We start from the raw sequence: 42,365 nt of genomic DNA, 5'->3' as shown, positions 1-42,365 counted from the left end.
TATGCCGTTGTAGCTCAACTGGTAGAGCAACTGACTTGTAATCAGTAGGTTGGGGGTTCAAGTCCTCTCGACGGCACCATGTTCTTATTGGGGATTAGCCAAGCGGTAAGGCAACGGACTTTGACTCCGTCATTCCAAGGTTCGAATCCTTGATCCCCAGCCATTTATTTCTCTCTAATGAGAGCCATTAGCTCAGTTGGTAGAGCACCTGACTTTTAATCAGGGTGTCGAAGGTTCGAGTCCTTCATGGCTCACCAGTTTTATCTCACGTGCGCGTATGGCGGAATTGGCAGACGCACTAGACTTAGGATCTAGCGGGCGACCGTGGGGGTTCAAGTCCCTCTACGCGCACCATACCAACAACATCGAAATCCTGTTGATCATTTGATCTACAGGATTTTTTGCATATACAGTAATTATTTTAAGAGGATCTGATTAACATTTGCGGAGATTCGCTTTATAACACAGTACCCTTGCGATTGATTAGAAGATGTGGCTATCTTCGAACCCTTCGATGGTAGCGGCGATCAGATTCGAGTTGGTCGGCGTCGTTAGCTCTAATCCCGGTATAGTGGCAGATCATGTGAGAATGCTCCATTTGTCTTGGTGTAATTTCCTCCTGTATGTGATCCAATTCCATTAGTTCGTGTGTTAAAGCCTTCTGCATGCTTTCCTGGGCTGTTCGCTTGACTTAAGACACTTCAGAAGTGCAGCGATTCCTGAAATGGCTGTTGTGGTATTAATGCCCTCTGCATGTGAATATATCCCCAAGGCAGATGTCTGATAGCCTTCAACATATGAAGCAGCAGCTCTAGTAACAGTCTGAAACCCTTCCGTGTGCGAGTCAGTACCTAATGATTGTGTTTAGGTACCTTCAGCATGAGTTGCTTATCTGATTTTAGATATCATCTCGTACAAGTAACTTACCTAGAAGTCCTTCTGGTACCCAATTCTTCATGTGCAATCGGTTTGGCGGACTTGCTACTAGATCCTCTTCTCGTGTAGAAGGACAAGACATCCAAGCTACAGCAAATTTCGCCCATGTCGAAGGGGCCTCAACAATTGCGAGCGGCCGCTTCAGCGCAGGGCATTTATGATTGGATCGGGTGGCATGCTGTCCGCCAGATCACCGTTAGGGTTCTACTTTGCCAATAGTGTTAATCCTTTCGACTCTGCCGGTGTGGTTGCAAGTATTAGCGGTCAAGGGGATGGGGGCTTTGTAGGCACCGTACGAGCTGGTATAGTCCACACCAGGAGCTGTAGCCTGTGATTACGAAGAAATGTTCCAGACCTCTAACGGAAGCAAAATCGATGTAGGGCTATTATCTTCTAGATTTAATCCAATGGCTGTAGGTAAAGCCCTACTCGCGATTGTAGTCTGTCCTGCTGCAAAGGAATTGACAGCTGTACTTGTATCATCTGGCACCGTTCCATCCCTCAGTATGGGATGTGGATCCGATAGTAACAGCCTGAAACCCTTCAGCATGTGTGGCATCTCCTGTAGATTGTGTTTGTGTTCCTTCGCTTAAAGCAGTATTCCCGTTTGCAGTCCTCTGAGTGTATTAGAATAAGCTCCTGATGCTATATTATCGCAGGACAGCGTCATCACTCATTTAGGGTAAAGTATGCTGCTTGTACATTCGTTGATATTCACTAGGTCAGGCAATGAATCACACGTACTAGCGGTTCAGTCGGGTGTATTTGATACTACGTACTTATACTAATTATTAGATAATGCAAGCATATTATTATGATTTGTAAAACTTTTTTATAAAAACACTTGCAATCACTTTGGATTTTTGATATATTATTACTTGTCGCTGATGAAACGCAGCAATGAAGTACAAGCTGTTAAGAAATAAATATGCGGACGTGGCTCAGCGGTAGAGCATCGCCTTGCCAAGGCGAGGGTCGCGGGTTCGATTCCCGTCGTCCGCTCCATTACAACTTTATATGCGCCCTTAGCTCAGCTGGATAGAGCGTTTGACTACGAATCAAAAGGCCAGGAGTTCGAATCTCTTAGGGCGCGCCATTTCTTTTTTGTCGGGATGTAGCTCAGCTTGGTAGAGCACCTGGTTTGGGACCAGGGGGTCGCATGTTCAAATCGTGTCATCCCGACCATTTATTTGCGGGTGTAGTTCAATGGTAGAACTTTAGCCTTCCAAGCTAATAGCGTGGGTTCGATTCCCATCACCCGCTCCAGATTAAAATGAATAGCCACCACTATGGTGGCTTTTTTTGTGTGTAGCGGCTGTGTGGGGAGAGAACCCACAGAGGGTTCGACCGTCAATTTCGAGACCGTGAATGGTGGTCTCGGTGGACGAGCGTCCCGATGCTGTTCGAGGCAGCCGATGCTAAAGGCTGGTGAGACAGAGGGAGTATTCCCATCACCCGCTCATAGACAATGAAGAAGCCACCCATTAGGTGGCTTTTATTAGTTTTCCTACAGAACATCAATTATTTGCAGAAGATTGTATTATTTGCAGAAGATTGCTGCTGTTTTATCTCCGCGCGAGCTTTCAGCAGTGATAGGACAACCATAAAATCACCGAGAGTGGTTAGGACTGCGCCAATTAAGGCTAGGTCATCTGCAGAGATTTCTTCCTCATCGAGATTTTTAATTGCCATTGCCGCCCTCCATCCACGTGCTGCATTTGTACTATATATTAATGATGAACCGAGATAAGTGGTCCAATATTTTTCCGAATAATAGCGGAGGATTTGAAATTTACTTGAAAATATTTGTAAGGAAATGATTTGAAATTCGCGATATTTGTGTATATATATTCCTTTTTGCGTATTTTGTTTGTGCGTGGAGATCTGCCATATGACATCAAGATGAGTCTGAATAGATATAGGTAAGTGCTCATTTTGTAAAAGTTTCAATCCTATATAATATTGCTGACGTACAAGCCACAAACGGATTTAATGGATTCGGATCAGCTGTCCTCATTGGATTTTATGAAGAATTATAAAAAGATATCGGTTTACAAGGATATCCATGTACATGTTATATCTAACATGAGGGCAACCTGTGCTGAGAATTCATTATGAAGTGTTATGAACCGAATTTATGGCTTGCATAAATACATGAATATTAATCCTGTATTTTATAATAAAAGTAAAGATTTTCGTGTCGATTTATAGTATTATGTTTAGAAAGCATTTTTTTTGTATGGGAATATAGAGATGGATAGGGGGATAACGATGACAGAGTCTACATTGATCGTGGGGAAAGCAAACTCAAATAACTTGCTTCGTCGTGATGTGCGTTTTCTTGGGAACATACTGGGTGAAGTGCTCGTCCACCAAGGTGGTAACGAACTTCTTGATATAGTAGAGAAAGTCCGGGAATTGAGCAAATCATTACGCGCGGGATTTATCCCAGAATTGTATGATGAATTCAAACGAGTCATTATGTCACTTGATCCGGAGATTCGGCATCAGGTCATTCGTGCGTTTGCGATTTATTTCCAGCTGGTGAACATTGCTGAACAGAATCATCGAATTCGCCGAAAACGTGATTACGAGCGTTCCGCCGGAGAAGCCATTCAACCAGGTTCAATTGAAAATGTAGTTCTTGCGCTGAAGGAAGATAAAATCTCCTATGAAGAGGTTCAAGATATTATTGCTGGGATTTCATTAGAGCTTGTCATGACGGCGCATCCAACGGAAGCAATGCGACGTGCGATCCTCGATATCCACAAACGGATCTCTGAAGATGTCATGGAGCTCGATAATCCGAATCTTACGTTCCGTGAGCGTGAGCAATTACGTGAGAAGCTTCTGAATGAAGTCCTGACGTTATGGCAGACGGATGAGCTACGTGACCGTAAACCAACCGTGCTCGATGAAGTTCGTAACGGTCTTTATTATTTCCATGAGACATTGTTCGATGTGTTGCCAGAAGTGTATCAAGAGCTGGAACGCTGCTTAACGAAATATTATCCTGCCCATCAGTGGCATGTACCGACATATCTGCGATTTGGCTCATGGATCGGCGGCGACCGTGATGGTAACCCTTCGGTTACTTCCGATGTCACGTGGGAGACGCTGAAGATGCATCGCCAAATGGCATTATTTAAATATGAACAGGTTCTGAAGGAATTGCTCCGCACGATGTCATTTAGTGTGGGTGTGATCGAAGTGTCTGAAGAACTCAAAGCTTCCATTGAAGTAGATCGTGAGCTTATTGAAGTGAAACGTCTTGAGTTCTGGCATAACGAGAAAGAGCCTTACCGTGTGAAGATATCCTTCATGCTCGAGAAGCTATCGAATATTCTGGATGAATCGACGAAGGGAACACCGCTTCGTTACAATTCACCACAGGAGTTCATTCAAGAGCTGATGATTATTGACCGCAGTCTTCGTTATCACTATGCGGATTTCGTAGCTGATACCCACATCCGTAAGTTAATACGTCAAATTGAGCTGTTCGGTTTCCATATGTCGACGCTTGATATTCGCCAACATAGCCAAGAGCATGAGAATGCGATGACCGAGATCCTATCTCATATGCAGATTGTGGAGGATTACAGTGCCTTAACAGAAGAAGAGAAGATTGATCTTCTGAACCGTGTATTGAATGATCCGCGCCCACTTACATCGATTCATATTAAGTACAGTGAATCTACAAACGAATGCCTCGATGTCTATCGTACGATTTACAGAGCACAGGACGAATTCGGTTTGAACTGTATTTCGAGTTATTTGATCAGTATGACGCAGGGTGCAAGTGATATGCTTGAAGTGATGGTCTTCGCGAAGGAAGTAGGTCTGTTCAAGAAGTTTAAGAACGGTGACCTGCGTTGTACGATTCAGGCGGTCCCATTGTTCGAGACAATCGAAGACTTACATGCAGCACCAGAAATTATGAAGACGTTGTTCAACTTGCCGATCTATCGTGAAGCGGTTAGATCGATGAATAACCAACACGAGATTATGCTCGGGTATTCGGATAGTAACAAAGACGGTGGCGTAGTCACAGCGAACTGGGAATTGCGCGTTGCATTGAATGAAATTACAGCAGCAGCGAGTGAATACGGCGTCAAGCTGAAGTTCTTCCATGGCCGCGGAGGATCGCTTGGCCGCGGAGGCATGCCGCTGAACCGCAGTATTATGGCACAGCCGCCGCATACGATTGGAGCAGGGATTAAGATTACGGAGCAAGGTGAAGTGCTATCTTCCCGTTATTCTATGAAGGGAATTGCTTACCGCAGTCTAGAACAGGCGACTTCAGCACTCATCACAGCAGCGCTATGCGCTCGCCGCGAAGAGAAGGAAGAGCACGAGCGTGAGTGGGAAGACATTGTAAGAAATATGTCGGAACGATCGCTTACGAAATATCAGGATCTAATCTTCCGTGACGCAGACTTCTTAACGTTCTTCAAGGAATCAACACCGCTTCCAGAGGTTGGTGAGCTTAATATTGGTTCTCGTCCTTCCAAACGGAAGAATAGCGACCGGTTCGAAGATCTCCGTGCCATCCCTTGGGTATTCGCATGGACGCAGAGCCGATACTTGATGCCTGCATGGTATGCAGCGGGTACAGGTATACAGAGCTTCTATCAGGACAAGGAAGAGAACTTGGATACATTACGTCAAATGTATGAGCATTTCCCATTCTTCCGCTCTTTAATTGACGGGTTGCAGATGGCGTTAGCCAAAGCCGATTTAATTATTGCGAAAGAATACGCAGGCATGATTAACGATGACGTGATTCGGGATCGCATCTTCTCCTCTATTGAAGAAGAGTTCCATCTGACATCGTCGCTGATCTTGAAGATCACAGGACAGCAAGAGATTCTAGATAATTCTCGAGTCATTCAAGAGTCCATTCGCTTGCGTAACCCTTACGTCGATCCGCTCAGCTACTTACAGGTACAATTACTTACTGAGCTGCGTACGCTACGTGATCAAGGGGAAGATGATCCGGAGCTATTGCGTGAAGTGTTGTTGACGATCAACGGCATTGCAGCGGGCTTGCGGAACACAGGTTGATCCTCTTTCTTTATACAGCCGAGCGCCAACGACTACAGATGGCGCTCGGTTTTCATATGGAGAGAAGGTTAACGAATAACCTTGCAATTTCGATTGGTGTCGATTACCATTTATTATATTGCTTGGGTTAGTATGTGGAAGTGAGGGGTTTACTCTGGAAACAAGACTCGCTCTGCTGGCACGGAAAGGTGATCAGCGAGCATTTGCTGAAATCGTTGAACTCTATAAAGACAAAATATTTCACCTCGCTTATCGTATGCTGAGTAATCGACATGAAGCAGAAGATGTCGTGCAGGATACGTTCTTAAGGGTGTACAAAAATTTAGACCGTTACGATGAGAACCAGAAATTCTCAACATGGATCTACCGGATTGGTACGAATCTATGTATCGATCGGTTGCGCAAACGGAAACCAACCTATTCTCTGGATGCGGAGATGAATGATCAAGAAGGTGTGGATGGGTATTCTATTCTACCGAGTGATGATCGAACGCCGGAGAGTGAACTGCTCTTATCGGAGACACAGCAGTTGATTCGTCAAGCGATTGAGAGTCTGCCTGCGAAATATAAGACAGTCATGGTGCTTCGATACCTGCAGGATTTATCGCTGCAGGAGATTAGCGATGTATTGGACATGCCCGTGACGACGATTAAGACACGTGTTCATCGTGGCCGGGAATATTTACGTAAGAAGTTAGAGCGGAAATTATAGTAATGTTATTGTTGAATACCATGGACATGGAAAACAGTTGAGGCGATAGGTGCATCGTTCACATAAATGGAAATATAAAACAGATTAAATTTTTGAAACATATTTAAAGCCAGTACGTATTTTACAGTATCGGTATACTGAGCATAATGATGTGAAAGGAATGGCTCCTATGGATTGCAAGCATGCCCTCTCTTTAATGCATGACTATTTGGATAATGAGCTGGCACCCGATCAAATACTGCTGTTAAAAGAGCACTTTGCGATATGCCCTGCGTGTATGGAGCATTATGATCAGTTAGAGCGTACAGAACTGATGCTGTTTGGCACCAAAACACAGCACTTTGAGCCGATATCGGGTTTTGTTACAGCAAATATTATGGCATCCCTGCCTAAGAAAGCAAAGCAACGTGTTTGGATGCAATGGATGAAGAATCACCCTGCGGTTACGGTGGCGGCGATGTTCTTTATGGTCATGTTCATTAGTGCGTTAAGTTTCTGGAATCAAGATCGTGACTTGATGGTGAAGGGACCAGATCTCGATAAGTTGATTATCGAAGGAGATAAGGTGATTGTGCCTAAAGGTCTTAGCGTAGCGGGAGATCTGACCGTACAGAATGGCCAGGCGGAAGTCTATGGCGAGGTGAACGGCAATCTTACCGTAATCGACGGATCGATGAATTTGGCTTCAACGGCCCATATTTCAGGTCAAGTAACGCAAATCGACGAGGCCATGAGTTGGTTGTGGTACAGGATCACTCATCTGTTCTCGGAAGTTTCGTATAGGTAAATGCAGCCAACCTCTCTTTGTTCTGAAGAGAGGTTTTTTTTATTTTGACAAAGGATTGGAATGAATCAAACTTGCATCGAAAAGGATATAGTTATAACCTATAGGTATAGGTACAGAACAGGTTATAGTCGGGGGTACATCATGGATTATTTTACGAGCCTTACGTGGAAGGATTCCATTAAAGATATTATCGATATACTTATCGTAAGTTATATTATCTACAAACTTATGCAATTGGTCCGTGGGACGCGGGCGGTGCAGCTGCTTAAAGGGATATTTGTTCTTGTTATTACCTGGGGGCTTAGCACATGGTTCAATCTCTATACGCTCAAATGGTTAATGAATCAAATGTTCACATTCGGGGTTGTGTCGGTGCTGATCATTTTCCAACCGGAGCTTCGTCGTGGGCTTGAACAACTCGGGCGAGGTAAGTTGTTCCGAAGCTCGTCCTTTCAGGAGATGGATGTGAGCATTTCCGTTAATGAAGTGATTAAGGCCGTGAACTATCTAGCTAAGCGGAAGATCGGTGCACTTATTGTCTTCGAACGTGATACGGGGTTGAATGAATATACGGAATCGGGGATCAAGATGGATTCGCGCATTAGCTCGGAGCTGCTCATTAATATATTCATCCCGAACACACCGCTGCACGATGGGGCAGTTATTCTGCAAGGAAGTCAGATTGCTGCGGCGGCATGTTATTTGCCATTGTCCGAGAACCCTTTTATCAGCAAGGAGCTCGGTACGCGTCATCGGGCGGCTATCGGCGTCAGTGAAGTTACAGATGCGATCTCTGTTGTTGTATCCGAGGAGACCGGACAGGTCTCACTGGCCATCAATGGGCTTGTCGTGCGCGATATTAAAGAGGAATCACTGATCTCCAAGCTCCATTCGGAGCTAACACCTAAGCAGAAGATTTCGGAGAAAACCCCTTTCTGGAAGCGGAAAGGAGGCACCAATGGATAAGTGGCTAAATAATGCGAATATCTCGAAAGTCATTGCGTTGTTTTTAGGGATTTTATTATGGGCGATTGTACATATGGATGATCGAACACCAAATCAGGTGTCTTCGCTTGTCGATGTCAAGGTGATTGATGACGTTCGAATTCAGACGGTTGGGCTGGATCAAAGTCGGTATATTCTGAAGCAAATGGTACCGGAGGTTGTACGCATACAGGTGCGTGGTCAGTCATCTGCGCTTACATCAGCGATGCCTGAGGATTACCGTGTAAGTCTGGATTTAACCGGTCTTGGCGAAGGGAAACATGATATCGATCTGACCTACGTGATGCCAAAAGGGATCCAGCTTGTCTCTATGGTGCCATCTCGGGTAACCGTGGAAATTGAGGAAATGCAGACAAAGGAAATGGATGTCAGCATTAAAACGACAGGCACGCCTGCGAAGGGATATACGGTAGGACAGCCGATTATCTCGCCATCGAATCGCGTTCACGTGACGCTTCCAGCAAGCCAAATGAAGGATATTCATTCGGTGTCAGCAACGCTGCCGATTGATGGGGAACAGAAGTCGGTGAAGCAGAAGCGGGTGAAATTAACGGCCTATGACAAGACGGGACATGAGATGAAGGATGCCATCATCACGCCGCCAGTTGTTGAAGTGGAATTGCCGATTACGAAGCCGTTCAAGCTGGTGCCATTGCAGATAAATTTTGTAGGTCAACTGCCGGATGGACTTGCTATCTCATCCTTCACACCAAGTACTAACCAGGTTGCCATTTACGGGCCGCAAGAGGTGCTCGACAGCATTGAATTTTATGATTCGATTCAAATTGACCTTAGTCAGATCAAAGAGTCTACAAAATTAACGATGCCTCTCCCAGTTCTTGGAAAGGTTGAAAAAATCGAACCAAACAGTGTAAACTTTGATATAACGATCGTGCCTGCCGTTCAGCGTGTGCTGGATAAGCTGCCGATTACGTTAACAGGGGCGAACGACCAACTGAAGGCATCGATTGAGGAGCCAGCAAGCCGAACCATGTCGATTACCGTTGAAGGAGCTCCAGAGGTTGTGAATAGTCTTAAAGCGGGGGACGTGCAGCTTATAGCGAATCTGAGTGATCTACCACCAGGTACTCACCAGGTCGCGCTGCAAGTGAATTTACCAAATTTCATTCGTCGTGTTGATCAGGGGACGATCTACGTGAAGGTGCTTATCGAAGAGAAGAAGGCAACCCCGGCTACGAAGACAGAACCAGATATCAATAAAGATCAACCGGTGGATGGAAAACCAACCGATACGCCAGAAGAGGGAACGATTGAACCTGGGACACAAGAGACGCCAGGGGATGTGAGCGGAACCGAGTAGAGAGAATGAGCGTACAATGGGATAATAACGTTAGAGAGAGGTCGCAAGAATGGGGAAATATTTTGGTACAGATGGGGTTAGAGGCGTTGCAAATCAAGAGTTAACGGCTGAATTAGCTTATAAAATCGGTCGATGTGGCGGGTATGTCTTAACGCGTCAAGCTGAGAAGCCGACAGTAATCATTGGAATGGATACACGCATATCCGGGCAAATGCTCGAATCTGCGCTTGTTGCAGGATTGTTATCCATCGGTGCACATGTTGTACGTATTGGTGTCGTATCGACGCCGGCTGTTGCGTATTTGACGCGTATTCTCGGGGCAGATGCAGGGGTGATGATCTCAGCATCGCATAATCCGGTCGAAGATAACGGCATTAAATTCTTTGGCGGCGACGGGTACAAACTGTTCGATGAGACGGAACTCGAAATCGAGCGTCTGATGGATGCAGAAGTGGATGAATTGCCTCGTCCGGTAGGGAAGGATCTTGGATCCGTTCAAGTCGATGATGAAGCGAAATTCAAATATACTGCATTCCTTGCTTCCACTGTAAAAACTTCGTTTAATGGGGTTAAAATCGTACTCGACTGCGCTCATGGTGCTGCGTATGAGCTTGCGCCGAAGCTGTTCCGTGAGTTGGGTGCAGAAGTGATTACGATCGGTGCAGAGCCGAATGGGCTTAATATTAACGATCATTGCGGTTCGACACATCCAGAGCAGTTGAAGGCTGAAGTGCTGAAACATGGTGCGCATCTCGGGTTAGCTTTTGACGGTGATGCGGATCGATTGATTGCCATTGACGAGAAGGGTGAAGAAGTCGACGGCGACTACATTCTATGCATCTGCGGCGATCGTATGAATCGCGAGGGCAAGCTGAACGAAGGTACGGTCGTTACGACGGTCATGAGTAATATCGGATTCTTTAAAGCAACGGATAAACTCGGACTTAAGACAGCTCGTACAGCCGTAGGTGACCGTTATGTGATGGAAGAAATGCGTCGCGGCGGATTTAACCTTGGTGGAGAGCAATCTGGACATGTTATTTTCCTCGACTATAATACGACAGGTGATGGCATTCTTACTGGTGTGCAGCTAGTTGAGACATTGATCCAATCCGGTAAGTCGCTTAGTGAATTGAAGTCGATGATGCGCAAGTTTCCTCAGGTTCTCGTCAATGTTCGTGTCGCTGACAAGAGCAAGTACCCAGGGAACAAGGCGATTGAAGCGGCGATCGAAAAAGTGGAAAATGAGCTCGGCGACAACGGTCGTGTCTTGGTACGTCCATCCGGTACGGAATCTTTGATCCGTGTCATGGCTGAAGGCCCGGATAAGGACCAACTGGAGTTGTATGTCGCACATATAGCAGATACGGTGAGAGAAGCGCTCAGCTAATCTCTGAAGGACCCTTTTGGCATGCGGTAGGATGCTGGAAGGGTTCTTTTTGTAACATTAAGTCGCTGACGAGTTGCTAAATGCTCTAGGGCTGTATATAATAGCAAGTATGATTTCAGAAGGAAAGGCAGGATAGAGGTTGTATGGTTACTAAAAGCGCCAGAGCTTAACCGCACAGATCGGAGAATATATGTGCTAGGTGAGCTGACGAGGTGAAGGTGTTCGAAACATTCGGCGGGGACCTTCCGGTATCGCATCATACCGTAGAGTTGAAACGGAAAACGAGTTGGTAACGGCTCGGACAACGATTTCAGCAAGATGCTTCATAGTTGAACTATCCTGATCCGCGTGGCGGTAGGGCTATTATATTTGGATTATTTATTTAAAATCATGGATGTGTATTGCACTTTGGGAAGTGCCGGTCGGATAGACCGCAGCTAACATTCATGTCACATGCAGTCATGCAGGTGGAAGGCGGAAAGAGAATTATGGTTCTTTGGACAATTGAATAGGCTGCGGTTAGACGCGTTATAGGTAGCTTCCTAACGGATGTGATGCACGTCCCACTAAACGGAGGTTACGAATTATGTGTGGAATTGTTGGATATATTGGAAAGCGCGATGCGCAATCGATCTTGGTGGAAGGCCTCAAGAAGCTGGAGTACCGTGGTTATGATTCGGCAGGGATTGCCATGTATACGGAAGCGGGTCTGCAAGTGAAGAAAGCCAAAGGTCGGTTAGCGGTGCTCGAATCACAATTGGACGGAGCGCCTTTGATCGGAACAGTAGGGATCGGGCATACCCGCTGGGCAACGCATGGCAAACCATCGGATGTGAACTCGCATCCGCATACCGATATGACGATGAAGTTCTCGGTCGTACACAACGGTATTATCGAGAATTACACGGATTTAAAAGAAGAGCTGATCGCGAGCGGCGTGACATTCGTATCGGAGACGGATACCGAGGTGATATCTCATCTCGTAGCACGGGAGTATGACGGAGATATTGTTCGTGCAGTCCAGAAGACGATAACGCATTTACGTGGTGCCTATGCGCTAGGTGTATTGACGGAATTTGAACCCGATCGATTGGTTGCGGTTCGGAATGCAAGTCCGCTGATCATTGGGATCGGGGAAGGGGAGCATTTCATCGGATCAGATATTCCGGCGATTCTCGAGCATACGCGCAATGTGTTCATCTTGAACGACGGCGAAATGGCTGTGCTGACAAAAGACACTGTCGAATTGATGACAATCGAGGGGAACTTTATTTCTCGGGAAATGATCCATGTCGATTGGGACGCAGTGACAGCGGAAAAAGCCGGATTTGATCATTTCATGCTCAAAGAAATTTACGAGCAGCCGAAGGCTTACCGCGATACGATGCGTGGACGTGTCGATTCGGATCTAACAGTGTCATTGCCTGAACTTAAGCTGTCAACTGCTGACCTTGCGAACATTCGCAAGGTTCACATCGTGGCATGCGGTACGGCTTATCATGCAGGTCTTGTCGGTAAGACGGTGATTGAGACGAGTGCGCGGATACCGGTCGAGGTTGAAGTGGCATCCGAATATCGCTATCGCTGCCCATTGATTACGCCAGAGACTTTGGTCATTGTCGTAAGCCAATCCGGTGAGACAGCAGATACGCTTGCAGCGCTTCGTGAAGCGAAGGCGAATGGTGCGCATGTACTCGCGATTACGAATGTTGTCGGCAGCTCTGTGGCGCGTGAAGCAGACAGCGTCATGCTGACGATGGCAGGACCTGAGATTGCGGTCGCATCAACGAAGGCATATTCGTCGCAGTTGATTGCGTTCTTCTTGCTCGGCATGTACCTCGCTCAGACGCTCTCGACACAAGAGACGGCGTGGGTAAGAGGGATTGTTGCAGCGATGCTCGCCTTGCCAGAGCAAGTGGAGCAGATACTAGACAATACAGATGCACTACGCGAATATGCTGAGTCCATTGCGGTACATGAGCACCTGTTCTTCATTGGACGCGGTGTCGATTACGCGGTTGCACAAGAAGGCTCCTTGAAACTGAAGGAAATCTCGTACATTCATTCCGAAGCCTATGCGGCGGGTGAATTGAAGCATGGTACGCTGGCATTGATCGAGGACGGCATTCCGGTCATTGCGCTTGCGACGCAGAATGCACTGCTCGAGAAGACGGTTAGCAACATTAAAGAAGTGAAAGCGCGCGGTGGTGTAATCTTCGGTATTTCCGATGTGAACGAAGCGAACGCGCTTGGTAAAGCGGTAGATGAAGTATATGCGATTCCTGCGACACATCCACTGCTTACACCGGCATTATCGGTTGTCCCGCTGCAAATGATCTCATACTACGCGTCCTTGGCGCGTGGCAATGATGTCGATAAGCCGCGGAACTTGGCGAAGAGTGTTACGGTGGAGTAGGGGATTGTATAAGAGCGTCCAGTGATAAAAACTTGTCTTGTGCAAGGTAAATAAAGCACTTAACCAGGAAGTCAAACTCGTATTAAGCATTAAAAGTCATTTCAGAGTCGAGCGAATCCAGGATTATTTCCTGAAATTTGCTCGGCTTTTTTTTTGCGTGAGAGAAAAGGAACTTAAGGTTGGAACTAGGAAAAACAAAGGGTGTGTCTTGAAAAGACTGAAACAAAGCAGTATTTTTCTATTTTGCAAGACGTCTATCTGATTGCTTTAAAAGCCTGTAGTTACATTGTTTATGCCGGTTTTGGCTCTGCGAAAGTTGAGTTTTTAATATTAAGTCATTTTTTATGATTTTATTGGAAGCGCTTAATTTGTTAATAATAAAAATCATGAAATTTGGTCTATTTTTGAATAAGAAACGGAAAGTTGAATGGACAAAAAGTTTCTATAATCATACATGTAAGGGGTTACATTACGGATCGTCGAATCTTCTTACTTTGACATTCACAGGGGGTATATGTATGAATAAACAAGTTTCCTGGAAAGAAAGAATTAGTTATGGTCTAGGAGATACGGCTTCAAATCTTATTTTCCAGACAGTTACCTTGTATTTAATGTTTTACTACACGGATGTATATGGACTGAATGTCGCAGCAGTAGGTACGTTATTCCTCCTAGCGAGAATTATTGATGCGTTCGACGGACCGATATTTGGAGTTTTGATTGACCGCACGACTTCGAAATATGGGAAATCCAGACCCTGGTTCCTTTGGTTATCGATTCCGTTCGCGGCAATTGCAATTCTTGCGTTCATGTCGCCAGATTTCGGGGATACAGGAAAATTGGTTTACGCGTATATTACCTATATTCTACTGAATATTTTATACGCAGGTATTAACTTGCCACTCACTTCGATTTTGCCAAGCTTGTCAAGTGATTCACAGGAAAGAACGGTAGTGGCATCGGTTCGAATGATTCTGGCGCAAGTAGGAGCTATATTCGTTAGTATTGCGACACTACCTCTTGTTGATGCGTTAGGAAAAGGCGATCAAAAACAAGGTTTTATGTTAACGATGATGATCTATGCTGGTGTAGCGGTCGTATTTTTCCTGATTACATTTAAAAATGTAAGAGAACGTGTTCAAGTTGACGGCAATCGCCCAGTTCCTTTTAAAGAAGGAATAAAGGCAATTAAAGGGAACACACCTTGGTGGATCCTTTTGGCTACTGGCCTGTTCGTATTTATCGGAGTTACGGCAAAGGGTCCTGCTACTGTTTATTATTTTAAATATAACCTGGGTAGAGAAGACTTAATTCCGCTTGTTAATGGCCTTAACGTTCTAATGTTGCTTGCGATTATACTAGTTCCTTTTATAAGTAAAAAATTAGGTAAACGCAATGCGGTCTTTATGGGGATGGCCATTGGTATTGTGGGGCAAGGTATTATCTATCTAGGTGCACAGATGATGTCTGTTCCTCTTGCATTAACGGGTATTATAATCAGTAATTTTGGTGGGGGCTTTGCATTTGGTCTTCTGTTCGCGATGATTGCTGATACGATTGATTATGGAGAATGGAAATCAGGAGTGAGGGCACCAGGCTTACTATCTGCAGCAAGTAGTTTTGGTGCTAAGTTCGGAATGGGGCTCGGGGGAGCGATTGCAGCTTGGGTTCTAGCGTTAGGGAAATATGTACCGAATCAAGCGCAAGCGCCATCGGCTTTGCTAGCAATTGAATTCAATTTTGTATGGTTACCATTAATTGCGAATGCTGTTGTTATTCTATTATTCATGTTCTATAAGCTAGATAAAGATGAGCCCCAAATGATTAGTGACTTGAAAACGCGTAGAGGAGCATCTGGGTTTGAAGCCTAAATAAGGAGTCCGTAGCGCTCATCGGCGCATTCGGCAAGAGCCTCCGATACTAAGGGGCAGGCAGCTCCCATATCATGCCAACGCGTATGGATGTCCGGCAGCCTGCTTACCAATGACATGACGGAAGAAAAGCTGGAGGAAATCATTGTGGAACTGAACAGAAAGCTTGGACTCGTATAAGTTTATCTATTTTAAGGATTGCTGGGTTAGGAATAGTTGAAGAATGCAGGATCGGGTATTGGGAAAACCAACCGATCCTTTTTTTATTGTCGAATCTGTGATTAGAACCAATTATATACCGAATAGTAAACGGTGCTGGACAGTATATTACATTCGAAGAGTTTACAACACCAGTGTATAAAGACGGTGAAGTAGTTGCATTCCAAGGTATCCTACGGAATATTACGGATAAATTAAAGCTTCAGGAAGAACTGGAATATAGAATTACCCATGATAGTCTTACGGGGGTTTACAATCGAGAATTTATTGAGCGGTTAATTGAAAAATACGATAAAAACTGAGAACGCTCCAGCCGCCATTTTTATTATCGATTTGGACAATTTGAAAATTGTGATTGACACATTAGGACATCGGCAAGGAGATCAGCTGATCAAAGAAGCGGCAGGACTGTTGGATGCGAATTCAAGAGAAAACCTATATGTGTCAAGGGTTGGTGGCGATGAATTTGCTATTCTAATGATTAATACGAGCATTGTGAAAGTCGAGGAGCTGTTTCAAAGCATCCAGAGGGATATTGCCAGATATAATGGAGAAAGCCAGGGGATTGAGATTCATATGTCGATCGGCTATGCATATGGTGAGCAGTCTTTCGGCAATATGGAAAGTTTATATGTGGAAGCAGATCGGAAAATGTACGAGGACAAGGTGAGTAGAAAGAGCATGGCTTCGTAATAGTGGTCGATAAGCTAAAAGTATCAAATGAACCACTTAGTCGGATTGCGGCTGAGTGGTTTTTTTAATGGAGTTTTGTTCGTAACGATAGGGTGGAGGTGAGAAAAGTTGAAAATGATATTGGGTAAAATGAAGGAGCGGCGAGGACACGTATGTCTTTATGGCAGGCTCGGGGATCGCCGCTCCAGTGTATGAATTGAAGGGAATGTATCGCTCTGCATTTCGACTTATTTTGTCATGGAAATACATAATTCGACAAATTTTTCTTTACACCATTGTTTATTTTGATAGAATCAATATAAAGATATATCTTAGATTAACCATTTTAGGGGGGATTAACCATGTTTGAAATGTCTTACGACGAAGCAAAAAACCGTATTACGGTCAAGGTACAAAGCATCACTGTGGAGGAAGTAGAGACATACATACAGGAATACACCAAAGTGCTTAATCAGGTAAAGCCTGGCTTTACAGGATTAACGGACTTGAGCGAAGGAAAATTGTTTACCCAGGATGTAGCGATGGCATTGGCGCCGCTTGGAGAACTTTCCGTTCAAAAGGGCTTAACCAAATGGGCTTATTACACAGGTTCTGTTATATCGAAAATGCAAATGAAACGCATGTTTGGAGATATTGTCGTATCGTTTGAAAAACTAGATGAAGCGGAAGCATTCTTGAATAGCTAAATAGCAGTATTGGAAAAGCCTGGTTTCTGGTCATGCCCCTGTCAAGTAAAGAATCCGGCGGCATCGCCTACCCCGATCGCCTTTATATAGCTTTCTTTGAGCGTTCACAAATCGTAGAAACATGTAACTTCTGTCGGCCCGTATAGGAGGACAATCGATTTATTTCACAGCTTGCGAAGAATAAGTCAAATGCAGTCAAGTCGATGCTTTTTATTTGCTCGATATCTACACCGACATGGTATTCACTCAGCATGAGGACAACCCATTGGCCGGAATGGGATATATTAAAATGAATGTGATGAGAACCCGATAAGTAGGGTTTGCCGCCGCATAATTGGATGCCGATGATCCTCGGGAATCCATTGAAGGGTATGGTTAAACATTTCCTCGTCTATGTTTTCGGCTCTATTAATAGCGATCAAACAGGAGAGGTAATCTCCATCCGATAGACACCTCGACGATATGGCTAAATTCTCTTGTTGTCCGTTTTGATAGCGTGAAGCAAAGGGTCAACGTCATGTCACGTTGACCCTTTGCTGTATCTATTATTGTTCGCATTGCTCCGCTCGCTGCATGACGTAGTCTGCCAACAGACGTACGCCGAAGCCTGTTGCGCCTGTGCGCTCGTACCCGCGATCAGTCGGTGACTGCACGGTATTGGCCATGTCGATATGGACCCAGCGGGTATCCGGCTCGACGAATCGGCGCAGGAACAGCGCCGCGGCGTTCGCGCCGCCGTACGCGCTGGAGCTGATATTGTTCAGGTCCGCATAGTCGCTGCCGAGCAGGACATCGTCATCGTCGATAAGCGGCATTGGCCATACGCGGTCGCCACTGACGGTGCCGAGCTCATGAAGCGACTTCGTGCTGTTCGGGTCGCCCCAGACACCTGCGACGCGTAGGCCGAGCGCGTGTCCGACCGCGCCCGTCAATGTCGCGATATCGATGATCTCCGCTGCGCCGAGCCGTCCTGCGTGAAGCAGGCCATCGGCGAGAATCAGCCGGCCTTCCGCATCGGTGTTGCCGACCTGTACCGTTAAGCCGTTCGGATACCGGACGATGGAGGAAGGAAGCAGCGCTCCGGCTCCCGGGACATTATCCGCGATCGCGATCAGGGCGACGACGTTCGCTGCCGCACCGCTCGCGATCACGAGATCCAATGCGCCGATGACGGCGCAGGCGCCACCCATGTCGAAGCGGGCTTCGCTGAGGTCGCGTCCTGTCTTCACGTTCATGCCGCCCATATCGAACGTCATGCCTTTACCGACCAAAGCGAGAAGGGGCTGGGAAGGATCCGAAGCATAGGCCACTTCGACGAGGGCTGGCAGCTGACGGCTTCCTTGCGCTACGGCCAATAATCCGTTCATGCCGTGCTCCGCCAATGCTTCGCCCTGATACACCTTCACGCGGGTATGCGCTCGTCCGTCGAACCGTTGCACGATCCGCTCCGTCAGCTGCTCCGGTGTCATTACATTCGCAGGCTCGTTGCACCAATCGCGTGCCAGCATCGTGCTCTCCGCACGTCGGCGTGACTTCTCAACCGCGTGCTGCGCAGCACCGCTATCGCCGCCCGCATTCAGCAAGATCAGCTCCTCGAGGGTGCCTTGATGAGGGTCTTTCTTATAGGCGTCAAAAGTATAACGGCCTAAAATCCAGCCTTCCACCCATGCCCCCAATACCGCATCGAATGCTAACATCTCCGCCAGCACGGCATCCAGCAGGACGGCGGCTGAGCGGAAGCCTTCCTGCTCGAATGCACGTACAGCGCAGCCTGCCGCGCGGCGAACCATCTCCGTGCTTAGGCGTTTTGCATGTCCCAGCCCGATGACAGCCGTATGCTGGCTGCCGCGCGTGCCGTAGAATATCGTCACTTTGCCGTGCGCCGTCATAGCAGGCTTCACGTCAAAATCGAGCTCCAGCCGTTCGGCGCCTTCGACTGCCAGATAGACCTTGATGTCTGCTTCGCTGCAGCTTGCAGACGATTCTAATACGCGAATGTTCATCGTTGTACTCCCCTTTCGACAGGTGCAGAATAATCCAAATTCGCTAATTCATAGATCGCTCTGGCGTAGATCGCCGCCGCTTTCATCAAGCTGTCGACGCTGACGGACTCATCTGGTTGATGCGCCGTGTCGAGTTCTCCTGCGAAGAGCGGTCCGAATGCTACGCAGTTTGGAAGCTTGCAAGCATACGTTCCGCCTCCGGTCGATAATAGCGTTGCCTCTTCACCCGTCTGCTCCGTATAGACGGTCTGCAGCGTCCGAATCATCGGATGGTCGGCCGGCACGAGATGCGACGGCTTGATGATCGGTGGAGACAACTCAAAGCCATATGGCGCGATGCGCGCACGTAATGTATCGACGATCTGTTCGCCTCGGATGCAGGATGGGAAGCGAATATTCAGGTGGAAATAGCCTTCAGATGCGGCCGGGTCGTACTGAAGCAATCCAACATTGACCGTAAGAGCGCCCATCGCATCGTCACGGCTGGCAATTCCCAGCGCTTCGCCTGCCGTATCGCCTGCGAGTAGGTCAGCCGCGCCATGAATGAAGCGGGCGTCGTGGCCTGCGAACGATTGAGTATTTAGGAACTCGAGCAGCCGAAGTCCCGCATTGTTACCCAGCTCAGGAACCATGCCGTGGGCAGACTTCCCTTTCATATGTAGCGTGATTTCCCCAGATCCGTCAGCAAATCCGCCTTTCAGCCCTCTTTCAGCACAAAAGGCCTGTAACGCAAGCGCTAACGAATCAAGATCCGCCGCCGATCCGCTCACTACCGCTTCAGCAGCGTCTGGCACCATATTGGCTGCCGTTCCTGAGCGAAATGCACGCAGTCGCAACATAGGTTCATCAACGGAAGCGGGAACCGAATGCTCCCCGGATTCCCCATCGAATCGCAGCGTCATTCGGGTATTCACTTGCCCTTTCTCCGCGTGTACGATCGGGAAATCCGCATCCGGCGTAAAGCCGGCAAGTGGTGGCCGTTCATAACGGTTGTATACCTCCATGCAGTTCATCCCCGTCTCTTCATCCGTGCCGATAATGAGGCGAACTTGATGACGAAGCGGTAGTCCAAGCTCCTTGACGATGAGCAATCCATAGAGCGCGGCCATCGTAGGGCCTTTATCATCAATCGCGCCCCGCGCGTACAAGCGGCCATCACGAATTTGGGGCTCGAAGGGAGGAGAGGTCCATTCACCGGTCGCCGGGACGACGTCGACGTGACTAAGTACCGCGATATAATCTGGCGCCCCCTCAGCATGCACCTCAACAACCTCATGATCTACCTCGCCACCGTAAGTTGCATAGCCAACGATGCCTTCGTGATTCACGACCTGAAGCCCATGCTGTGCAGCGAGGTCCAGTACATAGCGCAGCGCCCGTGCAGATTCGACTCCTAGCGGTGCGCCAGGACCTGCGGTGCTTAGGTCCTTCACGCTAGGAATGGCAAGGAGCGACGACAAGTCGCGCATAAGCGCTTCCTGCCGCCGCTGAACTTCGTAATTCCAGTCGATGTTCGGCATGATACTACTCCTGATGCAGCGTGAATACGCTGCGGTTCTCGCCGATAACGAGTCCGTTGTCGTTGCGAATCGCCGGTGGACCAATGTGGTACATCCGATCAATCGTTGCTTGATTCTTATATCCGATTTGCTCGAGGATCGAAGCGACCGCGAGCGGCCATTCATCTTCGGAGCCATCGGTTACTTTGAGTGCGAAGGCAAGACGCTCTTTCTTCAGTGCGAAGCAATAGATGCCTTTCGCGCCGCCTTTCGCCACAATATTGTCGTCCATGAGCAGATTCGGGCAGATCAAGTACTCAGCCGAGATCATGCGTGGATAGGCATTCATAAGTGTTGTGACTTTCACGACCGCTTCACGCAGCTTCGCATCTTCGATCAAATCCGGGCAAGCCAGCTTGAGGAAGGCGATTGCCATATTCCGAAGCGGCATGCCGAATACAGGGAAGCCGCAGCCGTCGGTTCCGATCTGAATATCTTGAACAGGGCATTCGGATAACTCCGATGCAATCTGTAGAATACGCACTTGTGCGGGATGGTCAGCAGCATAATATTCATCAAGTGAATAGCCCATACCTTTGCAGTATGCGAGCACGCCGAGGTGTTTACCAGAGCAGTTATGATAGATGCGGCGCTGCGGTTTATGATCCCCTACAAGCGTGTCCCGTGCGTCTCCATCTAACGGATAGGTCGGCTTGCAGACAAGGACATTCTCGTCTAGCCCCAGCTTGGTCATCATGCCTTCTAACGCCTCAACATGATACGGAAGCGCACGATGTGAAGCCATCATAATGGCTTGTTCTTCCGGGGTGAACCCGAATTTCTCGTCAAATCCTTCGAGGAAGAATGGAATCGCTTGAATCGGTTTTGCTGCGGAACGCATGAAGGTAACCCATTCCGGATCCCCTGAACGATACGTCGTGTGTCCGGTTTCATCGACGCCGCAGACATGTCCATAATGGACATTCTCTAGGTGCCCGCCGCGAAATTCGAGTACGAGTGGCTCGGCATTCCGCGTCATTTCCATGGCAGCGGTTTCAACCGCTTGTTTACTTGGTGATGATTCATTTTTTTGATTATGATTTAGCTCAGTTGTCATGTATAGTCCCTCCCATGTCTACATTATGCAACAATCGAAAGGACCCGTCCATAGAATCGAACGGATCCTTATCACATCAATTATTTTTTCGTCTGCGCATCATAAGCTTCCTGGTAGATCTCGACGAGGCGTTTCAGATTCATGCCATCGAGCGTGCTGATATAGGTATCCCATTCCTTATCAACGTCGGCATCTCCGATGACGAAGCGGGCTAACATTTCATCCACATAATCATTGACCGTCTTCGAGAGATCGGCAATCTCCGTTGCTTGCTCATTCGTCATGAAGAGCGGAGGGACCGTCGCGATATTGGTTGGCTTGTATGGCTCATAATTATTCTTGGTCTCATTGTAGAGGATCACTTCAAGGTCTTTATCGCCTTTGCTCACCGCGCTAAGGCGGAATTCATTGGAGCGAAGCGCAGGACCCGTCTGTGCCCAGTTCACGTTCTGCACTTCCCCGAACGATTTCAATTCGGACCATTTCGCCGGTTTGCCGTCGATCCCGATCTCGCCTTCTTTGGCATCACGCCATTCCGTGTCTGGACGGCCATAATTGCTGCGCAGCGTATGCTCGTATTCGTATAATCCATCGGCCCAACGGAGCGCGATTTCAGGATTTTTCGCTTTATTCGTAATGAGGAATGCCCCTGTCGTTAAGCTTGTTGCATCGTTTGGTGCATATTGCACGCCACCAGGGCCTTTCAAGACCGGAACGGTAGTATACTCGCTCCAGCGGCCGCTCTCGCCGAGCAGCTGCGTGAATACCCCTTGGTGTCCGCCGGTTGAAGCGCCGAGCAGGACTTCCTTCGGATTTTCCCCGATCTGAATAAGCTGATTATCGTCTTGGGTGAATGACTCAGGAGCAATCAAACCTTCCGCATAAAGCTTGTGCAGATACTTCAAGCCTTCTTTCCATTCCGGCTTCGTGTAGGAGACATCGAGCTTGCCGTCCTGTACGAATAAATGTTTCGTCGATCCGTACATCGGGTTGTAGACGAAAGAGTTCATCAGGAACGAATCAATGGAAGATCTCCACGATTTTGGTGAGATGGATAGTGGAATCTCATCGGCTTTGCCGTTGCCATTCGGGTCCTTCGTCTTGAACGCTTTGAGCACGTTGTACAGCTCCTCGGTCGTCGTCGGCATGCTGAGACCTAATTTATCGAGCCACGGCTTGTAGATCCACATCTTCTGACTCATCGAGCAGTGGTAGCATTCATTTACTTCAGGCAGAGAGTAGATGTTGCCGCCTGGTGCGGTAATCGCTGCTTTAATATCCGGGCGATCGGCGAACATCTTCTTCGTCTGCGTGCCTTGCTGCTCAATTAGATCATTCAACGGCAGGAATACGCCCTGCGTGCCATAGATCATCTCTTGGGCAGGCGACACGTTCATTCCGAAGATGACATCCGGATAGTCTTCACTGGCAAGCACGAGGTTCAATTTCTCCTGCATGCTCTGCTCGGGAACGACTTCCCATTCAATGTGGACATTGGTTTTCTCTTCATACCATTTGGTGAATTCATTCGTCGAGAAATTCTCGACGAGCGGATTGCCGCGCACCATGACCTTCAGTGTAACTTTCTCTTTCGTAATCGGGTAGGTGCCTGGCGGTGTCAGCAAACTGTCCGTCGTCGTTGCACCTTCTTTTGGCGTATCTGTCGTGGTGCCTTTCCCTTCATTCGAACCGGAGCAAGCGGATAGAACAGTAGTAAGTAGAAGCAAGATTGCGATAAGCGTAACCCATGTTTTTCTCATAGAGACCCTCCCATAATGGTTCTAGTAACCAACCTTAGCCCTTAATAGAGCCAATCATGACGCCTTTCACGAAAAACTTCTGCACGAACGGATAGACGATAAGCAGAGGAACGGAGGATACGACAATGAGCGAATACTTCAATAGTTCGCGCAAGCCTTGGCGGGCCGCTGCCGTTTTGACATCCCCCAGCATATCGATCTTCACTTCGTTCTGAACCAAGATGTCCCGAAGAATGAGCTGTAATGGATACAACTCCGGGTCTTTCAAATAGATCATCGCGTTAAAATATTGATTCCAATGCCCAACGGCGTAGAACAAAGCGATGACGGCCAGAATCGGTCCGGACAACGGAAGCACGATGCTCCGCAGGAAGCGAAAATCATTGCATCCGTCCATTTGTGATGCTTCGAGCAGTTCATGTGGAATCGTCGTCTGAAAATACGTTCGCATAATGATCACATTCCATACGGATAGTGCAGTCGGAATGAGCATCGCCCAGACCGTGTCGATCATATGCAGCTCTTTGACAACGAAATACGTTGGAATCAGTCCGCCGCTGAACATCATGGTGAACACGAAGATTAGCATGAAGACATTTCGACCGTTGAAATCCCGTCTGGATAGTGGATAGGCAGCTAAGATCGTCATGATGACATTGATCAGAGTTCCCGCGATCGTATAGAACACCGTGTTTTGGAACCCCGTGAGTATATTTTTGTTTTTGAAAACGGCCTTATAGCCATCCAGCGACGGTTCAACGGGCCATAGCCATACTTTGCCGGATAGAACAGCATAGCTCGAACTAAATGAAGCGCTTACAACATAGATGAGCGGATACAAGATGATGAGGAGCACGATCGAGAGAATCACATAGTTAACGATGGTGAATGCCTTGTCGCTGCCCGACTCGCGAATGGTGGAATGTTGTTGCATCGTTGTCTCCCCCTCCTACCATAGACTTTCTTGCCCGACCTTTTTCGCCGTCTGGTTAACGACGATCAGCAGGACAAAACCAATCGCGGCTTTGAATAGGCCAATTGCGGTCGCGTATGAGAAATTCATTGCTTGCGAGACGAGCCCAACTTTGTACACGTACGTATCAATGACCTCCGAAGTTCGCAAGTTCAGTGAATTTTGCATGAGTAGGATCTTCTCGAAGCCCGTCTCCATCATCTGCCCTGTATTCAGGATTAACAGAATGACGGCAATCGGCATAATACCAGGGATATCGATGTGACGCATCCGCTGGACTTTGTTGGCGCCATCCATGACAGCCGCTTCGTGCAGAGAGGGATCAATCCCCGCGAGCGCTGCCAAATAAATGATGCAAGCAAACCCGACGTTCTGCCATACATAGGAACCGACATAGATGGTCTGATACATCGATGCTTCACCCATGAAGTTGATCGGATCCACACCGAACCATCCCAAGATATGATTGACGATCCCCGTGCGGGGGTCAAGGAATTGGAACAGCAAGCCGACAACGACGACGAGTGAGATGAAGTAGGGCGCATACGTAACCATTTGGACCGTTTTCTTGAAGCGTTCATTTTTCACATAATTAAGTCCTAAAGCGAGCAGGATCGGGAACGGGAAACTCGCGAGAAGCGTGTAGAAGCTGATGGATAGCGTGTTGGTCAGCAAGCGCCAAAATTCGTGAGAGTTGAAGAACCGTTCGAAATGCGTGAATCCTGCCCATGGGCTGCCGAACATGCCTTTGGTGATCGAATACTGTTTGAATGCGATAATGTTGCCGAGCATCGGGGCATATTTGAACACGATGATGTAGAGAAGCGGCAAGGCAAATAACGCGTACAGCTGCCACCCCTTTTTAAACGATATCCAAGATTTCAGCTGTGATTCCCCCTTGAATGTCCATTGGTTAACCGGCCGGTGATTCGAAGTATAGAGGGAGTAAACGCTTTCGTAAATGCGTTAAATTCAAGGGCTATGCAGGTTTTTAGAAAAGGCATAAATGCTCGTTTATTCCCTAATCAAGTGCTGTGCAATCCTTTAGATTCCGCTCTGTGCGTGCTTTCGGAACTCCGTGGCGCTTACACCGTTGGCTCTTTTGAAGGCGCGGCTGAAGGAGTTGAGGGAATAGTAGCCGACCCAAGCAGCAATCTCGTTCACGGACATGTCGCTCTCCTTGAGGAGCCGTCTGGCATGGTTCATGCGAATCGATTCCAGATAATCGGAGAAGTTCACACCCGTCTGTTCTTTGAAAAAATACGATATGTACGCTTCAGCGTAATTGAAGCGCTCTGCAAGCTCCGATAAGCTCAGCTCTGTTCGCATATAATGCTCTTCGAGATGTTGGATCAAATCTTGTTTCAACTGATTGTTATGACTTTTCTTCCGGTCATGCTGCTGGCGGCATAGATAGAGGAACGCGATAACCAACGGCTCGAATGCAGCCTTCGGCGAACGACTCGCTTCGGAAGCGGCTAGCGCGGACTTCACTTCTTCCTGTTGGCGATCAGTGTCTCCAGCCTCTTGCTCACAGCATTTCAGGAGTGTACCTGTTAACTCATGAATGAGAACCCTTGTGACGGCGGCAGGGAGATGCTGTTGCTCCAGGTTGTTCTGACGGATCTGCTCGAGTAGTGCCTCTGTCTCGGGCAAGTTGCCTGATTTCACAAGGTTAATGAGCCTGAGCTCAACATCGGGTGGATAATAATACGTTGGCAATGCAGGGCTCTCCTCGTCATGGAAAACGATGGGACGTTGTTCGGATAAATGCTCCCGTTCTCGAAGTAGACGAGCTTCTTCATAAGATCGGCTGATCTCCGTCATTTGCATATAACATCCGCCGACGGTCATATAGACCTGAACATGCAGCGCGGCAGCAATGCGATGATGCAGTGCGCAAAGATGGTTCCGAACATCCTCCATGAATGCAGCTGGCGAGACAGCGTCGTCATTCATTAGTAAGCCGATCTGATTCTCCCCCAGGTCATGTGTTGCGATGATACGCCCATAGCCAGTGGCGATAATGTCGCGGATTGCGATTTTACGGAAATCCAGCTCGGTGAGCATGGCTTCGTTATAGGTCCCCTCATAACCTGCGATCATTAGAATACTGACAGCGAAGTATTCACCATCCCAAGTCTGGCGGGAATGCTCCATCGCCGCGGCAATGTCTTTGTTGGACAGGTAGTGGCCACGCAGCAGACGATCATAGAATCCGCTGCGGATGAGCGGGACCTGCTGATCCATTTTCTCGGACAAGTAGTCATTGCTTAGCATCAGATTCGTCACCGAGGTCCGTACGAAATCCCAGGCATTGCGATTCGGCGAATGTCCTCCCGCCATGCGGCCCGATGGGAGTACGCGAAGCAGCAACCAGAGCGGACGACTGTTGCGATAGGAGAAGAGCAGCGCCGCGATCAGACCAAAGATAAGACCGATCAGCATAATGGATAAGATCAATTGTTTAATGGAATGTACCTTCTCGAGAACATAGGACTCAGGCTGCGCCGTCAGATATGTCCAGCCATTGTAACGAGACGTGGTCTTCGTAACGAGCATCCGTTGCCCGTCGATATCGATCGGGTTGAATCCATCCTTCAGCTCTGAGGCCCAACTGCTGCCGGTTTTCGAACCGGTACGACTGATGATCTCGCCTTTTGCGTCTGTAATGAGGACGAAACCACCATTACTGGAATCCAGCTTGTGCAGCATGCTCTGGATTTGCGTATTGTCGATGAGCATGAGGACGATGCCGGATCGTTCTTGGGAGCCAAAGGTTTGCATGTACGTGACGACAGAGACTTTTTTGTTCTGATACGTTGCCGTACGTCCCGGGATGAAGGTCTTAGCGCTGGTGCGAGACTTTAATTCTTTCAGCCAGGCCTCATAGGATTGGTTCTCGTATCGGAACTCCAGGTCGTAGAATTGGCGCAGGGAATAAGAAGATCGAGGTGACACCACGACTTCGCTGTGCGGATAGACCATGTAATAATTCAACAGGAAATGATTGAATAGGGAATAATCAAATAAATCTTTTTTGAGCTCGAGGATTCGAATGGGATTCGTACCGACGAAGGGTCGATCGACATACTGAAAAGACTGCACCTTCGTGCTGCTCGCAGCCTGTTCGGCCATCGTCTCAAGTTCATTGAAGCGACGGTCTAGAATTTCCTTCGTCTGTTCGAGGATGGCGTAGGCCGTTTCTTTGGTATGGCTCTCAACTAATGATGTGGTCCGGTCATATGCGTATAAGCCGACGCCGAGGAACCCGGTAAGTAGAAGGGCATAAGGAACGAAGAAATGGATCCATACTTTTAGGTTCCCGCGGTCTTGTTTGAACATGAACAACCTCTCCTTGTCCATTGCATAGTAGGTGCCTAAGACGATAAATTACTTTTTACCAAGATAACAATAAGAATGAAATGCGTAAAGCTTAAAAATTGAAGTTATATGAACCTATTTATATACTATAGAGGGGTATGTTATCAGCAGACTGAATCGAATTGAAGGGCAAATTCGAGGCTTGAAAGGCATAATCGAGAAGGATACCTACTGTGATGATGTGCTGAATCAGATTGCATCTGTACAGTCGGCCTTGAATGGAGTAGGTAAGCTGCTGCTCGAATGTCATATGAAGAGCTGTGTCATGGATCGCATGAAGGAAGGCGGCACAAATGTATTATCAGAGCTCCTGGTGACGATGAATAAGCTTATAAAATAACGGGAAAACCAACAACCAATTGTAGAGAGTTTCGGGAATTCATATGATCTTTTATGTAGGGTAGAGGGGTATTGTAAAAAGTTGTTGACTTAATATAGGGTAGAGGGGTATACTAAGTTCATGAAGAGGTTGAACAAGAGGAGTGAATAAGGATGTCTACGGCGACGAATGAGAAACAGACCACCCTTTCCATTACGGGCATGACTTGTGCAGCTTGCGCAAACCGGATCGAGAAGGGTCTCAATAAATTAGAAGGCGTATCGAACGCCAACGTGAACTTTGCACTGGAGAAAGCGAGCTTAACGTACGATCCGTCCAAATTAGACGTTGATCGAATGGAAGAGACTATTAAGAAATTAGGTTATGGTGTAGCCAAAGAAACGGTTGATTTCAAGCTGGAGGGCATGACTTGCGCAGCATGTGCGAACCGAATCGAGAAAGGGCTCAGCAAAATGGCTGGGGTGACAAGCGCAACGGTTAACTTCGCAATGGAGACAGCTCGCGTCGAATATTCACCAGGCGATGTGTCGGTCACGGATATGCAGAACAAGGTGAAGCAGCTTGGTTACCAAGCGATCACGAAGCAAGATAGTGAATCCACGGGCGATCATCGTGCTAAGGAAATTCGGCACCAGAAACGAAACCTGCTGATCTCGGCGATTCTCTCGCTTCCACTCCTGTGGAGCATGGTGGGACACTTTTCATTTACGTCGTGGATTTACGTGCCGGATCTATTCATGAATCCGTGGATGCAGTTGCTTCTCTCCACGCCGGTTCAATTCTATATCGGAAGACAGTTCTATGTCGGGGCTTACAAAGCGCTTCGTAACGGCAGTGCGAACATGGATGTATTGGTATCGCTCGGTACTTCCGCTGCTTACTTCTACAGTCTGTATCTCACCATCGATTGGTTCTTAGCAGGTGCGAACGCCCACCACGGGCCCGCAATGTACTACGAGACAAGTGCCGTGTTGATTACGCTCGTTCTTATGGGTAAATTATTCGAGTCTTTGGCGAAAGGTCGGACATCCGAAGCGATCAAATCGTTGATGGGGCTGCAAGCAAAGGCGGCGCTTGTCATTCGTGACGGCGTTGAGCAATCCATTCCAGTCGAAGAAGTGTTGACGGGAGATATTGTCCTCGTCAAACCAGGTGAGAAAATTCCTGTCGATGGCCTTGTACTCGAAGGGGTATCGTCCGTGGATGAGTCGATGTTAACCGGTGAGAGCCTTCCGGTAGAGAAGAATGCCGGCGATGGAGTCATCGGGGCAACGATGAATAAAAACGGCATGTTACGTATTCAAGCAACAAAGGTAGGGAAAGAAACAGCGCTTGCGCAAATTATTAAGGTCGTTGAAGAAGCGCAAGGCTCTAAGGCGCCGATTCAACGAGTGGCAGACGTCATCTCCGGTATTTTCGTACCGATTGTCGTTGGGATTGCCATTGTTGCCTTTCTCGTATGGTATTTCTTTGTCACCCCAGGCAACTTCGCTGAGGCGCTTGAGAAAGCCATTGCCATTCTCGTCATTGCGTGCCCTTGTGCCCTTGGTCTAGCGACACCAACATCTATTATGGCAGGGTCGGGTCGTGCAGCAGAGTTCGGGATCTTGTTCAAAGGTGGCGAACATCTGGAGCAGACCCATAAGATTGACGCGATCATCCTGGATAAAACAGGTACCGTAACGAAAGGTAAACCGGAATTAACCGACGTATTGACAGAAAATAATGAGACCGAATTCCTTCGCTTGGTTGGTGCGGCGGAGAAGAACTCAGAGCATCCGCTTGCAGAAGCGATCGTTGAAGGGATCAAAGCGAAACATATTGAAATGCCAGCAACCGAGTCCTTCGAAGCGATTCCGGGGTATGGAATTAAGGCTGTTGTGGAAGGGAAGGAGCTCTTGATCGGTACTCGTCGATTGATGGAGAAATTCGATGTGAATGCACAGCATGCTTATGATGTGATGAATCGACTGGAAGAAGCGGGTAAGACAGCGATGATCGTTGGGATGAACGGCGACTATGCAGGTCTTGTCGCAGTAGCCGATACCATCAAAGAAACCTCTAAGGAAGCAGTAACCCGTCTCAAAGATATGGGCATTCAAGTTATTATGATCACTGGCGATAATGAGCGGACAGCGAAGGCGATTGCAGCGGAGGTCGGTATTGAACATGTGCTCGCTGAAGTCCTTCCAGAGGGCAAGGCGGAAGAAGTGAAGAAATTACAATCGCAAGGTAAGACCGTGGCAATGGTTGGGGACGGCATTAATGATGCGCCTGCACTTGCAACGGCGGATATCGGAATGGCGATCGGCACAGGTACGGACGTTGCGATGGAAGCAGCCGATGTCACCCTAATGCGCGGCGATCTCTCGAGCATCCCGGATGCGATCTACATGAGCCGGAAGACGATGAGCAACATTAAACAGAACTTATTCTGGGCGCTTGGATACAATACCTTGGGGATTCCAATTGCAGCAATCGGTTTGCTTGCACCATGGGTAGCGGGAGCGGCGATGGCACTCAGCTCCGTATCGGTTGTACTGAATGCGCTTCGTCTACAACGTGTGAAAATTCGTCACTAAGGAGAATGATCATGGGAGAGAAGATGAATATTGCGGTGGCCCCACCTCTACAGGTGGGGGGAACCTTGTTTACACCCGAGCAGCTAAGTGCCATCGGCACAATTGTGGGTCCAGATGCGAAGATTGAGATGACGCCGTTCAAGCAAATGTATGTGCAAATTCCAGTGGAGCGGCGTGATGCGATCCAAGCGGCATTAGAGCAGGCGGGGCTCGAGGTCTACCCCGCAGGTTTTGTTAGCAAAAGCTTAATTGCCTGTAACTTCTGCAAAGGTGCAGAAGATGCGGGACTCGAAACAGCACATAAGTTAAATCGTGCCATTGCAGGGATCGATACACCGACACCGCTCAAAATCGGCTACGCAGGTTGTGCCCTCGGAACGAGTGAGCCCTTGTTCAAAGATATCGGCGTCGTGAAGATGCGGGATACGTTCGATATCTATGTCGGCGGCGAACCGAAAGGGATCAAAGTTGCCGCAGCACAACTATTGTTATCGGGATTGCAGGAACTGCAACTCGTGCCGACCATTACGCGAATCATCGATTTCTATAGAGCAGAGGCGAAGGGTAAGGAGAAATTCAGCAAGTTCGTGAACCGAATGACGCTTACGAAGCTGCAAGATATTGCAGCATAAATGACTCTTAAGGAGTGGATAGCGATGACTGAACCTCTCCAAATATATACGATTCCAACCTGTAGTGACTGTAATCATGCCAAACGTTTTTTTAAAGAGAATGATATCCCTTATCAAGATTTGAATTGTGAAGAGAATGAGAAGTATCCGAAGGAAGTCTGGGAGCTTACGGGCAAGCAAGTCGTTCCGACGCTTGTCATTCATGACAAGGTGTTCGTCGGCTTTGCAGAGAATATGAGCGCCATTAAGGATTTGCTTGGTAAATAATTTATAAGACGTACGAAGTTCGAAGAACCCTCCTTCCATATGAAGGCAGGGTTCTCTTTTGTTATGGGCGAACACACAGTTCCAGGTATTTGCATATCGTATCTTATAAGCAATCGATGACAGGGAGTGTGATAGCAATGGCAGGTACGGTTAAACATGCTTTTGCGGGCGGGAATACGGCGTTAGGAAGAACGAATTCATTTGCATCGGCATTTCAAGGAGCTTATGCGTTGTTTCTATTAGAAGGCGGCCCTGGAACGGGAAAATCAACGATGATTCAGAAGATCGCGGATGGCGTGCGTGACCAAGGGGCTCAGGCGTGGTGGTTCCACAATCCGTTGAATCATGAGACGCTCGATGGCCTGTGGATTCCAAGCGCAGCGATTGGCGTTGTTGACGCGGCAGCATGCCTGGATGCTTTCGCAGGCTTTACCGATACCAAGATCATTACGGTATCGCTGCAGGGTGCCGTTAGTCGTGATATCCTCACCCCGTATCAACAGGAATTGCAGCAGATCCAGGAGCAGATCGAGGAGCGCTATGCGAGCGCGACGGATTCATTCCTGCATACGCTACGTATTCACGATGATTGGGAGAAATATTATATCGACCATATTCGTTTTGATGCGGCGGATCAGGTGACGGAAGAACTGAAGTCGCTCATTCCCGATGCATCGTCGGAACGGCCTGTGCAATCGACGCGTCATTTGTATCTAGGGGCGGCGACGAGCGTCGGTGCCGTCGATTACGTGATGAACTTGACGGAGCAGCTCGACCGTCGTATTTTCGTCAAAGGCCGCCCGGGATCCGGCAAATCAACGATGCTGAAGAAGCTGGTGGCCACAGGGGAGGAACGCGGACAGAGTGTCGAGGTCTATCATTGCGGATTCGATCCGAACAGCTTGGATATGGTCATCTTCCCGGCGCTGAGTCTGGCAATATTCGATTCTACGGCGCCGCATGAGCATTTTCCAAGTCGTGAAGGGGACGAAATTCTAGATATGTACGTGCGTACAATTGATGAAGGAACCGATGAGCGGTATGCGGATGGGATTGCCCAAGTGAAGGCCCAATACGCTGCATCGATGAAGGCCTCTCTTGCGATTTTGGCGGAAGTGAAGCAGCTGCGCGATCGGCTGCGTGCCATCTATGCGGAAGCGACGGACTATGCGGTCGTGGAGGAGATTGGCTCCAGATTGTGCACCAATGTTCTCTCACGGTTGAAATAATATTGAATTTATGGCAAAGACCACCTCTTACGAAGGGGTGGTCTTTGTATTGACAAGGAAAATGAATAGGAATATGATCTAAATCACAGTTGGATAGTTCAATTATGAACAATTCACTAATGAAGCGTTTTCATCAGGATTGGAGGTATATCTCGATTGCATTCTCTGGATGAGCAGAGCAAACTTGCAGCGCGTGTATTGGACTCATATTGGAATATTAGTCGGGTGACTGTCAAGATGGAGCAGCAGAATGCCGCCTCATTAGGCTTATCATTACAGCAAATGGCGATTCTAAATACATTGCATGCAACGCCCGAAATGAAATTGAAGGATTTGACCGAACGTCTGGTGTCTTCCAAAAGCACGCTAAGCGTCAATATTGATGGACTCGTAAAGGCGGGGCTGGTTGTAAGAGAAATTCCGATGCATAACCGAAGAGAAGTGAAGCTGCGGTTAACCGAGCAGGGCAAGGAAATCTCGAAGCAATCGATCGTGAAATCGACGTCGAGCCAAGCGATATTAAATGTGCTGAATCGTTTGACCGCAGAAGAAATTGACCAGCTGCTTCGGATCAATGAAGGCGTACTTCAAGCTTTATGCCAAAGTACAACCGATTCATTCGATTAACTCGATTTATTTATTTACTTATCTTACTTTTTGTAATATACTTTAATTAATAAATGACGGACTGAATTCACAGGAATAAAGGCAGCATACTTTCCTCGATTCAACCATTGTTTTTTCAACAGGAGGAACACATATATGGAATCAACAACACTCGTATTATTTGGTGCAACAGGCGATTTAGCCAAAAGAAAAATATATCCGGCTTTGTATAATCTGTTCTTGGACCAGAAAATGCCTGCATCATTCTCCATTATCGGGCTCGGAAGAAGAGAATGGTCTGATGAGAAATTCCGCTCGCAAGTGGAAGATTCCCTTCATACCTTCTCTAGACGTGATGTAGGTACGCCTGAGCAGCTTCAAGCTTTCCTTAGCTCATTTCGCTACAGCGTGCTTGATGTGGGCCGATTCGAAGATTATGAGAAACTTCTGAAGCTGGTTGAAGCGCGTGAGGAAGAATTGCATATTCCTAGCAACCGCCTGTTCTACTTGTCGGTAGCTCCAGAGTTCTTCGATGTGATCGCAACGAATATCAAGGCAAGCGGCCTAGGTTCTACGAAGGGCTGGAAACGACTCGTCATTGAGAAGCCATTCGGTCATGATCTGGAATCTGCTCGTGCGCTGAACGAACAGCTATCTCGTTCGTTCGACGAGAATGAAATTTATCGTATTGATCACTATCTTGGCAAACCGATGGTTCAGAACTTGGAAGTCCTCGAATTCGCGAACCCGGTCATTCACGCGCTATGGTCGAACCGTTTCATTAAGAACGTACAGATCACAGCGGCAGAGACTGTTGGCGTTGAAGAGCGTGCAGGCTATTACGATAAAGTGGGTGCGATTCGGGATATGTTCCAGAATCATATGCTGCAATTGCTCATGATGACAGCCATGCAGCTGCCACAACAGAGTACGCCAGACGAAGTTCGCCGCAAGAAGAAGATGGTGATGGAGGCGCTTCGTCCACTCGCCAAGGAAGATTTGACGCGCAACATCGTTCGCGGACAATATACAGCAGGGGAAATGGCTGGGAAATCGGTACATGGTTACTTGGATGAACCAGGCATTGTGTCCAGCTCGAAGAATGACACGTTCTTCGCAGCCAAATTGTGGATCGATAACAGCTTGTGGGAAGGCGTACCATTCTATATCCGTACAGGTAAAAGAATGCAAGAGAAGTCTACACGGATCGTTATCGAATTCAAAGATCCACTACAACCATTTAACAAACCGCAAGATGAGACAGCAGGTCCGAACCTGCTCGTGATCGAGATCGGTCCGCATGAGGGGCTTACGCTGCAGTTGAATAGTAAAGATCCTGTGCATGCGAGCAAGTTCGAGCCTGTCCATGTGAACTGCTTCTCGAATGCGCAAGATATGCCGGAGGCTTATGAGAACTTGATCCATGACGCGATGCGTGGGGACGGAACATTCTTCGCCCACTGGGATGAGGTTGAATTATCTTGGGCTTGGGTGCAGCCAATCCTCGATGCATTCGCAGCGAATGAGGTTCCACTTCATACGTATGAAGCGGGTTCGAATGGGCCAGAAGCAGCACATCAACTGCTGGGTGAAGACCAGTGGTGGCTCGATAAGCCGCTCAGAGAACGAGTGCTTACTGAAGTGTAATTTTCATAACCGCCGGACATCTAGAATTAATATACACACCATTGGAGGGGTAGCATATGAAAGTCGGATTAGTAGGTCTTGGGAAAATGGGGTTAAACCTAGGGCAGAATTTATTGGATCACCAGCACGAGGTCGTTGCTTTTGATTTGAATACACAAGCGGTAGAAGAGATGAAATCCTACGGAGCAACGGGTGTCTCGTCGCTGCAAGAGATGGTTCAGTCACTTGATACACCGCGCATTGTATGGATTATGGTTCCGCATCAGGTTGTCGATTCTGTCATTGAGGAGATCACGCCGTTGTTATCGCAAGGGGATATTGTCATTGAAGCGGGGAATTCGCATTACAAAGAATCGATTCGCCGTTACAATCAGTTGCAGCCATTTGGCGTTAGCTTTATGGATGTAGGTACCTCGGGCGGAATGGAAGGCGCTCGTCACGGGGCATGTTATATGGTTGGCGGCGACGCAGAGGCATGGGCCGTTGTTGAACCGATTTTCCGTGATACTGCCGTGGATAAAGGATATCTGTATGCAGGTAAGTCGGGCAGCGGACATTTTCTGAAAATGGTGCATAACGGCATCGAATACGGGATGATGGCTGCCATTGGCGAAGGGTTCGAAGTGCTTGAGAAGTCTGATTTTGATTTCGATTATGAGCAGGTTGCCCGCGTATGGAACAACGGATCCGTTATTCGTTCGTGGTTGATCGAACTGATGGAGCGTGCTTTCTCGAAGGATGCGAATCTGGATGAGATCAAGGGCATTATGCACTCTTCCGGGGAAGGCAAGTGGACGGTCGAGACAGCATTCGAACTACAGACGGCTACGCCTGTCATTGCCATGTCCCTGCTTATGCGTTATCGCTCGTTAGATCAGGATACGTTCACAGGCAAGGTTGTCGCAGCGCTTCGCAACGAATTCGGGGGACATGCTGTCGAGAAGCAGTAATTGGTTTATAATAGTAAGGGCAATGCACCAATCTTATCAAATCATAAACGGAGGTAAGTGGCATGAAATTTTTTATCGATACAGCGAATGTAGTGGATATTCAGAAGGCGTACAAACTCGGTGTTCTCTCTGGTGTTACAACGAATCCATCTCTGGTTGCCAAAGAAGGCGTTAAATTCGAAGATCGTATTGAAGAAATTCTTAAGCTCGTACCTGAAGTTGAATCTGTATCTGCTGAAGTATCGCCTGATGCTGTAACTGCGGAAGAGATGATCGCTGAAGCGAATGAACTGATCAAGATCAATGGTGGCGATAAAAACATTACGATTAAGCTTCCAATGACCCTTGCAGGACTAGAAGCTTGCCGTTACTTAACAAAAAAAGGCGTGAAGACGAACGTTACGTTGATTTTTACAGTCAACCAAGCGCTTCTTGCAGCTCGTGCAGGTGCGACGTATGTGTCGCCGTTCTTAGGCCGCCTGGATGATATCTCGGAAGATGGTGTGCTGCTTGTCTCGAAAATTGCGGAGTTGTTCCGTATTCATAATTTGGATGCGCAAATCATTGCTGCTTCGGTACGTCATCCGGATCACGTAACTCGCGTAGCGATGGCAGGGGCGCACATTGCGACAATCCCTTATGGGGTAATCGAGCAGTTGACGAAGCATCCATTAACGGATCAAGGGATGGAGAAATTCGCTGCAGACTGGGCAAAAGCACCGAAGAATTAAGGTTTTGAGGTAAGAGAGGGGAAACTATGTCGAATAAGAAGACCGGCCATGTTCTGAAGTTCGAGGATGGTCAATATTATATCGAAGTGGAGCCTTATGTCACGCCGAATCTGGACGAGGCAGAGATCTATTTCAAATATTTCGATCTCATGGAGGCGCAAGCTAGAGCGCTACGTCTTACCGGACATCCGGTTCAAATGACTAAGATTTCCTTCCGCATCGCTGACATCACTGTACTATAGACAAAGACGAGGAATCCGCTGCTTATGGCGGATTCCGTTCGTTTTGGCATGGTAGCGAGAGGGGGAAATGGCACCATGGGGAAGTCAACAAGGCTACAGTCGGCATTATTGCTAATATTTTTAGTTACGGTATGGGGGATTAATTGGCCCCTTACGAAGATCGCCCTTGAGCATACACCGCCTGTTTTATTCTCCGGACTGCGAACATTGCTCGGCGGGATTTTCTTGCTGATTGTCGCATTGCCAAGATACCGTAAGCTCAAATTCCGCGAGACGTGGAAGATTTATTTGTTCGCCGCGTTGGTGAATGTCATTCTGTACTACGGACTACAGACGATTGGACTGAATTACCTGCCGGCTGGGCTGTTCTCGGCGATCGTGTTCCTCCAACCCGTTCTTGTCGGCGTATTCTCCTGGTTATGGTTAGGTGAATCGATGTATGGGTTGAAGCTCATAGGTCTTATTCTTGGATTCGCAGGGGTCGGCGTGATTAGTATGGGCGGGTTCAGCGGTGATCTTTCTGTTACAGGGATCTTGCTAGCCCTTGGCTCGGCACTGAGTTGGGCGCTAGGTACGATCTTCGTGAAGAAAGTAACGCCGATCGTCGATTCGATATGGCTTGTCACTCTGCAGCTCATCATTGGCGGCTTCGTGATGACAGTGGGTGGATCACAGTTCGAGAGCTGGACGGATATCGACTGGAACTGGACCTTTGTTTTATGTTTGTTATTTATAGCGATCTTCGTCATTGCAGTAGGGTGGATCGTGTTCTATTATCTGATCGATACGGGTGAGGCAGGGAAAATGGCGTCCTTTACTTTTCTAATCCCGCTAGTGGCGATTCTGATTGGAACGGTATTCTTGAATGAACCCTTTACCCTATCACTGCTTGTTGGGCTTGTGCTCATTCTCATCAGTATTTATTTTGTGAATAGGCCGCGGCAGAGCGTGATGAAAATCACTTGAAATATTTCGTAAACGTGTATAATCTTAATTATAAGTTTTCAAATAATAAAAATTTAAATGAATAAGGATCTTCGGGGTAGGGTGCAATTCCCAACCGGCGGTGATGTTCCTCGTAGAACGCAGCCCGCGACTCCTCATGCTGAACTTGGCGTGGGGACTGACTTGGTGAGAATCCAAGGCCGACGGTAAAGTCCGGATGGTAGAAGATCATCAAAGAAGCGTGCTGGAGTAGCGATATATTCCTGCATGTTTATTTGATCAGCCCCGTTTGCGTACATGGTTGTGCGCTTGCGGGGCTTTAATGATTTTCGGGGTCTCCGCAAAGTACCTGAATCAGCTTCAAGTCAAGTCAACACTTTGTGGGGTTTCCTTACCGCTTCGTTCCTGTATTCAGAAGAGGAGTTCACTATGAATGCTACAGAATTAACTGTTCCACGTACTTCACGATTCAATGCGGGCTTCTGGCTCGTTGTGCTCGGCGCTGCGTTATGGGGTGTTGATCCACTCTTCCGCGTTATACTGCTCAAGTGGCTGACATCCACACAAATCGTACTGCTCGAACATATTATTCTGTTCTTCGTTGCTGCGCCAGTCTTATGGCGGCATCGGACGGAACTGCAGGGGATTGGATGGCGTCGTGTCTTCGCTCTCTTATTCGTGTCTTGGGGCGGGTCCGCGATCGCGACGATCCTGTTCACACAGGGGCTTATGCATGGGGACCTGAATGCCGTGCTATTACTGCAGAAGCTGCAGCCGTTGTTCGCGATTGTTTTGGCTAGAGTGATTCTGAAGGAAGTATTGCCGAAATACTTTGGATTCCTATTCATTCTTGCTTTATTAGGTACGTATTTATTGACTTTCGGATGGACCTTGCCTTTCGGACATGTGAATGATTTCGTTCAGGTTGGAAGTCTCTTGTCGCTTGGGGCTGCTGCGTTATGGGGAGGCTCCACGGTGATGGGGAGCTATCTGCTACGAACAATGAAATATGAGACGGTTACCTCGCTTCGTTTCGCATTGGCTCTACCGCTGCTCATTATCGTTACGCTATCTGAGGGACAGAGCTGGAACCTGTCGATCGGAACGCTTGATGCATCACTCGTCTTCATTAATCTATTATTGCAGGCGTTATTGCCTGGTTTGCTAAGTTTGTTGCTCTATTATAAAGGATTGGGTGCGACGAAAGCTTCTTATGCAACACTCGCGGAGCTTAGCTTCCCGATGGTAGGGGTATTGATCAACTGGATCGTGTTCCAACAAGTCGTGACTTGGACGCAGCTGCTTGGATTTGTGTTCATTTGGTTCACGCTGTTCTATATTTCCCGCCAGAAGCAAGAAGTGGCGACTCCGGGTCAGACGTTGCAATCCGCGCAGGCCTAAGTTACTAAGGGGCATTCTGGGGTGTTGACAATGGAGAGCATTACCACTATACTTCAATTAAGTTAGTAAATAACTTTAATTATGTATATGGAAGTGAGGGAAGTACCCATGGTTATTCAGAGCCTATCCAGAATCAATGAACTCGCTAGAAAAGAGAAACAATTCGCGTTGACACCAGAGGAGAAGGAAGAACAACAACGTCTTCGTCAATCCTACTTGAGCGAGATTCGCGGCTCTATGGAGAAGATCGTCGTTAGCACGACGGTGATGGACCCGTTGGGGAATGATGTCACGCCGAATAAAGTCAAAGCGCTGCAAGATCGCTATCATATTTCATAGCTCATTCAAGATACAAGAACGGAAGCCCGTGCAGTGCACGGGTTTTTTTGATTTTTTAGAAAGTATAGAGATCGTTGAATAATTTTCTTTTCTGTTGCGCTCTTTATCATATACACTTCTAATATATGGGAGGCGATGGATATGACGAACAAACCAATCTATGTGGAACGAATAATTCGTACTGACATGGATACGCTGTGGTATTATACGCAGACACCTAATGTTCACCAACAATGGGATCTACGGTTTACAGAAATCGAATACCTCCCTAAGCACAAAGAATCAGACCTTCAACGGTTCCTTTATCGAACGAATATTGGGTTCGGTGTTTCGATCGCAGGCGAAGGAGAGACATCGGGTGTGCAAGAGAAGGACGGATCGAGAACATCTGTCCTACGTTTTGCATCGGATCAATGGATTTCTCTCATTCGGGAAGGAGCGGGGTTCTGGAAATATGTCCCGACGACGGATGGAGTGCGATTCTTCACGCGTTATGATTATCGAACTCGATTCGGCGTAATAGGCAAGTTACTGGATCATTTATTGTTCCGGCCATTGATGGGCTGGGCTACTGCCTGGAGCTTTGATGCGCTACGGCTATGGATTGAGAAAGGAATACACCCACGAATATCGTTGCTGAGAAGTCTGACGGATTTGGTCTGTACCCTGGTGCTATGCGTGATATGGATCTACCAAGGGGTATTTCCGAAGATCTTGTATCCTGAGACAGGTGAGCTTGCGATTCTTCAAGGGACGTTATTATTTCAGGGATATGAGAGCCTTGCGTTAATGACCGTGGGGATTCTTGAGGTGATATTCGGGTTGTTAATTTTGATTATGGGACTGAATCGCCGGAGAATCATGTACATTTGGAATATAGGGCTCTTGATATTACTTGGTATGAGCAGTGTCCTTCAACCACAACTCTACGTTGCGCCATTTAACCCGGTAACGTTAAACCTCGGAATGATTGCGTTGTCTGTAGTAGGTTTGCTTAGTCTTCCAGATTTACCTCGTGCTTCGAATTGCTTGAGACGGCCGAATAGAAGCAGAATAGAGGAGGAAGCATAAATGACTTCAATCTATCAGCGTGCACTAGGGCGTGATTTCGAGAACCTACATCCTCGAATTCAAGAACGGTTTGGGTTTAGTAGTAGAGATCATCGTGCCTCAATTGGACGCGGTGTAATGGAGAAAGTATGGTATGGGCGAGCTTTTACAGTACCTTTTCTTTATTTAGGCACTGTTCGCAATATTATGTTTCCGCAGCAAGGGGAACAGATCCCTTTTACCATTGAAAATTATGCTTATGTGGATCAGTATGGTCGAGAGACCGTGACGTGGGCACGCAAATATCATTTCACGAACCGGCTAAGACGGTTCGATGCGACGATGATCTATAGTCAGTCCAAACAAAAAATCGTCGATTATCTCGGTACACATCAGCATCTTGCGGTGGAGCTTGAAATGTCCGCAGCGAAGAATGGTGGAATGCACTTGCGATCGGGTAACCAGTTCTTCTATGAGAAGTGGATTGGTTTTAAGTTCCCAATGCTGTTCTCTGGTTATGCTGATGTGTGCGAATGGTTCGATGATGAAATTGAACGTTTTCGTATTCGGGTACATGTAACGAATCCGGTGTTTGGACGGTTGTTCGGGTATGAAGGTGTGTTTGATGTAGACTATATTCAAGTCAGCCCTTCAGAGATTCCGCAAGATGTGAAGCCTCTTCGTGAGGAGCGACGTGATTAACAATGACTCTTCTATAGAAGAGTCAGGCAATAAGTCGACTGTCGTTGATGGAGTATGTTCAAGTCATTGCTGTGAAGGTCGACGCGTCGAATAGTTCGATCATGTACAGGGAGTCGCCCTTGTCCGAAGGCAATGGACCAGATCTCGACGGGAGTCTTGAATGTCTGCAAATAATCGATAAGATTCTGAACACTCGTGGAGGAGTCAAATGCCCCTTCAAGCCAATAGATGAATTCTAACCGTATGTAATGTCCCAGATCATAGGGTGGATTGGTGCACGGAGAAACACGAAGTCCACTTAGACTATGCCCATCTTCGCCATACAATATTTCTATATCATCACTCAAATGGGCGAGTGAAGCTGGAAAGTTAGGTTTGTTCCTTATATCTTTAATTTTGACCTTCTTTATATCTGTTAAATCAATTTCGGGTACCGGATAACAGGATGCGATGAATGTGAATTGGCTCATGAATCGTCTCCTTGCGTAGAGTTAGCTCTATTATATGTCCAATAGATTCTATTAGAATAGCGCGGACTTGGTTGTAATATTTTACCTCTTGCTATAAACGTGAAATGCATGGTATATTCTTATTCCGGCCGCTACGAGAGCAGCAGACGGGACACAAGAGAAAAGAACTTCTCGAAAAAAACTTAAAAAAATATCTTGCATTATGAAGTTGAATGTGGTATATTATAAAAGTTGTCGCCGAGAGAACGACGCGGTGATCGAGAGAAAGACATTGATCTTTGAAAACTGAACAACGAATGATTGAAAGAATAAATGAGAACTTCGGTTCTCGCAAGCAAGTCAGTTTCAAAATGAGCAAGTCAAACACTTTATTGGAGAGTTTGATCCTGGCTCAGG

General features: G+C 47.5%; 36 protein-coding genes, 8 tRNA genes and 1 riboswitch. Of the genes, 34 read left to right on the top strand and 10 right to left on the bottom strand.

Annotated features, from left to right (window positions below; genetic code table 11):
• The first annotated feature begins 3 nt into the window (after positions 1-3).
• The 4 genes from ACFQZR_RS25630 (at position 4) to ACFQZR_RS25615 (ending at position 354) form a co-directional block, all read left to right on the top strand.
• Positions 4-79 (top strand) — tRNA-Thr (locus ACFQZR_RS25630).
• A 9-nt stretch (positions 80-88) separates the two neighbouring features.
• A tRNA-Gln gene (locus ACFQZR_RS25625) sits at positions 89-163 on the top strand.
• Between the two features lie 18 nt (positions 164-181).
• Positions 182-257, top strand: a tRNA-Lys gene (locus tag ACFQZR_RS25620).
• A 14-nt stretch (positions 258-271) separates the two neighbouring features.
• Positions 272-354, top strand: a tRNA-Leu gene (locus tag ACFQZR_RS25615).
• Positions 355-1,270: 916 nt separating this feature from the next.
• Here the strand turns inward: ACFQZR_RS25615 and ACFQZR_RS25610 are convergent.
• On the bottom strand, positions 1,271-1,486 hold the full coding sequence (locus ACFQZR_RS25610; protein WP_379351203.1) for a hypothetical protein: 216 nt from the start codon (positions 1,484-1,486) through the stop codon (positions 1,271-1,273).
• A gap of 380 nt (positions 1,487-1,866) precedes the next feature.
• On the opposite strand from ACFQZR_RS25610, the gene ACFQZR_RS25605 reads away from it, so the two are divergent.
• From ACFQZR_RS25605 to ACFQZR_RS25590, 4 genes are all read left to right on the top strand, one after another.
• Positions 1,867-1,941: transfer RNA gene (locus tag ACFQZR_RS25605), tRNA-Gly, on the top strand.
• Between the two features lie 14 nt (positions 1,942-1,955).
• Positions 1,956-2,032 (top strand) — tRNA-Arg (locus ACFQZR_RS25600).
• A gap of 12 nt (positions 2,033-2,044) precedes the next feature.
• Positions 2,045-2,121, top strand: a tRNA-Pro gene (locus tag ACFQZR_RS25595).
• A gap of 7 nt (positions 2,122-2,128) precedes the next feature.
• Positions 2,129-2,202 (top strand) — tRNA-Gly (locus ACFQZR_RS25590).
• A gap of 255 nt (positions 2,203-2,457) precedes the next feature.
• On the opposite strand, the gene ACFQZR_RS25585 is transcribed toward ACFQZR_RS25590, so the two are convergent.
• The gene (locus ACFQZR_RS25585; RefSeq protein WP_379351202.1) at positions 2,458-2,628 is read right to left on the bottom strand and encodes a hypothetical protein; all 171 of its coding nucleotides are present in this window, start codon (positions 2,626-2,628) and stop codon (positions 2,458-2,460) included.
• A 579-nt stretch (positions 2,629-3,207) separates the two neighbouring features.
• Between ACFQZR_RS25585 and ppc the strand changes: the two genes are divergently transcribed.
• The 11 genes from ppc to ACFQZR_RS25530 all read left to right on the top strand — a co-directional run bounded on the left by ppc (position 3,208) and on the right by ACFQZR_RS25530 (position 17,100).
• On the top strand, positions 3,208-6,000 hold the full coding sequence (ppc, locus tag ACFQZR_RS25580) for a phosphoenolpyruvate carboxylase (protein ID WP_379351201.1): 2,793 nt from the start codon (positions 3,208-3,210) through the stop codon (positions 5,998-6,000).
• A 118-nt stretch (positions 6,001-6,118) separates the two neighbouring features.
• Entirely contained in the window at positions 6,119-6,712 is a 594-nt protein-coding gene (sigW, locus tag ACFQZR_RS25575; RefSeq protein WP_314591131.1) for an RNA polymerase sigma factor SigW, read from the top strand.
• A gap of 169 nt (positions 6,713-6,881) precedes the next feature.
• Positions 6,882-7,499, top strand: coding sequence for a zf-HC2 domain-containing protein (locus ACFQZR_RS25570; RefSeq protein ID WP_379351200.1), 618 nt, complete (start codon positions 6,882-6,884; stop codon positions 7,497-7,499).
• Between the two features lie 141 nt (positions 7,500-7,640).
• The gene (gene cdaA, locus ACFQZR_RS25565) at positions 7,641-8,465 is read left to right on the top strand and encodes a diadenylate cyclase CdaA (protein ID WP_379351199.1); all 825 of its coding nucleotides are present in this window, start codon (positions 7,641-7,643) and stop codon (positions 8,463-8,465) included.
• Positions 8,458-9,825, top strand: a complete 1,368-nt coding sequence (locus ACFQZR_RS25560) for a CdaR family protein (protein WP_379351198.1) — start codon at positions 8,458-8,460, stop codon at positions 9,823-9,825. The genes cdaA and ACFQZR_RS25560 overlap by 8 nt, the downstream gene beginning before the upstream one ends.
• 49 nt (positions 9,826-9,874) lie before the next feature.
• Positions 9,875-11,215 (top strand): phosphoglucosamine mutase, encoded by a 1,341-nt coding sequence (gene glmM / locus ACFQZR_RS25555; protein WP_379351197.1) that lies wholly within the window; start codon positions 9,875-9,877, stop codon positions 11,213-11,215.
• A gap of 586 nt (positions 11,216-11,801) precedes the next feature.
• Positions 11,802-13,631, top strand: a complete 1,830-nt coding sequence (gene glmS / locus ACFQZR_RS25550; protein ID WP_379351196.1) for a glutamine--fructose-6-phosphate transaminase (isomerizing) — start codon at positions 11,802-11,804, stop codon at positions 13,629-13,631.
• A gap of 518 nt (positions 13,632-14,149) precedes the next feature.
• A complete protein-coding gene (locus ACFQZR_RS25545; RefSeq protein WP_379351195.1) occupies positions 14,150-15,502 on the top strand; it encodes a glycoside-pentoside-hexuronide (GPH):cation symporter in 1,353 nt (450 codons plus the stop codon).
• Positions 15,503-15,792: 290 nt separating this feature from the next.
• Positions 15,793-16,023, top strand: coding sequence for a PAS domain S-box protein (locus ACFQZR_RS25540; RefSeq protein WP_379351205.1), 231 nt, complete (start codon positions 15,793-15,795; stop codon positions 16,021-16,023).
• Entirely contained in the window at positions 16,001-16,414 is a 414-nt protein-coding gene (locus tag ACFQZR_RS25535) for a GGDEF domain-containing protein (protein WP_379351194.1), read from the top strand. Before ACFQZR_RS25540 ends, ACFQZR_RS25535 begins: the two co-directional genes overlap by 23 nt.
• Positions 16,415-16,755: 341 nt before the next feature.
• Positions 16,756-17,100 carry a hypothetical protein gene (locus tag ACFQZR_RS25530; protein WP_379351193.1) on the top strand — a complete coding sequence of 115 codons (345 nt, stop codon included), beginning with the start codon at positions 16,756-16,758 and terminating at the stop codon, positions 17,098-17,100.
• A gap of 545 nt (positions 17,101-17,645) precedes the next feature.
• On the opposite strand, the gene ACFQZR_RS25525 is transcribed toward ACFQZR_RS25530, so the two are convergent.
• The 7 genes from ACFQZR_RS25525 to ACFQZR_RS25495 all read right to left on the bottom strand — a co-directional run bounded on the left by ACFQZR_RS25525 (position 17,646) and on the right by ACFQZR_RS25495 (position 27,797).
• Positions 17,646-19,103, bottom strand: coding sequence for a leucyl aminopeptidase family protein (locus ACFQZR_RS25525; protein WP_379351192.1), 1,458 nt, complete (start codon positions 19,101-19,103; stop codon positions 17,646-17,648).
• Positions 19,100-20,623, bottom strand: coding sequence for a dipeptidase PepV (gene pepV, locus ACFQZR_RS25520; RefSeq protein ID WP_379351191.1), 1,524 nt, complete (start codon positions 20,621-20,623; stop codon positions 19,100-19,102). The genes ACFQZR_RS25525 and pepV overlap by 4 nt, the downstream gene beginning before the upstream one ends.
• A 4-nt stretch (positions 20,624-20,627) precedes the next feature.
• Entirely contained in the window at positions 20,628-21,719 is a 1,092-nt protein-coding gene (locus tag ACFQZR_RS25515; protein WP_379351190.1) for an asparaginase, read from the bottom strand.
• Between the two features lie 80 nt (positions 21,720-21,799).
• Positions 21,800-23,479 carry an ABC transporter substrate-binding protein gene (locus tag ACFQZR_RS25510; protein ID WP_379351189.1) on the bottom strand — a complete coding sequence of 560 codons (1,680 nt, stop codon included), beginning with the start codon at positions 23,477-23,479 and terminating at the stop codon, positions 21,800-21,802.
• Between the two features lie 34 nt (positions 23,480-23,513).
• Positions 23,514-24,413 (bottom strand): carbohydrate ABC transporter permease, encoded by a 900-nt coding sequence (locus ACFQZR_RS25505; RefSeq protein ID WP_018759863.1) that lies wholly within the window; start codon positions 24,411-24,413, stop codon positions 23,514-23,516.
• A gap of 15 nt (positions 24,414-24,428) precedes the next feature.
• Positions 24,429-25,283: an ABC transporter permease gene (locus tag ACFQZR_RS25500; RefSeq protein WP_018759864.1), complete on the bottom strand. Its 855-nt coding sequence runs from the start codon at positions 25,281-25,283 to the stop codon at positions 24,429-24,431.
• Between the two features lie 213 nt (positions 25,284-25,496).
• On the bottom strand, positions 25,497-27,797 hold the full coding sequence (locus tag ACFQZR_RS25495) for a helix-turn-helix domain-containing protein (protein ID WP_379351188.1): 2,301 nt from the start codon (positions 27,795-27,797) through the stop codon (positions 25,497-25,499).
• Between the two features lie 127 nt (positions 27,798-27,924).
• Here ACFQZR_RS25495 and ACFQZR_RS25490 point away from each other — a divergent pair, with 127 nt between their 5' ends.
• From ACFQZR_RS25490 to ACFQZR_RS25420, 15 genes are all read left to right on the top strand, one after another.
• A complete protein-coding gene (locus ACFQZR_RS25490) occupies positions 27,925-28,176 on the top strand; it encodes a metal-sensitive transcriptional regulator (protein ID WP_379351204.1) in 252 nt (83 codons plus the stop codon).
• A gap of 152 nt (positions 28,177-28,328) precedes the next feature.
• Entirely contained in the window at positions 28,329-30,758 is a 2,430-nt protein-coding gene (locus ACFQZR_RS25485; RefSeq protein WP_379351187.1) for a heavy metal translocating P-type ATPase, read from the top strand.
• Positions 30,759-30,769: 11 nt separating this feature from the next.
• On the top strand, positions 30,770-31,390 hold the full coding sequence (locus tag ACFQZR_RS25480; RefSeq protein WP_379351186.1) for a nitrite reductase: 621 nt from the start codon (positions 30,770-30,772) through the stop codon (positions 31,388-31,390).
• Between the two features lie 24 nt (positions 31,391-31,414).
• Complete coding sequence (locus tag ACFQZR_RS25475; protein ID WP_379351185.1) at positions 31,415-31,657, top strand: glutaredoxin family protein; 243 nt, start codon at positions 31,415-31,417, stop codon at positions 31,655-31,657.
• A 137-nt stretch (positions 31,658-31,794) separates the two neighbouring features.
• The gene (locus ACFQZR_RS25470; protein WP_379351184.1) at positions 31,795-32,886 is read left to right on the top strand and encodes a hypothetical protein; all 1,092 of its coding nucleotides are present in this window, start codon (positions 31,795-31,797) and stop codon (positions 32,884-32,886) included.
• Between the two features lie 156 nt (positions 32,887-33,042).
• Positions 33,043-33,513, top strand: coding sequence for a MarR family winged helix-turn-helix transcriptional regulator (locus ACFQZR_RS25465; protein ID WP_379351183.1), 471 nt, complete (start codon positions 33,043-33,045; stop codon positions 33,511-33,513).
• Between the two features lie 135 nt (positions 33,514-33,648).
• Complete coding sequence (gene zwf / locus ACFQZR_RS25460; protein ID WP_379351182.1) at positions 33,649-35,139, top strand: glucose-6-phosphate dehydrogenase; 1,491 nt, start codon at positions 33,649-33,651, stop codon at positions 35,137-35,139.
• A gap of 56 nt (positions 35,140-35,195) precedes the next feature.
• Complete coding sequence (gene gnd, locus ACFQZR_RS25455; RefSeq protein WP_379351181.1) at positions 35,196-36,089, top strand: phosphogluconate dehydrogenase (NAD(+)-dependent, decarboxylating); 894 nt, start codon at positions 35,196-35,198, stop codon at positions 36,087-36,089.
• 62 nt (positions 36,090-36,151) lie between these two features.
• Positions 36,152-36,820 carry a fructose-6-phosphate aldolase gene (fsa, locus tag ACFQZR_RS25450; RefSeq protein WP_018759874.1) on the top strand — a complete coding sequence of 223 codons (669 nt, stop codon included), beginning with the start codon at positions 36,152-36,154 and terminating at the stop codon, positions 36,818-36,820.
• A gap of 26 nt (positions 36,821-36,846) precedes the next feature.
• Positions 36,847-37,062 carry a hypothetical protein gene (locus ACFQZR_RS25445; RefSeq protein WP_018759875.1) on the top strand — a complete coding sequence of 72 codons (216 nt, stop codon included), beginning with the start codon at positions 36,847-36,849 and terminating at the stop codon, positions 37,060-37,062.
• Between the two features lie 75 nt (positions 37,063-37,137).
• On the top strand, positions 37,138-38,028 hold the full coding sequence (locus ACFQZR_RS25440; protein WP_379351180.1) for a DMT family transporter: 891 nt from the start codon (positions 37,138-37,140) through the stop codon (positions 38,026-38,028).
• Between the two features lie 63 nt (positions 38,029-38,091).
• Positions 38,092-38,240: riboswitch (FMN riboswitch) on the top strand.
• A gap of 196 nt (positions 38,241-38,436) precedes the next feature.
• Positions 38,437-39,408: a DMT family transporter gene (locus ACFQZR_RS25435; RefSeq protein WP_379351179.1), complete on the top strand. Its 972-nt coding sequence runs from the start codon at positions 38,437-38,439 to the stop codon at positions 39,406-39,408.
• Between the two features lie 108 nt (positions 39,409-39,516).
• On the top strand, positions 39,517-39,747 hold the full coding sequence (locus ACFQZR_RS25430) for a DUF896 domain-containing protein (RefSeq protein WP_018759878.1): 231 nt from the start codon (positions 39,517-39,519) through the stop codon (positions 39,745-39,747).
• A 141-nt stretch (positions 39,748-39,888) separates the two neighbouring features.
• A complete protein-coding gene (locus tag ACFQZR_RS25425) occupies positions 39,889-40,818 on the top strand; it encodes a DoxX-like family protein (protein WP_379351178.1) in 930 nt (309 codons plus the stop codon).
• Positions 40,819-41,499 (top strand): DUF4166 domain-containing protein, encoded by a 681-nt coding sequence (locus tag ACFQZR_RS25420; RefSeq protein WP_379351177.1) that lies wholly within the window; start codon positions 40,819-40,821, stop codon positions 41,497-41,499. It begins immediately after the preceding gene.
• 11 nt (positions 41,500-41,510) lie between these two features.
• Here the strand turns inward: ACFQZR_RS25420 and ACFQZR_RS25415 are convergent, their stop codons facing one another.
• Entirely contained in the window at positions 41,511-41,969 is a 459-nt protein-coding gene (locus tag ACFQZR_RS25415) for a hypothetical protein (protein ID WP_379351176.1), read from the bottom strand.
• Positions 41,970-42,365: the final 396 nt, after the last annotated feature.

The organism is Paenibacillus sp. GCM10027629 (genome assembly GCF_042676425.1).
In the GTDB taxonomy this organism is placed as follows: Bacteria; Bacillota; Bacilli; order Paenibacillales; family Paenibacillaceae; genus Paenibacillus_K; species Paenibacillus_K terrigena.
This window is presented reverse-complemented; position numbering and strand designations above follow the sequence as displayed.

Bases quoted from the DNA above. Each gene is read 5' to 3' on its own strand.
- ACFQZR_RS25545 (WP_379351195.1), top strand. From the start codon at position 14,150: ATGAATAAACAAGTTTCCTGGAAAGAAAGAATTAGTTATGGTCTAGGA.
- gnd (WP_379351181.1), top strand. From the start codon at position 35,196: ATGAAAGTCGGATTAGTAGGTCTTGGGAAAATGGGGTTAAACCTAGGG.
- ACFQZR_RS25470 (WP_379351184.1), top strand. From the start codon at position 31,795: ATGGCAGGTACGGTTAAACATGCTTTTGCGGGCGGGAATACGGCGTTA.
- glmM (WP_379351197.1), top strand. From the start codon at position 9,875: ATGGGGAAATATTTTGGTACAGATGGGGTTAGAGGCGTTGCAAATCAA.
- ACFQZR_RS25560 (WP_379351198.1), top strand. From the start codon at position 8,458: ATGGATAAGTGGCTAAATAATGCGAATATCTCGAAAGTCATTGCGTTG.
- ACFQZR_RS25440 (WP_379351180.1), top strand. From the start codon at position 37,138: ATGGGGAAGTCAACAAGGCTACAGTCGGCATTATTGCTAATATTTTTA.
- ACFQZR_RS25505 (WP_018759863.1), bottom strand. From the start codon at position 24,413: ATGCAACAACATTCCACCATTCGCGAGTCGGGCAGCGACAAGGCATTC.
- ACFQZR_RS25570 (WP_379351200.1), top strand. From the start codon at position 6,882: ATGGATTGCAAGCATGCCCTCTCTTTAATGCATGACTATTTGGATAAT.
- fsa (WP_018759874.1), top strand. From the start codon at position 36,152: ATGAAATTTTTTATCGATACAGCGAATGTAGTGGATATTCAGAAGGCG.
- ACFQZR_RS25510 (WP_379351189.1), bottom strand. From the start codon at position 23,479: ATGAGAAAAACATGGGTTACGCTTATCGCAATCTTGCTTCTACTTACT.
- ppc (WP_379351201.1), top strand. From the start codon at position 3,208: ATGACAGAGTCTACATTGATCGTGGGGAAAGCAAACTCAAATAACTTG.
- ACFQZR_RS25610 (WP_379351203.1), bottom strand. From the start codon at position 1,486: ATGCTGAAGGGTTTCAGGCTGTTACTATCGGATCCACATCCCATACTG.
- ACFQZR_RS25425 (WP_379351178.1), top strand. From the start codon at position 39,889: ATGACGAACAAACCAATCTATGTGGAACGAATAATTCGTACTGACATG.
- ACFQZR_RS25445 (WP_018759875.1), top strand. From the start codon at position 36,847: ATGTCGAATAAGAAGACCGGCCATGTTCTGAAGTTCGAGGATGGTCAA.
- ACFQZR_RS25475 (WP_379351185.1), top strand. From the start codon at position 31,415: ATGACTGAACCTCTCCAAATATATACGATTCCAACCTGTAGTGACTGT.
- zwf (WP_379351182.1), top strand. From the start codon at position 33,649: ATGGAATCAACAACACTCGTATTATTTGGTGCAACAGGCGATTTAGCC.
- ACFQZR_RS25525 (WP_379351192.1), bottom strand. From the start codon at position 19,103: ATGAACATTCGCGTATTAGAATCGTCTGCAAGCTGCAGCGAAGCAGAC.
- ACFQZR_RS25420 (WP_379351177.1), top strand. From the start codon at position 40,819: ATGACTTCAATCTATCAGCGTGCACTAGGGCGTGATTTCGAGAACCTA.
- ACFQZR_RS25485 (WP_379351187.1), top strand. From the start codon at position 28,329: ATGTCTACGGCGACGAATGAGAAACAGACCACCCTTTCCATTACGGGC.
- ACFQZR_RS25435 (WP_379351179.1), top strand. From the start codon at position 38,437: ATGAATGCTACAGAATTAACTGTTCCACGTACTTCACGATTCAATGCG.
- ACFQZR_RS25515 (WP_379351190.1), bottom strand. From the start codon at position 21,719: ATGACAACTGAGCTAAATCATAATCAAAAAAATGAATCATCACCAAGT.
- ACFQZR_RS25495 (WP_379351188.1), bottom strand. From the start codon at position 27,797: ATGTTCAAACAAGACCGCGGGAACCTAAAAGTATGGATCCATTTCTTC.
- ACFQZR_RS25530 (WP_379351193.1), top strand. From the start codon at position 16,756: ATGTTTGAAATGTCTTACGACGAAGCAAAAAACCGTATTACGGTCAAG.
- ACFQZR_RS25585 (WP_379351202.1), bottom strand. From the start codon at position 2,628: ATGGCAATTAAAAATCTCGATGAGGAAGAAATCTCTGCAGATGACCTA.
- cdaA (WP_379351199.1), top strand. From the start codon at position 7,641: ATGGATTATTTTACGAGCCTTACGTGGAAGGATTCCATTAAAGATATT.
- ACFQZR_RS25415 (WP_379351176.1), bottom strand. From the start codon at position 41,969: ATGAGCCAATTCACATTCATCGCATCCTGTTATCCGGTACCCGAAATT.
- glmS (WP_379351196.1), top strand. From the start codon at position 11,802: ATGTGTGGAATTGTTGGATATATTGGAAAGCGCGATGCGCAATCGATC.
- ACFQZR_RS25430 (WP_018759878.1), top strand. From the start codon at position 39,517: ATGGTTATTCAGAGCCTATCCAGAATCAATGAACTCGCTAGAAAAGAG.
- pepV (WP_379351191.1), bottom strand. From the start codon at position 20,623: ATGCCGAACATCGACTGGAATTACGAAGTTCAGCGGCGGCAGGAAGCG.
- ACFQZR_RS25480 (WP_379351186.1), top strand. From the start codon at position 30,770: ATGGGAGAGAAGATGAATATTGCGGTGGCCCCACCTCTACAGGTGGGG.